This window comes from Burkholderia sp. Ac-20384, assembly GCF_017104605.1.
Classification (GTDB): domain Bacteria; phylum Pseudomonadota; class Gammaproteobacteria; order Burkholderiales; family Burkholderiaceae; genus Burkholderia; species Burkholderia lata.
The window spans coordinates 1-41,270 of record NZ_JAAGPE010000068.1; the positions used below are offsets into that span (position 1 = coordinate 1).

The window sequence follows — 41,270 nt, forward strand, 5'->3', positions numbered from 1 at the left end:
TGTACCGGAACCTGAAACGCACGACGATCGTCGCGCCCGTCGACGGCACGATCGGGCAGCGTTCGGTGCAGGTCGGCCAGCAGGTCGGGCCCGGCGTGCCGCTGATGTCGATCGTGCAGCTCAACCAGCTGTGGATCGAGGCGAATTTCAAGGAAGGGCAGATTCGCCACATGCGCGTCGGGCAGCCGGTCGAGGTCGTGTCGGATCTGTACGGCTCGCGCGTGAGCTATCGCGGCCGCGTGCAGGGTTTCTCCGCGGGCACGGGCAGCGCGTTCTCGATGCTGCCGTCGCAGAACGCGGCCGGCAACTGGATCAAGGTCGTGCAGCGCGTGCCGGTCGTGATCGCGCTCGATGCGCGCGATCTCGCTGCGCATCCGCTGCGCGTCGGGCTGTCGATGCGCGCGACGGTCGACACGCACGACCGCAACGGCCACGCGCTCGACAGCGAGCCGCCGACGCCGGCCGTCAGCACGCGCGTGCACGACGGCGTCGCGAGCGAAGCGGAAAGCGCCGCTGCCGCGATCATCCGCGACAATCAGGGCGGGTAACGCCAGCCCGAGAGAGGGCGGCCGGTCGTCACGACCGGCCCGCCGTGCGGCGCATCACGGCGCGCGCCAGCGCCCCCGGGCGCGTTACGCCGCGCGCCGAACCCTCCCGTCGTTTCCCGCCCGACTTTCGCATTTCCGCCATCGATGTCGGCGCTGTTCAAACGCGTGTCGCGTTTGAGACGTCGGCGCCCCTGCCTCCGGGACTACTCTCGAACAGCACGTTGCGCGTGTGCCGCATGAGCCGGCGCGCCGCGGCGCCATCCAACGAGACATGGAGACAATACGATGAGCAGCAATCGAGGTGTCGTCTATCTTGGACCGGGTCAGGTCGAAGTCCAGAAAATCGATTATCCGAAGATGGTCGATCCGAGCGGCCGTGCGATCGGCCACGGCGTGATCCTCAAAGTGGTCAGCACGAACATCTGCGGTTCCGACCAGCACATGGTGCGCGGTCGCACGACCGCGCCGGTCGGCCTCGTGCTCGGTCACGAGATCACGGGCGAGGTGGTCGAGATCGGCCGCGACGTCGAGACGCTGAAGCTCGGCGATCTCGTGTCGGTGCCGTTCAACGTGGCGTGCGGCCGCTGTGCGATGTGCAAGGACACGCATACGGGCGTGTGCCTGAACGTGAACCCGTCGCGTGCGGGTGGCGCGTACGGTTACGTCGACATGGGCGGCTGGATCGGTGGCCAGGCCGAGTACGTGCTGGTGCCGTACGCGGATTTCAACCTGCTGAAATTCCCCGATCGTGATCAGGCGATGTCGAAGATCCGCGATCTGACCTGCCTGTCCGACATTCTGCCGACCGGTTATCACGGTGCGGTGAGCGCGGGCGTGAAGCCGGGCTCGACGGTCTATATCGCGGGCGCGGGCCCGGTCGGGATGGCGGCGGCCGCATCGGCGCGCCTGCTCGGCGCGGCCGTGACGATCGTCGGCGACATGAACGCGGAACGCCTTGCGCACGCACGCGCGATGGGCTTCGAGACGGTCGACCTGTCCAAGGACGCCTCGCTCGGCGAGCAGATCGAGCAGATCCTCGGCGTGCCCGAGATCGACTGCGCGGTCGACTGCGTCGGCTTCGAGGCGCACGGCCACGGTTCGTCGGGCCATGCGGAGGAGGCGCCCGCGACGGTGCTGAACTCGCTGATGGAAATCACGCGGCCGGCCGGCGCGATCGGCATCCCGGGCCTGTACGTGACGGACGATCCGGGCGCGAAGGACAAGGCCGCGCAGCACGGCAGCCTGAGCATCCGCTTCGGCCTCGGCTGGGCGAAGTCGCACTCGTTCTTCACGGGCCAGACGCCGGTGCTGAAGTACAACCGCAACCTGATGCAGGCGATCCTGTTCGACCGGCTGCCGATCGCGAAGATCGTCAACGTCGAAGTGATCTCGCTCGACCAGGCGCCGGAAGGCTACAAGAAGTTCGACGGCGGCGCGCCGCGTAAATTCGTCATCGATCCGCACGGGTTGCTGGCCGCGTAACGCGACCGACCATCGCGCGGCAATCAAAGGGGCCGGGGCGTTCAAGCGCCTCGGCCCCTTGTGCGTTCGGGAGGTGCGCACTCAGTGCGCGCGATAGCGCCGGGCGAGAAGCTCGCGCGTGGACGATCGACCGGGCGACATTCGCCCGGCTCCGTTCACGGGGTGCGCTCCATCGCGGCGTCGTACTCGCCGCGGCAGGCCGCACCGTTCAGGCGTGCGCGCAGCAGCAGCGCATCCTGCGCGGCGCGTACGTTGGCCGCCTGTCCCTGCCACGCGGCCAGCGGCGGTTCCTGCAGCGCGCGTCCATATGAAAAGCTCAGCAGCCACGGCCGCCCGGCAACGCGATTCATCGCGTCGAGATGCGCCGTCGCTTCCTCCGGCGTCTGCCCGCCGGACAGGAAGAAGATGCCAGGCACTTCGGCCGGCACGGCGCTGCGCAACAGGCGCACCGTCGCCTCGGCGACTTCGGCAGGGGCCGGCTGGGCGGTGTGCGTGCTGCCCGCGACGACCATGCTCGGTTTGAGCAACATGTGCGCCAGCACGACCCGGTGCCGGTGCAGCGCGTCGAACACGGCGTGCAGCACGGCGTCGGTCACCTGCGCGCAGCGGCCGATCGAGTGATCGCCGTCCATCAGCACTTCCGGCTCGACGATCGGCACGACGCCGGCCTCCTGGCAGATCGCCGCATAGCGCGCCAGCGCTTCGGCGTTTGCTTCGATCGCCGCATGGCCCGGCAGCGTGGCGGACACGTTGTACACCGCGCGCCATTTCGCGAACCGCGCGCCTTGCCGCTGGTAGCCGTCGAGGCGCGCCGCCAGCCCGTCGAGCCCTTGCGTGATTTCGTCGCCGGGCGCGAGCGCAAGCGGAATCTTGCCCGCGTCGACCTTGATGCCGGGCACGATCTGCTGGCGAGCGGCGAGTTCGGGCAACGGCGTGCCATCGTCCGCACATTGCCCGAGCGTCTCTTCATACAGGATCACGCCGCTGACGAATTCACCGAGGCCCGGCGTCGACAGCAACAGCGTGCGCCATGCGCGGCGGTTCTCTTCGGTCGATTCGACCGCGATTGTCTTGAAGCGCTTCGCGATGGTCGGCCCGCTTTCGTCGGCTGCCAGCAAGCCTTTGCCGTCCTGAACGAGTGCCTGGATCGTCGCCTGGAGTGCGCTCTCGGTGCTCATGGAATTCCTCCGCTGAAACCGCCACGCGGCCGTGTCGACCGCCCGCTGTTCACTTCGTCACATCGTTACGTCGCCTTCCGATTTCATTCTTTGTCGCGCACCGGCCAGAACGCAAGGCGCGTGCCGTGCCTGATCGGCACGCGCTCGGGTGGCATCGTCCGTGCCGGGGCTGGCGTTAGACGCGCGCAGCGCGATCAGCGGGACGACGCCGAAGTCCGGCGCGCCCATGCGCATGACCAGGAACGACGCGCCCCGGATGGCAGCAAGGGTCACGAGCTGTAGTGCATTCATCGACGACTCCGTTCGGTGGATCGGGCGGCCGGCCGGAACGCGATACGCGATATGCGCCGGCACGGGCGAATGACCCATTGAATGTCACGCGTGAGTCGCGACGCAAACGAGGTTTTGTGACGGGCGGTTCAGGAAAATGAATCGACGGACGCGAGTGGCCGGATTGTTCCTGCGTGCTCAGTGGCCGCGATAGAGCTGCGCGATTTGCGTACTGCCGGCGGCGGCGCGTTGCGCATGCGCGGTGTGCATGCTCACGCGGCGAATGGCGTGCGAGCGATGCGCGGCACTGCGACTGCCTTTCCAGTCCGCCACGCGAACCGTGGCGGCGGTGTGCGACCGGTCGGGGGCGCGCATGGCCGGCGCTGCTTGCGCGACTTCAGTCCGGCCGGCGGATTCGGCGACATCGGGGCGACTGTGTCGAGTGGAGGCCACCTGAGTTCCGTCAGTCAAATGAAACGGATAGACGGGTGCCGGCAAGACGGGCGGCACGGGATCGTTCGACGCGTACAGGGCGGCATGACTCGCCGTAATGCCCGAACTATTCGAACCATTCGAACCGTTCGAACCGCGACAGACCGGATCGGCCTTGCATGTCCGGTCGACCACCACATAGCCGCCGACCAGCAGCACGAGTGTCAGGATGCTCAGGATCGGCGCGCTCGATGCGCGCGGCCGATGGAATGCCGCGTTGCGAAGCGCACGTGCGATGCGCGACGACCACGTATGAAAGGAGTGCGGAGCATGCGTGTCGTTCGATTTCAGGCTGATCGGATCGAACGGCCAGTTCCACCGGCCGCAGACGGGGCAGTGCTCGAGCGCACGGAAGGCCACGAAGCCGCATTCCTTGCACTGGAAGCTGGCAGTGCGCCGGGCTTCGGCGCGCGCGTTCAGGATCGCGCGCCAGTCATCGCGCGCGCGCAGGGTGCGGTTGGGCAGGACTCGCATCGCAGGAAGCGGACGGGTGCCGTCAACGCGGCGAATGCTTGCCGGTCGTCATGATCCTTGCCGGCAAGGCAGCCGACCGACTCGTGCCGGAATCCGGCGGAGCGTGCATCGTCGACGGTCGTTCGCATGCGGTGCTCATGAAGTTCTCCATGACGTCGGGTGCGCGGAACACGTTCGTCCGTGGTGGCCTACCGCTTCATTTTTGGTCGCCGACGCGTGAAACGCAAGGCGCAAGCGGGCGGCCGCGATTCGTCAGATCCGCACTATCCGCACTATCCGTTCTGTCGCTGCCGCGCTGCGAGCGTCCCGATGGTCTGCATCGCATGCTCGACCGCCGGCGTCCACGGCCGGCCGTAATTGAGTCGAAGATAGCGGCGGAATCCGCCGGTCGCGGAAAAGAGCGGCCCCGGCGCGATGCTGACGCCGCTTTCCATCGCATCGCCGAACAGGTGCATCGTATCCACGCGCGGCGGCAGTTCGATCCACAGGAAATACCCGCCGAGCGGCGTGAACACTTCGGTGCCGGCGGGGAAATACGCGCGCACGGCCGCCAGCATCTGCGCCTGGTGCGCAGCGAGATTGCGCCGCAGCTTGCGCAGGAAGCGGTCGTACGCGCCGTCGCGCAGGTAGCTCGAAATCGCCATCTGCGCGGGCACGTCGGCCGCGGGCGCGCTCGCGCCCTTTGCCTGACGAATTTGCCGCACGTAGCGTCCGGCCGCGACCCAGCCGATCCGGAACCCGGGCGCGAGGCATTTCGAGAACGAGCCGCAATGCAGGACGAGCCCGCTGTCGTCATACAGCTTGGCGGGGCGCGTGGGGACCGTCCCGAAATGCAGCTCGCCATACACGTCGTCTTCGATCAACGGCACGTTGCGTGCCGCGAGCAGGTCGATCAGCGCGCGCTTGCGCGCGTCGGTCAGTGTCGCGCCGGTCGGGTTGTGGAACGACGTCATGAACCAGCAGGCGCGCACCGGATGCGTGTCGAGTGCTTTCTCGAGCGCGTCGAGATCGAGGCCGGTGCGCGGGTCGACCGGAATCTCGACGGCCTTCAGGTGCAGGCGCTGCACAGCCTCCAGGACCGCATGAAACGCGGGGCGCTCGATCGCGACGATGTCGCCGGGGCGCGTCAGTGCCTGCAGGCTGAGCGTCAGCGCTTCGAGCGCGCCGGTCGTGATGACGATCTCGTCCATCGGCAACGCCGCGCCCGCATTCAGGTAGCGCAGCGCGATCTGCCGACGCAGCCCGTCATGGCCGGGCGGCGCGCCGGCCAGCAGGGCCGTGCGATCCATGTTGCGAGCGGCCGACGCCATCGCGCGCCACAGGCTGCTCATCGGGAACAGCGAATAGCTGGCGAAGGCCGAGCCGAGCGGAACGATGGTGTCGTATTTGAGCGAGTCGAGCAGCCGGAACAACGTATCGCCGTTGCCCGCTGGCGGGGCAGCCGGTTTGCGCGGCGGTTCATGGCCGAACCGCACGTGCTTGTCTTCGAGGTTCGCAACGAAATATCCGGACCGTGCGCGCGCGACGATCAGGCCCTCGCTTTCGAGCGCGTAGTACGCGCGAAACACGGTGGACGGGCTCACGCCATATGCGCGGCACGCGGCACGCACGGTCGGGATGCGCGCACCGGGGGCCAGATCTCCACGCCGGATCGACTCGGAAATCGTCCGGGCGAGCATCGCATAACGCTTCATGCGTGCCTCAAGTCGAGCAGCTTTGTGCCGAAAAAAGAGTAGCACGGCGCGCGCTGCGCGACAGCCTCGTTATCCCGTGATCCGCTTGTTTTTCACGGGCTCTGATCCTGTTTTTCGGCGCGACTCGCTGGCATGCTTTCGTCCCTCGAGCAATCTTCGTTCCCGACATTGACCGATACGGAATTCACGCTGTCCGCCGGCTGATCCGTGGCCCGTACGCCTGGGCGTGCGAGGTCTAGTCAGCGGTGTCATGACCCTAACCGGAAACCTTCAGCGTGAAATCGAATACTCTCGTCGCGGGCCTCGTGGCCGGCGTTGCCCTCAACCTGTTCGGCGGCGCCGCGCAGGCCGCCTGCATCAGCAATCCACCGACGCAATCCAACACGACGTTCCCCGCCGCATTGACCGGCAAGCTCGTCTATCACAGCTACGTCAAGTACGGCGACGGCACGAGCCAGTTGTTCCTGTACGACTTCTCGGCCCATACGCTGACGCAACTGAGCAAGAGCACGTGGGGCATCACCGATCCGATGAACGGCGTGTTCAGTCCCGATGGCAAGTGGCTCGCATTCATGGGCATCAGCAACGGCGCATGGAACGTGTTCATGCTGCAGCTCGGCACCGGCAATGCGCCGATCAACATGACGAACAGCACGGGCGCCACGCGCAACGAGGACCCGAAATTCAGCGCGGACGGCAAGACGCTCGTGTTCAAGCAGAACGGCGACGTCAAGCAGGCCACGCTGTCGTACACGAGCGCAGGCCCGGTGTTCACGTCGGTCGTGAGCCTGACCAATGCACCAGCGGGCGCCGAGTACTCGATGCCGTTCCTTGCGCCGGACGCGAGTGCCGTCTACTACGCGAGCGGCACCGGCGCGAACATGGGCCTGATGAAGCGCACGCTCGCGACCGGCGCTACGGCCGTGTTCGATAATTCGGCGGGCCTGCAGACCTACTATCCGATCGTGCGTGCGGACGGCACGGTGTTCTACGCGCGCTGGAAGGACACGAGCCAGCTCGACCAGATCTACTCGAAGACCGCGGACCCGGCATCGACGCCGAATCAGTTGGCGCTCAACGACTGCATCAGCAACAACTCCGATCCCGCGCCGGTGAGCGGCACGAACTACCTGTTCTTCTCGTCGACGACGGCGGGCGGCTACCAGCTCTACGTCGGCGACGTGACGACCGGCCAGCGCTGGAGCCTGTCGCAGTTCGGCATGAATGCCGACACGACGAAGGCCAAGCTCGGGTCGAGCTACTACGGCGGCCCGGCTGCCGCACAGCCGACGCTGCTGTCGCAGGGGCACCCGGCGGCCGCGTCGGCGAGCTACAACGCATCGCTCACGCCCGACAAGGCGTTCGACGGCAACACCACGAGCACGCGCTGGGATTCGCCGGAAGGCGCGGGCGTCGATCCGCAATGGATCTCCGTGGATCTCGGTGCGACGAAGACCATCAACAGCATCGATCTCTACTGGGATGCGGGCGCGCTCGTGTACCAGATCCAGACGTCGAACGACAACGTGAACTGGACGACGATCTACTCGACGAACAACGGCGTGTCGTACGGCCACGTGACGCTGCCGAACCTGAACGGGCATGGCCGCTACGTGCGAATGTACGGCACGAAGCGCGCAACGCAGTGGGGTTATTCGCTCGACGAAATGCAGGTGTGGGGATCGTAAGCGCCAAGAAAAAAGCGACCGTCGAGGTCGCTTTTTTTTCATGCGTCAATCGACGCGCAGCTCACGCATGCAGCACATGCGCCGGGAAGGCGGGGCCGGCACTCGCCGCACCCTGCGCAAGCGGCGCGACCTGCTTGCGGCGCTCGCGGGTCGGCGCGACGCCGAACGCGTCGCGATAGCTCTTGCTGAAATGGCATGCCGACTGGAAGCCGCACGCCATCGTGATGTGCATGATCGACATGTCGGTCTGCAGCAGCAGTTCGCGCGCGCGGCGCAGCCGCAGCGTCAGGTAGTAGTGCGTCGGCGTCATGCCGAGGTGTTCGCGGAACAGGCGCTGCAGTTGTCGCTGCGACATGTTCGCGAGCCGCGCGAGCTCCTCGCGCGACAGCGGCTCCTCGATGTTGTTCTCCATCAGCGAGATCACTTCGAACAGCGACTTGTTCGCGGAGCCGAGGCGCGCGACGAGCGGCATGCGTTGCTGCGCGCTCGTATCGCGCACGTGTTCGACGATGAACTGCTCGGCGATCTGCGTGACGCGCGCGGTGCCCACGCGCGCGGCGATCAGGTTCAGCATCATGTCGAGCGGCGCGACGCCACCCGTGCACGTGATGCGGTCGCGGTCGATCACGAACAGTTCCTTCAGGAAGCGCGTGTCCGGAAACTCTTCCTTCAGCGCCGACATGTTCTCCCAGTGGATTGCACACGCGTAGCCCGCGAGCAGCCCCGACTTCGCGAGCGCATAGGTGCCCGTGCACAGGCTGCCGAGCGGGATGCCTGCGCGCGCGAAGCGGCGCAGCGTCGACAGATGGGCGGGCGTGGTCGCACGCTGCACGTCGACGCCGCCGCACACGAATACGATGTCGGGCTGCCCGACGCATTCGGCCGGGCCGGTGTCGACCGTCAGGCCGTTGCTCGCGGTAACCGGGCCGCCGTCCGGGCTGATGACCGACCAGCGGTAGAGCGGCTGGCCGCTCAGGTAGTTCGCCATCCGAAGCACCTCGATCGCATTGGTGAACGCGATCATCGTGAAATTCGGTAACGGCATGAACGCGAAGTGGGACAGCGACGCTGTGCGGTCGGGCGACATGGGGAGCGTTCCTAGAATCTCTAATAGCTTTTCGCCCGAGGCACGGATCGGGCAGCGGTATTGTGTGAGCCAGCGCAACAAGCGTGCCATACGGCTAAACCCTAGCTCCATACGTTGTATGGCTGAAAGCCGCATGCTGCACTGCACCGAATTCGTGATGTGCTGCACCCCGACCGGGCGGCAATCGCACCGCCGGCGTGCCTGTTCATAGGTGAAATGCCGGAGGCCATTTGCTTGGTCATCCGAAAAAGCACGACCGGTCACTTGTATAAAACGGACGCGGATGGCGGAAAAGGCAAAGAACGCGTCTAAATTCATCAATCCGCCGAAAATCCGAACGACAAGAATAGAGCCGTCGGCAGCCTTGTACGGGACGAGCGGGAAACCCAGGCAGGGCGGGCCTTGAGCTTCGGTTTCAGCCCCTTATTCTTCGTCACGGACGCACTATGTCGAACACCCAGCCTTTCTTCTCGCAGCCCCTTGCCGAGCGCGACGCGCCGGTGCGCAGCGCCATCCTGAAGGAACTCGAGCGCCAGCAGTCGCAGGTCGAGCTGATCGCGTCGGAAAACATCGTGTCGCGCGCCGTGCTCGAGGCGCAGGGCTCGGTGCTGACCAACAAGTACGCGGAAGGCTATCCCGGCAAGCGCTACTACGGCGGCTGCGAGTTCGCGGATGAAGTCGAGGCGCTGGCAATCGATCGCGTCAAGCAGATCTTCAATGCCGGCTATGCGAACGTGCAGCCGCACTCGGGTGCGCAGGCGAACGGCTCGGTGATGCTCGCGCTGGCCAAGCCGGGCGACACGGTGCTCGGCATGTCGCTCGACGCCGGCGGCCACCTGACGCACGGCGCGAAGCCGGCGCTGTCGGGCAAGTGGTTCAACGCGGTCCAGTACGGCGTGAACCGCGACACGATGCTGATCGACTACGACCAGGTCGAGGCGCTCGCGCACGAGCACAAGCCGAACCTGATCATTGCCGGCTTCTCGGCCTACCCGCGTGCGCTCGACTTCGCGCGCTTCCGTGCGATCGCCGACAGCGTCGGCGCGAAGCTGATGGTCGACATGGCGCACATCGCCGGCGTGATCGCCGCGGGCCGCCACGCAAATCCGGTCGAGCATGCGCACGTCGTCACGTCGACGACCCACAAGACGCTGCGCGGCCCGCGCGGCGGCTTCGTGCTGACCAACGACGAGGACATCGCGAAGAAGATCAACTCGGCCGTGTTCCCCGGCCTGCAGGGCGGCCCGCTGATGCACGTGATCGCCGGCAAGGCCGTCGCGTTCGGCGAAGTGCTGCAGGCGGACTTCAAGACCTACATCGACAACGTCCTCGCGAACGCGCAGGCACTGGGTGAAGTACTGAAGGCGGGCGGCGTCGATCTCGTCACGGGCGGCACCGACAACCACCTGCTGCTGGTCGACCTGCGGCCGAAGGGCCTGAAGGGCGCGCCGGTCGAACAGGCGCTGGAGCGTGCGGGCATCACCTGCAACAAGAACGGCATTCCGTTCGACACCGAGAAGCCGACCGTCACGTCGGGCATCCGCCTCGGCACGCCGGCCGGCACGACGCGCGGCTTCGGCGTCGCGGAATTCCGCGAGGTGGGCCGCCTGATCCTCGAGGTGTTCGACGCGCTGCGCGCGAACCCGGAAGGCGACCACGCGACCGAACAGCGCGTGCGCCGCGAGATCTTCGCATTGTGCGAACGTTTCCCGATCTATTGATCCCCCCGACCCGACAATACTGGAGCAACACATGAGCACGCTGCATCAAGACAGCATCATCATCGACGGGCTGAACATCTCGAAGTTCGAGAAGCCGGTGTTCGAAGACATGCGCAAGGGCGGCATCACCGCCGCGAACTGCACGGTGTCGGTGTGGGAGAACTTCACCAAGACCGTCGACAACATCGGCGTGATGAAGAAGAAGATCCGCGACAACAGCGAGCTGCTGACGCTGGTGCGCACGACGGAAGACATCTTCCGCGCGAAGAAGGAAGACAAGACCGGCGTGATCCTCGGTTTCCAGAACGCGCATGCGTTCGAGGACAACATCGGCTACATCGAAGCGTTCGCCGACATGGGCGTGCGCGTCGTGCAGCTTTGCTACAACACGCAGAACCTGGTCGGCACCGGCTGCTACGAGCGCGACGGCGGGCTGTCGGACTTCGGCCGCGAAGTGATCACCGAGATGAACCGCGTCGGCATCATGGTCGACCTGTCGCACGTGGGCGGCAACACGTCGTCGGAAGCGATCGCGTTCTCGAAGAAGCCGGTGTGCTACTCGCACTGCCTGCCGTCGGGGCTGAAGGAGCATCCGCGCAACAAGAGCGACGAGCAACTGAAAGAGATCGCCGATGCGGGCGGCTTCGTCGGCGTGACGATGTTCGCGCCGTTCCTCAAGCGCGGTATCGAAGCGAACATCGACGACTACATCGAGGCGATCGACTACGTCGTGAACCTGATCGGTGAAGACGCGGTCGGCATCGGTACGGACTTCACGCAGGATTTCGCGAAGGAATTCTTCGACATGCTGACGCATGACAAGGGCCGCTATCGCCAGCTGACGAACTTCGGCAAGGTGATCAACCCGGACGGCATCCGCACGATCGGCGAATTCCCGAACCTGACGGCCGCGATGGAGCGCCACGGCTGGAAGGAGTCGCGTATCCGCAAGATCATGGGCGAGAACTGGGTGCGCGTGTTCAAGGACGTGTGGGGCGCATAAGCGCCGCGAACGCCGAACCCCCTCAGCGATTCAACATTAAAAGAAATCGGGACGTGCCCGTGCGAGCCGCACGGGCGCGCGGACGATGTCGCGCCTGCGCACTGAGCCGCGCGGCCACTTTCCTCACGGAGTCACACGATGCAACCGCAACTGCCGATCAACGTCGATCCCGATACCGGCGTCTGGACCACCGACGCGCTGCCGATGCTGTACGTGCCGCGCCACTTCTTCACGAACAACCACGTCGCCGTCGAGGAAGCGCTCGGCGTCGAAGCGTATGCCGAGATCCTGTACAAGGCCGGCTACAAGTCCGCTTACCACTGGTGCGACAAGGAAGCGAAGCTGCACGGCCTGACCGGCATGGCCGTGTTCGAACACTACCTGAAGCGCCTGTCGCAGCGCGGCTGGGGCCTGTTCTCGATCATCGAGGCCGATCCGGCCAGCGCGCGCGCGAAGATCGAGCTGCGCCACTCGTCGTTCGTGCTCCAGCAGCCGGGCAAGGAAGGCAAGCTCTGCTACATGTTCGCGGGCTGGTTCGCCGGCGCGATGGACTGGGTCAACGATACGACGCCGGAAGGCAAGGGCGCGCCGCGTGCGCAGTCGAAAGAGGTGCAGTGCGCGGCAGAGCATCACGACCACTGCGTCTTCGAAGTGTCGCCGATCGCGCACTGATGCCCTGACGCACTGATTCACCGAAACACAACAACACCCGCAACACGAGACATTCGAACGCCAGAGGTCGCCAGCGATGCGTTATCCCCACCTGTTCAAACCCATGCAGCTGAACCAGCTGACGCTGCGCAACCGGATCGTCAGCACCGCGCATGCGGAGGTGTATGCCGAGCCGGGCGGCCTGCCGGGCGACCGCTATATCCGCTATTACGAAGAAAAGGCGAAGGGCGGCGTGGGCCTCGCGATCTGCGGCGGGTCGAGCCCGGTGTCGATCGACAGCCCGCAAGGCTGGTGGAAATCGGTGAACCTGTCGACCGACAAGATCATCGATCCGCTCACGCGCCTCGCCGACACGATGCACAAGCACGGCGCGAAGATCATGATCCAGGCGACGCACATGGGCCGCCGCTCGTCGTTCCACGGCGAGCACTGGCCGCACCTGATGTCGCCGTCGGGCGTGCGCGAACCCGTGCACCGCGGCAACGCGAAGATCATCGAGATCGAGGAAATCCGCCGCATCATCGGCGATTTCGCGGCCGCGGCGAAGCGTGTGAAGGCGGCCGGCATGGACGGCATCGAAATTTCCGCCGCCCACCAGCACCTGATCGACCAGTTCTGGAGCAAGCGGTCGAACCACCGCACCGACGAATGGGGCGGCAGCCTGGAGAACCGGCTGCGCTTCGGTATCGAGGTGCTGACGGCCGTGCGCGAGGCGGTGGGCAAGGATTTCTGCGTCGGCCTGCGCATGTGCGGCGACGAATTCCACGAGGACGGCCTCGATCACGAAGCGCTGAAGGAAATCGCGCAAGCGATGTCGGAGACGGGCCTGATCGACTACCTGAGCGTGGTCGGCTCGGGCGGCGACACGCACAACACGATCGCCAACTGCATGCCGCCGATGGCGCTGCCGCCGGAGCCGTTCGTGCACCTCGCGGCCGGCATCAAGTCGGTCGTGAAGATCCCGGTGATGCACGCACAGAGCATCCGCGATGCGGGCCAGGCCGAGCGCCTGCTCGCGACCGGCATGATCGACCTCGTCGGCATGACGCGCGCGCAGATCGCCGATCCGCACATGGTGATCAAGATCCGCGACGGCCGCGAAGATGAAATCAAGCAGTGCGTCGGCGCGAACTACTGCATCGACCGCCAGTACAACGGCCTCGACGTGCTGTGCATCCAGAACGCGGCGACGTCGCGCGAATCGACGATGCCGCACATCATCGAGAAGTCGCGCGGCCCGAAGCGCAAGGTCGTGGTGGTCGGCGCGGGCCCGGCGGGCCTCGAAGCGGCGCGCGTCGCGAAGCTGCGCGGCCACGATGTGGTGCTGTTCGAGAAGAACGCCGAAGTGGGCGGCCAGGTGATGATCGCCGCGAAGGCGCCGCAACGCGAACAGATGTCGGGGATCATCCGCTGGTTCGACATGGAAACGAAGCGCCTGGGCGTCGACCGCCGGCTTGGCGTGGCCGCCGACGAGAAGATGATCATGGCCGAGAAGCCGGACATCGTCGTGCTCGCGACGGGCGGGTCGAGCTTCACGTGGCAGGTGCCGGGCTGGGGCGTGGCCGAGGGTCTGGCCGTCAGCTCGTGGGACATCCTGACCGGCAAGGTCGAGCCGAAGCAGAACGTGCTGCTGTTCGACGGCGTGAGCACGCATGCCGGCGCGGGCGTGGCCGACTTCATGGCGAGCCGCGGCTCGAAGGTCGAGGTCGTCACGCCGGACGTGAAGGTGGCCGACGATTGCGGCGGCACGACGTTCCCGATCTTCTATCGCCGCCTGTACGCATTCGGCGTGATCCCGACGCCGAACACGATGCTCGATCGCGTCTATGAAGAGGACGGCAAGCTGATCGCCGTGCTGCGCAACGAGTACACGGAAGAGCTGGAAGAGCGCGCGGTCGATCAGGTGGTGATCGAGAACGGTTCGTCGCCGAACGACGAGCTGTACTGGAAGCTCAAGCCGGAATCGGTGAACCGCGGCCAGATCGATCCGCACACGCTGTTCGCGGCCGAGCCGCAACCGTGCCTGTCGGAAGAACTCGGCAACGGCCGTTTCCTGCTGTTCCGTGTCGGCGACTGCATCTCGATGCACAACGTCCACGGTGCGATCTACGACTCGCTGCGTCTCGTGAAGGATTTCTAAACAATGAATCCGTCCTTCCTCATTACCGCCCTGTTGTGGCTGTCGGTGGCGGGGCTCGCGTTCGCGGTCGCGAAGCGCTCGTCCTACTGGCGTTTGGGCCGGGCCACCGCGCCGGGCTCGTTCGGCGTCGCGAACCTGTTCGCGATCCCGAAGCGCTACTTCGTCGACCTGCACCATGTAGTCGCCCGTGATCCGTACATCGCGAAGACGCACGTCGCGACGGCCGGCGGCGCGATCGGCGCGCTCGCACTGGTGTTCATCAACTACGGCCTCGCGATCTACTCGCCGTGGCTCGACAAGCTGATCTTCCTGTCGGCACTCGCGATGCTGGTCGGCGCGGTGTTCGTGTGGCGCCGGCGTGCGGCGAAGGACGTGCCGGCACGCCTGTCGCGCGGCCCGTGGAATACGCTGCCCTGGCTGCTCGGCTCGTTCGCGCTCGGCCTCGTGCTGTTCATGCTGGTGCCGACCGGTGCGATGTCGGGTGCGTTCGCGGTGCTCTGCGCCGTGCTGATCGGCGTCGGTGCCTTCACGATGACGGTCGGCGCTGCGAAGGGCGGCCCGATGAAGCATGCGATCGCAGGTCTCCTGCACCTGGCCTTCCACCCGCGCCAGGAGCGCTTCGCGGCCACCCGCGAATCGTTCACCGGCAACGGCACGGCCACGCCGCCGACCGCACTGAAGCTGCCGGACATCGAGCATCAGGAGTACGGCGTCGAGAAGCCGGTCGAATTCCGCTGGAACCAGCTGCTGAGCTTCGACGCATGCGTGCAGTGCGGCAAGTGCGAAGCCGCGTGCCCCGCGTTCGCGTCGGGCCAGCCGCTGAACCCGAAGAAGCTGATCCAGGATCTGGTCGTCGGGATGGCGGGCGGCACCGATGCGGCCTACGCGGGCAGCCCGTCGCCGGGTCTCGCGGTCGGCCAGCATCGCGGCGAGCCGAACGGCCCGATCGTGTCGGGCCTGATCGAAGAGCAGACGCTGTGGTCGTGCACGACCTGCCGCGCATGTGTGCAGGAATGCCCGATGCTGATCGAGCACGTCGACGCGATCGTCGACATGCGCCGCAACCGCACGCTCGTGCACGGCACGGTGCCGGGCAAGGGCCAGGAAGTGCTCGCGAACCTGCGCGAGACGGGCACGATGGGCGGCTACGACACGGCCGCGCGCTACGACTGGTCGGTCGACCTGAGCGCGCCGGTTGCGCAACCCGGCAAACCGGTCGACGTGCTGTTCGTCGCGGGTGAAGGCGCGTTCGACATGCGCTACCAGCGCACGCTGCGCGCGTTCGTCACGGTGCTGAACAAGGCGGGTGTGGACTACGCGGTGCTCGGCTCGACCGAAACCGATACGGGCGACGTTGCACGCCGGCTCGGCGACGAAGCGACGTTCCAGCAAATGGCGAAGCGCCTGATCGGCACGCTCGGCACGCTGTCGTACAAGCAGATCGTGACGGCCGACCCGCACGTGATGCACAGCCTGCGCAACGAATACCGTGCGCTCGGGCTGCGCGTGACGGTCAAGCACCACACGACCTACCTCGCGGAGCTGGCCGACAGCGGCAAGATCGCGCCGAAGGCCGTCGAAGCGCTTCAGGACAAGCGCACCACGTATCACGATCCGTGCTACCTCGGCCGCTACAACGGCGAGACGGAAGCGCCGCGCAAGCTGCTGAAGACGATCGGCATCCAGGTCGTCGAGATGGAACGCAACGGCATGCGCGGCCGCTGCTGCGGCGGTGGCGGCGGTGCGCCGCTGACCGACATCCCCGGCAAGCAGCGCATTCCCGACATCCGCATCGCCGACGCACGCACGATCGGCGCGGACGTGGTCGCGGTTGCCTGCCCGAACTGCACGGCGATGCTCGAAGGCGTCGTGGGCCCGCGCCCCGACGTGCTCGATGTGGCCGAACTCGTTGCCGCCTCGCTGGAGTGAATCGATGAATACGATCAAACGAATCGATCCGCGCCGGCCGTTCATCATCACGGCCGCCGGCCTGAAGCGCATCACGCTTGGCGAGGAAGGCAGTGCCGATGCGAACGCCGTGCACGGGTCCGCGCACGGTCATGGCGCAGCGGCTGCGAAGCCGCGCCGCGCGGTGCAGGATCCGAAGCACGTGATGCTGGTGGTCGCGCACAGCGAACGTGGCGCGCTCGACGATCATTCGCGGCAGGCAATCGCTGCCGCCGCGCTGCTTGCCGATGCGCAGACCGAAGTCGCACTGCTCGCGTTCGGCGAACTGAAGGACGACGCGGCCGAACTGGGCGTCGACAAGCTGCTGGAACTCGCCGGTTTCGATCGCCGTGCGTTCGACCCTGAAAGCGAATTGCAAGCGCTGCAGGCCTGCGTGGCGGCACTCGCGCCGAAACACGTGTTCGTGCCCGACAACGCGACGGGCGACGGCGATCTTGGCCGGCGTTATGCCGCGGCCGCCGGTGCGAGCGTCGCGACGCACGTCGTCGAGATCGACGCGAAGCATGTCGGCGCGTATGCGCAGGCCGGGCGCGCGTTTGCCACCCGAGCACTGCCCGACGTGATCCTGCTCGCGCAGAACGCGGTCGACGCGAAGCTGCCGTTCGTCGGCGCAGGTGAGCGTCTGGCCGCCGACTTCATCCGGCCGGCCCACGACGCAGCGCAGCCGTACCGCGATCTCGGCCTCGACGAAATCGACGCGGCGCAGGTCGCGCTTGAGGAAGCCGATTTCATCGTGTCGGCCGGCAACGGTGTGTCCGACATCGGCGCGTTCGAGCGGCTGGCCGGTGCGTTCGGCGCGGCGATCGGCGCGAGCCGCGTCGCGGTCGACAACGGCCACTTCACGCGCGACAAGCAAGTCGGCGCAACCGGCAAGACGGTCGAAGCGAGCGTGTACATCGCGTTCGGCATCTCGGGCGCGGTGCAGCACCTGCAGGGGATCAAGGACTGCCGCCACGTGATCGCGGTGAACCTCGACGGCAGCGCACCGATCGCGAAGCGCGCGAACCTGACGGTGGTGGGCGACGCGCAAGGCACGATTGTCGCGCTGATCGAACAGGTGCAGGCCGCGCGCGCCGCGCGTGGCGAATCGCCGGCCGCGGTCGGCACCCGTGAACCGGAAGGAGTTGCCGCATGAACGCCCCCCGTCCCTTGCAACGCATTGCGGTGCTCGTGTCCGTCGGCCGCCATCCGGTCAGCGGCGTCGCGCGCTACAGCCGCAACGACGCGGCCGCGCTCGAAACCGGCCGCCAGCTTGCGGAGCGGCATCGCGCGAAGCTCGATGTGATCCATGCCGGCGACCCCGCGAATGCGGCGCTGGCCGAATATCTCGCGCTCGGCGCACGGGAGGTCGAGGTGCTGGCCTGTCGCGACGGCGACGATGCCGTGCATGCGCTCGCCGCGCGCGTCGAGGACTACGACCTCGTGCTGACCGGCACGCGCGCCGAGGGCGCGTACGACACCGGCATGCTGCCGTATCGCATCGCCGCGACGCTCGGCTATCCGCTGGTCGGCTCGGCCGTCGACGTGACGGTCGAAGGCGGTCGCGTGGCCGTCCGGCAATTTTTGCCGAAAGGGCTGCGGCGGCGCGTCGATGCGGCGCTGCCGGCCGTCGTCGCCGTCCATCCGCTCGCCAATGCCGAGCCGCGCTATGCGTATGCGCGGCTGCGTGCCGGCGCGATCCGGCCCGCGCTCGCGGCGCCCGGCGCGGATGCCGATGCGGCCGCGTGGACGGTCGGTCCGATCGAGCGTAAACCCGTAAAACTGGTCGCCGCCGAGAAGCGCTCCGGGCATGCCCGGATGCTGTCCGCGACGACGACCGAAAGCCGTGGCGGCAACGTCGTAAATGAAGGGAGTTCGGTCGAAAAAGCACAAGTGATCCTCGCGTATTTGCGCGAGCATCAGCTCATCGACTACTGATTTTGATGCCTGTCGGCAAGAACCCAGGGATGCAAGGAATCCGGAGCAAACGATGAAAGTATCGGCAGACATTCGTGCATTGATCGAGCGGCGCAAGGAAGGGCACAGCCTCGACGCACCGTTCTACACGAGCGAGGACATCTTCGCGCTCGACATGGAGGCGATTTTCCGCCAGCACTGGATCCAGGTGGCGATCGAACCGGACATTCCGGAGCCGGGCGACTACGTGACCGTGGAACTGGGGAACGATTCGATCCTGATCGTGCGCGACGACGACATGGCGATCCGCGCGTTCCACAACGTGTGCCGTCACCGCGGTGCGCGCCTGTGCAACGAAGACAAGGGCTCGGTCGGCAACATCGTGTGCCCGTACCACAGCTGGACCTACAACCTGACGGGCCAGCTGATGTTCGCCGAGCACATGGGCGAGAAGTTCGATCGCTGCAAGCACAGCCTGAAGTCGGTGCACGTCGAGAACCTCGCGGGCCTGATCTTCATCTGCCTCGCCGACGAGCCGCCCGCCGACTTCGCGCAGCTGCGCGCCGAGATGGAGCCGTACCTGCTGCCGCACGATCTGCCGAACACGAAGATCGCCGCGCAGATCGACATCATCGAGGAAGGCAACTGGAAGCTCACGATGGAGAACAACCGCGAGTGCTATCACTGCGTCGCGAACCATCCCGAGCTCACCATCTCGCTGTACGAATACGGTTTCGGCTACCAGCGCTCCGACGCCAACGCCGAAGGCATGGATGCGTTCGCGGAAACATGCGTGCGACGCGGGAAGGAGTGGGCCGAAATGGGCCTGCCGTCCGAAGAGATCGAAAAGCTGCTCGACGTGACGGGTTTCCGCACGCAGCGCCTGCCGCTCGATCGCCACGGCGAATCGCAGACGCTCGATGCGAAGGTCGCGTCGAAGAAGTTGCTCGGCGGCTTCGACAAGGCCGACCTCGGCGGCCTGTCGTTCTGGACGCAGCCGAACTCGTGGCATCACTTCATGAGCGATCACATCGTGACGTTCTCGGTGATCCCGCTGTCGGCCGGCAAGACGCTCGTGCGCACGAAGTGGCTCGTGCACAAGGACGCGAAGGAAGGCATCGATTACGACGTGAAGAACCTCACGGCCGTGTGGAACGCGACCAACGACCAGGATCGCGCGCTCGTCGAATTCTCGCAGCGCGGCGCGACCAGCAGCGCGTACGAGCCGGGCCCGTATTCGCCGTTCACGGAAGGTCTCGTCGAAAAATTCTCGGCCTGGTACATCGGCCGACTCGCCGAAAAAACCGGCGAATAGCACCCAGCAGCGTAAAGCGGAGTCACTGATGAAACAACCCCCACGCTCACTTTGCTCGCTGCCCCCCGAGGGGGCGGCCAACCTCCTTGGGGCGGCCCGGCGGAGGTTGTCATGATGCGAGATGCGGCCAACTTCGAGCCGACGGACAGCCGGGTGACGCGCCCGGCGTTCTGGAATGGCCTTCCCGAGCGCTGGACGAGCGACGTCGAGGAAACGCTGGTGTGCTGCCACGTGCGGCAGGAAACGCACGACGTGAAGAGTTTCTTCTTCCGTTCGCCGCAGGGCCGCTCGTTCTCGTTCGAGCCCGGGCAGTTCCTCACGCTCGAGCTCGACATCGACGGCGAAACGATCAACCGCTGCTACACGATCTCGTCGTCGCCGGCGCGGCCGCACACGGTGTCGATTACCGTGAAGCGCGTGCCGGGCGGCAAGGTGTCGAACTGGCTGCACGACAACCTGCAGCCGGGTGCACCGGTGCGCGTGCTCGGACCGGCCGGCGAATTCACGTGTGCACGGCATCCGGCGCGCAAGTACCTGTTCCTGTCGGCCGGCTCGGGTGTCACGCCGCTGATGTCGATGAGCCGTGCGCACCATGATCTCGCGGAAGATCGCGACATCCTGTTCGTGCACAGCGCGCGCACGCCGGACGACATCATCTTCGCGCGCGAGCTCGACCTGATCGCGTCGAACCACACGAACTTCCGCACGTCGTTCGTCGTCGAGCGCGTCGGTGCGCGCACCAACTGGCCGGGCGTCACGGGCTTCCTGACGCTGCCGCTGCTGAAGCTGATCGCACCGGATTTCATGGAGCGCGAAATCTTTACGTGCGGCCCCGCGCCGTACATGAAGGCCGTGCGCGACCTGCTCGACGAAGCCGGCTTCGAGCGCAAGCAGTATCACGAGGAGAGCTTCTCGTTCGAAACGCTCGCGCAAACCGCAAGCGACGAGCTGCTCGCCGATCTCGCCCCGCCGGCCGAAGGCGCCGACACCGACACGAAGCAGTACACGGTCAGCTTTGCCAAGAGCAATCGCGAGATTTCGTGCGGCTCGGAGCAGCACGTGCTGGATGCGGCGCGCCAGTCGGGTGTGCGGCTGCCGGCCTCGTGCACACAGGGCATGTGTGGCACCTGCAAGGTGAAGCTCGTGTCGGGGCAGGTGGAAATGAAGCACAACGGCGGTATCCGCCAGCGCGAGATCGATCAGGGGATGGTGCTGCTGTGCTGCAGCAAGCCGCTGTCGGATCTCGTGATCGACAAGTAGTCGCAACACGCCATCGGCGGTCCGGACGCGTCGCGCCCGGACAAGCATCCGTCGGAAAACAACGATACCGCGGATTTGTGGTTGAAGAACCTAGAGAGACAACGCGCGCAGGCGCATATCAAGGAGATCGACCATGAAGCTGTTCGGAAAACTGTTGTGGACCGGCGCACTGTCGGCAATGGTGGCGCTGAGCGCGTCGGCACTCGCCGATACGAAGCCCACGCTGAAGATCGGCTACGTCGAAGGCTGGGACGACAGCGTGGCGACGTCGAACGTCGCAGCGCGCGTGATCGAGAAGAAGCTCGGTTACCAGGTTCAGCTCGTGCCGGTGGCCGCCGGGATCATGTGGCAGGGTGTTGCGCGCGGGGATCTCGACGCCACGCTGTCGGCATGGCTGCCGGTCACGCACGGCTCGTACTGGGGTGAATACAAGACGAAGGTCGTCGATCTCGGCGCGAACTTTCCCGACGCGAAGATCGGCCTGATCGTCCCCGATTACGTGAAGGCGAAGAGCATCGACGATCTGAACGCGGAAAAGAGTGACTTCAGCGGCCGCATCGTCGGCATCGACGCGGGCGCGGGGGTGATGCGCAAGACCGACGATGCGATCAAGAGCTACGGCCTGAACTACACGCTGATGCCGAGTTCGGGCGGTGCGATGACGGCCGAGCTGGCGCGCTCCGTCGGTTCGAACAAGCCGGTCATCGTGACGGGCTGGGCGCCGCACTGGATGTTCGCGAAGTGGAAGCTGCGCTTCCTCGAGGATCCGAAGAAGGTGTTCGGTGGCGCGGAGCACGTCGACAGCGTCGTGAATCCGGGGCTCGAAACGAAGGCGAAGCCGGTGGTCGCCTTCCTGAAGAAATTCCAGTGGAAGCCGGGTGAAATCGACAGCGTGATGCTGGCGATCCAGAACGGCTCGAAGCCGGAAGCGGCCGCCGATGCGTGGATCGCCGCGCACGCGGATCGCGTGAATGCGTGGACGGAAGGCGTGCAGTAAGCCGGCGATGAATCGCCTCGATAAATAGATAAAGAGACAGTCCGGGAAGAGTCGGTAGTAATGCGAAATAATCGTACTGCGACACGGCTCTATCCCGGAATTATTTTTTTGATTCTGCAAAAAAGTGCGTAAGTTGTTACACTAGCGCCCTTGTGCGGAGTCATCACAGGAGGAATTGGATGAGTCAGGCAGGACTGCGTGCGAACCGCACCAGTGATGTTGAGGCAACCATCTCACATGATTCGACGGGCCACACGCTGCATCGTGGCCTGACTTGGAAAGACGCTTTTTGGGTGACGAGCGGCGTGCCGGCTGGCGTGCTGTTCACGATCGGCGGCGTATGCGCGACGATCGGCCAGCCCGCGTGGGCGATCTGGATCGCCGCGATCACGATGGGGCTGGTTCAAAGCGCGACTTATGCGGAAATATCGGGGCTATTTCCCCATAAATCGGGCGGCGCGTCCGTGTACGGCGCGATCGGCTGGGTCCGTTACAGCAAGCTGATCGCCCCGGTTTCCGTGTGGTGCAACTGGCTCGCGTGGTCGCCGATGCTCGCGCTCGGCTGCGGCCTCGCGGCGAGCTATGCGCTCACGAGTCTCTTTCCCGCCGACGCGGCGGTGCTGCACTGGCAGCTCAAGGTTGCGGATCTCGGGTTCATCAAGCCGGGTCTGTCCCTGCGGATCAATGCGACGTTCATCATCGCGACGATCCTGCTTCTCATTACGTTCAAGCTTCAGCATAGCGGTGCATCGAAGGCTGCGCGCACGCAGCGCATTCTCGGCATCGCGTCGCTTACGCCGCTGTTGATCGTCGGCATCGTGCCGTTCATCACGGGCGACGTACCGATGTCGAACCTGCTCCCGCTGCTGCCGCTCGGTCACGACGCGCATGGCAATCTCACGGCCGCGACGTTCGGCTCGTGGAACGGGCAGGGCGTCACGATGGCGCTCGGCGCGATGTTCATGGCCGGCTGGGCGTCGTACGGCTTCGAGACGGCTGTCTGCTACACGCGTGAATTCCGCGATCCGCGTCGCGATACCGCCAAGGCGATCTTCTGGTCGGGCGCACTGTGTCTCGTCGTGATGACGCTCGTGCCGTTGGCGTTCCAGGGCGCGCTCGGCACGCAGGCGATGCTCGATCCGTCGATCGGCGACGGCACCGGCGTCGCGGCTGCGATGGCGAAGATCGTCGGCGGCGGCGCATGGGTCGCGAATGCGGTCGTCGTGATGCTGATGCTGTCGATCCTGCTGATCGTGATGACGTCGATGATGGGCTCGTCGCGCACGCTGTACCAGGCGTCGGTCGACGGCTGGTTGCCCAAGTACCTGTCGCACGTGAACGAGCACGGCTCGCCCACGCGCGCGATGTGGACCGATCTCGGCTTCAACCTCGTGTTGCTGATGATGTCGGACTACATGACGGTGCTGTCGATCTCGAACGTCTGCTACATGCTGTTCGTATTCCTGAATCTTCAGTCGGGCTGGATCCACCGGATGGATCGCGGCAACTGGGATCGGCCGTTCCGCTGCCCGACGTGGCTGCTCGTCGGCGGTTCCATCTGCGGCTACGCGAACCTCGTGTATGTCGGCGCGGGTGCGAACCTGCAGGGCGACGGCACGCTGCGCAACGGGCTGATCGCGATGCTGCTGATCGTGCCGGTGTTCCTGTTCCGCCACTACTGGCAGGATCGCGGCCGCTTCCCCGCGCAGATGCAGCGCGATATGGAACTGGAAGTGCCGAAGCGTGCGATGTGGCTGAACCTGATGCCTTACGTTGCGCTGATCGGTGCAGGGCTGACGATTTGGTTGTCGTATTACTTTGCTTGGGTGAAATGAGCACATAGCCCTTGCTCGTCGCGTGATGACCCCGGAAACCGCACACGGGGTCGTTGCGCGGCGCCGCACGTCGGGTAAAGGCGATGCCGCCCAGGCATGCCGTCACTGTTCTGGCGCCGTTTTCTCGGCGCCATTTTCTTTTTGTCTCGCCTGTTTCCTCCTTGCCGGCTCGGACTGACGTTCGGATTCTGAAACGTCTTGCGCTTGAGCTACACTTCCACTCCGACGTGATATCCCCTAGAGTTACGGCGCCTCGGGCCGACGGCCTGCCGGGGCGGAACCTGAGACGAAAAGGAATAAAAAATGAGTTTTGCTCCGAATGGCGGCCTGCCGGGCGGCCTCGGCGGCAGCCCTTTGGGTTCGTTGAGCGCGCTCGGCGGCCTGATCGGGCCTGCGGCATCGACTATCGCAGGAAACCTGGGGCCCCTAGCCGGCGTAGCCGGCCATATCGACACGGTCCAGCGTGCGCTGCAACTCGCGCAAACAGGCTTCTCCCTGATGGAGAAAACGCCCACCGCGGTCGCCCAGGCATTGAACGACGCCGCCGGCGGTGTCGCGCGCCTGACCCAGCTCAACCGCTACGCGACGATCGAGACGCCGCTCGGGCCCGATGTCCTGCTGGTCAGTGCGGCGATCGTTGACGAGTATGTGAATCGGTTGCCGGAGATCCATCTGGATCTGCTCTCGCACCGTCACAGTCTTACGCCGGAGCAATTGATCGGGCAGCAGGTGCGGCTCAAGTTCGATCAACAGTCGCGGATGCTGTCGCTGGAACGATTGACCGCGTCGAATGCCGGAGAAGCGTCTCGCTACTTCGACGGTTACGTGTCGTCGTTCGATCGCGTCGGCAATCCCGGCAAGGTGACGCAATACCAGATGACCGTGGTGCCATGGTTCTGGTTTCTGACGCGCTCGACCGACTGCCGGATCTTCCAGAACAAGACCGCGCAGGACATCCTGCGCGAGATTTTCCAGGAACACGGCTTCGCGGATTTCACGTTCGATCTTCACACCGAGCAAAAGCCGCTCGAGTACGTGGTGATGTACCAGGAGTCCTACTTCAATTTCTGCGCGCGCCTGATGGAGCAGGAAGGCCTGGTCTGGACACACCGTTATGAGAAGGACAAGCACGTCCTCGTGATCGGGGACGGCAATCTCGTCTTCCGGCCGATTGACGGCCTCGCGTCGATGCCGTTCTCGAGCACCGAATCGAGCGAACTCAACGGGATCGACCGGCTCGACGAGGGGCGGCGTTTCGGCGTCGGCAAGATTACCTACCAGGATTTCAATCATCATCAGCCTTCGTCGCCACTGATGCGGGTCGAGGCCGGCCCGCAGAATCTCGATCATGCGAGGCTCTCGTCCACCGAACGGTTCGAGCACCAGTCGCTCTACGATCACGGCGACGACGGCAATCGCTACGCACGTTATGCGATGGAGGCAGAAGAGGCCATTTCGCATCGCTATCTCGGTAGCGGCTACGCATGGAAGATGACCACGTCGGGCCAGGTCAAGGTCGTCGATCATCCGGTGCAGACGAACAATCAGGACTACGCGATCCTGCATGTGCGGCACGAGGCGGTGAACGATTACACGCAGAATGCTGCACAGTTGCCGTACCGAAACAGCTTCGTGCTGTTGCCGATGAAGATTCCGTTTCGCGCGCCACGCATGACGCCGAAGCCGGTGATTCACGGTACGCAGTCCGCGATAGTCGTCGGCCCGAAGGGCGAGCAGATCCATACGAACGGGAGCTGCGTCAAGCTGCATTTCCTGTGGGACCGCCGCGGCAAGCGCGATGGGTCGGATTCCATGTGGATTCGTGTATCGCAGCCCTGGGCCGGCGATGGCTGGGGCGCGGCCGCCATTCCGCGGATGGGTCAGGAAGTGATCGTCGCATTCAATCAGGGCGACCCGGACAATCCGGTGATCGTCGGCCGCATGTTCAACGGGGAGCAGGGCAATCCTTACCATGGCGCGGCGGGCCAGACCATGGGGATCAAGAGCCAGACGCACAAGGGCGAAGGCTCGAACGAGCTGCTGATGAGCGATGTGGCCGGCGCGCAGATGCTGTACATGCATGCGCAGAAGGACATGAACGTCGTCGTCGAGGATGCGCAGATCAACACGGTGCTCAAGGGCGACCGGACCGTCCAGGTCGGGAAGGGCAACCAGGCGACGACGGTGTCGGTCGGCAACCTGACGGATGTGGTGTCGCAAGGCAATACGCTCCATCAGACCCCGCAGGGCGTGCACACGATCGAGGCGAAGGAGCTGTGGATCAAGATCGGCGGCAACGGCGGCACGCGGATCCACATGACGGCAGACACGATCGACATCTACAAGGGCGATTCGGTGATCCATCTCGATACGGCGAACATCAGCATCCAGGCGTCGCGTACCGACATCAATCCGAAGAACGGCTGATACTGAACAGGACAACAACACATGTACCAGATGCATGAGGGCACGCTGGCGCTGCCGGTCGAGTGGCAAGACAAGACGATGAACGTATTTGTGTCGGCAGCGACCGGCACCGAGGGTGTCAGCCTGGTGATTACGCGCGAGCGGCTGCCTTGGGGGATGAAGTTCGACGAGTACGTGGCGAGCGAGATTCGCAAGATGGCGAAGAAGGTGCCCGAATACGCGGAAGTGTCGAGTGTGAAGGCGACCGTCTCGGGTCGCGACGCACACGTTCATGAATTCACGTGGACCAACAACAACGCGTCGATTCATCAGCAATTGACGATGGTCGAGTACGGACAGGTCGCGATGATGCTGACCTTCACCGCGCCGGGTGCGCTGAGCGACACGCAGCGTGAGCAGGTCAGTGCGGTGATCCAGAGCCTGCAGTTGCGCGCCCCGAACTGACGGACTCCTGACCATGTCGGACACGCCTGTATACGACGAGCCGAGCGGTAGCGCTGCGGAGCGCATGGAGCGCCTCGGTCATCTGGAGGATGGCGAGGCGGCCAAGGCTGCCGATCAGCCGTTCTACGAGAACGTCAACAATGTCATGCTCGGCGGCGACATCGGCTGGGCGACGGCCAGCGTCCTCGATGCGGGGATTACCGCTGGCGCATCGGGGTCGGCGATTGGCGGTGCGCTCGCGGTCGAACTCGCGCCCGTCGCGATCGCGATCGGCGGCGCGTGGGCACTGGACAAGCTCGGTGTCACGGACGCGATGTCGCGGGGATTCGTGTGGGTGGGCGACGAGCTCGGTCTCACGATCGGCCATGGCGATCCGCATCCTGCCTGTGTAGGCGATGCGGTTGCCCATTCGATGGGCGCATGGGGTCTTTTCGGCGGCATGCTGGTGGGCGTCGCGGTCGGGGCGATCGTCGCTGCGGCGGTGGTGGCAACGGTCGCGACCGGTGGGCTGGCGGGCGCCGTGATCGTCGGCGCGTGCATGGCGGGCGGCCTCAGTCTCGGCAGTGCGCTGGCGTCTGCCAGCCAGCAGATGGGCAGCGATTGCGGACAGATCATGAGCGGCTCGCACGACGTGTACTTCGAGGGCCGCCAGGTTGCGCGCGTCACCGATCTCGTCAAGTGCGACCAGCACTCGGGCGTGCCGCAACCGCTCGTCGAAGGCAGCCGAACCGTGTTCGTGAACGACCTGCCGCTTGTGCGGATCGGCCACGAAACGCACTGCAGCGCGAAGGTCAATGCAGGTCGCAAAAGTATCTGGATCGACAAGACGACTGCGCAGTATGGTCCGAAAAATCCCGAGCTGACGGCCGCCGAGGAATTCTGGGCGAGCTTGCTCGGTGCGCTGGCCGGCGGCGCAGTCGGGCGGACCATCGGCAAGGGATTCAAGCCGAAATCGACCGAATCGGCCGAGCAGAGCGGCGTCAAGGATTCGCAGAGCAAGTGCGTGAACGACCCGGTCGATGTGGTGACCGGCGAAGTGCTGGAGATGCGCGTTGACCTGGCGATTCCGGGCGTGTTGCCGCTGGAGCTCAAGCGGCGCTACCGGACCCGATCGGACGATCGCGGGATGCTTGGGCACCGCTGGTCGGACAACTGGTCGCAACGTCTGACGATCGAGGGCGACCGGTTCGTGCACTTCCACGACGGCGCGGGGTTGGTGACCGGCTTCGATGCGCCCGGCATGGCACTCGACGGCATCAACTTGCGCGAGCCGCGTTACCAACTCGTCGGCAGTCGTGGCGAGCCGCGTATCGTGGATCGGGATACGCGCCAGATCCGCACCTTCTCGCCGCTCGTCGCCGGGCACGCGTCGCGCGTCGAACGGATCGAGGATCTCGACGGCAACGCGATCGTCTTTTCATACGATGCGGCCGGCCGCTTGAGTGATCTGTCGCATTCGGACGGCTATCGGCTTGCGGTCGAGTATCACGGCCGCGAGATGCATCCCGCGCGAATCGTTCTGCATGAGACCGATGGCGCAACGCGGACGCTGGTCGACTATGACTACCGCAATGGGATGCTGGCCGACGTGGCAAGCTTCCAGTTCGGTCGGTTCCAGTACGATTACGACGAACACGGCTGGATGACGCAGTGGCGAGACACCGACCAGACCGTCGTGTGCTATCGGTACGACGCTGTCGGGCGCGTGCTCGAAACCGGCACGCGACAGGGCTACCATACCGGGCGGTTCGTCTATGAGCCTGGTCGGACCCGGATGATCGACGCGGACGGCGAGTGGGTTTTCGACTACGGCGACGACGGCCTCGTGACCGCCGAAACCGATCCGCTCGGCCACTGTACGCGCTCCCGGTGGGAGCTCGGTCGGCTGATGTCCCAGATTGACCCGGCCGGGCAGCATACCGACTACGGTTACGACGCTCGGGGCCAGTTGATTTCGATGGTCGAGCGTTCGGGGCGGACCATCGGCCTCGCATACGACGATGCGCAGTTGCTCGTGGGCGCGACTTTGCCGAGCGGCGGTCGAATCAGATTCGAATACGACTATCTGCGCCGGCCGACCGCGCGTACCGAGCCCGACGGCACCCGGACGACGTATCGCTATGGCTCGCGCGGCGAACTGCTGCGGGTGGTACAGGGCGATCGCGAGACGCGCCTCGATTACGACGACCGGCTGCGGCTGACCGACATCGAACTACCGAGCGGCGCACGCTTCAAGCGCAAGGTCGACGTACTGGGCCGCATCCTGGAGGAGCTCGCGCCTGAAGGGCACGTGACCCGCTTCGACTACGCGGCAGGCGCCGACAATCCACGCGGCATGCTGCGTGCGGTCACGCGCGCGGACGGATCGGTGACGCGGGTGCGCTACAACAGCGAGGGCTTGCCTGTCGAATGGATTGACCCGCTCGGGCGCGCCGTTCGGCGAACCTATGGGCCGTTCGATCTGTTGACCGAATCGGTCGACGCCGCCGGTCACACGACCCGTTTCGAGTACGACCACGCGACCCGCTTGACCAAGGTCGTCAATCCTCTGGGCGAGTGCCATGCCTACCGTTACGACGCGGGCGGCCGCCTCGTAGCCGAGGTCGACTGGGGCGGGCGCGAGACCCGATACGAACGCGATGCCGCTGGCCGTCTGATCGCGAAGACCTTGCCCGATGGCGGACAGTGGCGCTACGCGTACGACGTGCACGACAGGATCGTCGAAGTCGACGCCGGCGACGTGAAGCTCGGCTACCGCTACGACGCGCTCGGACGGTTGTCGTCGGCTGAAGTGCTCGGCGAGCAGCCGCACGTCACGCGCTTCGCGTACGACATGAGTGGCCGCCTGATCGGCGAGGATCAGCATGGCGAACTCTTGCGGCACGTGTATGACGCCGACGGGCGCCGCAGCCTGCGGGTCACGCCGCAGCGCGAGACGGCCTATGCGTATGATGCGCTTGGCGCGCTGACGCAGGTGGGCGGGCTGGCGATCCTGCGCGATGGCATGGGGCGCGACATCGGTCGACAGGCCGGCGATTTCGTGGCGCAGCAGCAGTACGATGTGCTCGGCCGCATCAGCCGGCAAATCGCGGGGCCGGCGGCGATGTTCGATGCGTTGGCGTCCGATCCGGTCCGTGCGCTGGAGCAACTGAGTAGGCAGACCTATCAGTACGACGTGGCGGGCCAGCTCGAACGGGTCGACACCAACACGGACGCGTTCACGTATCGACGCGACGTGCGTGGGCAAGTCGTCGCGGCGGAAAGTCTGCTGAAACCTGCGGAACATTTCCGCTACGACGCTGCGATGAACATCGCGGCGCACGGGTTGCAGGCACCCGTGGACAGTCACCACTACGCGCCCGGCGGTTTGCCGGAGCGGGTCGGTCATGCACGCTACCGGTACGACGCGCGGGGCCGGACGATCGAGAAGACCGTCGAACAACCGGGGTTCCGTCCGAAGACGTGGCTGTATACGTGGGACGGGCTGAACCGGCTCGTCAAGGTCGTGACACCCGAACGCGGTGTCTGGGTCTATCGCTACGATGCGTTCGACCGTCGCGTCGAGAAGCGGCAGGTGGGTGGTCACCAGGCGGTGAAATTTCTGTGGGATGGCCCGACGCTGGCCGAGCGCTGGGTAGAGCGGCGCGACGGAACGACCGGCCAGGCGGTGACATGGCACATCGAACCCGGCAGCTTTTCGCCGCTTGCGCAGGAGACCGATCTCGGGCTGTATCCGGTACTGACTGATCAGGTCGGTTTGCCGACAGCCGTGTTTGACGAGCAGGGCAAGCCCGTATGGCAGGCCGCGTATTCGCTGTGGGGGAAGCTGCTGCCCGCGAAACAAGCCGCGAACGATGCGTGCGGTGCGGAAATCGATACGACGCTGCGTTTTCCGGGGCAGTGGGCCGACGACGAGAGCGGGCTGAGCTACAACCTGAATCGATATTACGATCCGGATTCCGGTCAGTATCTCAGCATCGATCCGATCGGGCTTGCCGGAGGCATTCGTACCCACAGCTACGTACCCGATACGCAGAGCCAGTTCGATCCATTGGGTCTCGCGGTCTGCCCGCTGCGGTACGAGCGGTACAAGGCGTTCCGTGACGCCGGGTTTTCTGCGGAGGATGCCGCGAAGCTGTCGAAGGGGATGCACGAGGGATATTTCGCATCGCTCATGGGCAAGAACGGGCCAAGATATTTCGACAAACCAGGCGCGACGCTTGGCGCACCGGGCGGCCTGACGTGGCTTGCGCCAGCGGAGGACTATGCGGGTGTCGCGACACGCGCGGATGCCGTGACCGGGACAGGACATGCACCAGGCGTTCTGGAATCCTACATGAAAGGGGACCCGATCTACGGGATCGCCGTGCCGAAGGACGCGGTGGACGTCAGGCCGCCACTGTCGACCGACAGCGGTGCAAACCGCCATTGGCGTCCGGGTGGGTTCACAGGCGTCGAGAACTCGAAGACCGGCGAGTGGACCAGCAGCGGTGTCCGTGAAGTGGTGACGCAGGGCGGCAAGCCAGTGCCGCCTGGATCGGTATTCTTTGAGATGAACGCGGACGGGAGCTGGACTCCCATCAGGAGATATTAATGTCGTGCCCCAAATGTCTGAAGTTTCCCGTACCTACGTCGAATTACGAGGAGATCGCGGTGAACGAAACCATGCAATCCGAACTTTATCGATGCCTCACCTGTGGCCAGTTGATCAAGACGATTGCGCTCGATCACGGGGTTTACTACCTGTCGCCGGAAGAAGCGCGCGAGCAGTTTCCCGGATTTGATCCGTCGAAATACTGACACGGGGTCGCGTTCGACGGGGGGGCGTTGCGACACGTGGAGATTGATGCTCGGCCCACAGTCTGCCCCCTTTGCCAGTACGCCGAACGCGCGCGGCATGCGCCGCGCGAGTCCCGCTTCATCAGGTGTTACGAAAACACCACCGTCCGATCGCCGTTCAGAAACACCCGCCGCTCGATGAATGCCTTCACGGCGCGCGCGAGCGTGAGCGATTCGACATCACGCCCCACCGCGAGCAGCTGCTCGGGGCGCAGTGCATGATCGACGCGCTCGACGACCTGCTCGATGATCGGGCCTTCGTCGAGATCGTCGGTGACGAAGTGCGCGGTCGCACCGATCAGCTTCACGCCGCGCGCATGCGCCTGGTGATACGGCTTCGCACCCTTGAACCCCGGCAGGAACGAATGATGGATGTTGATCGCGCGGTTCGCGAGCTTCGCGCTCGTCTCCTGCGACAGCACCTGCATGTAGCGTGCGAGGATCACGAGCTCGGCACCGCTCGATTCGAAGAAGTCGAGCCACTGCGCTTCCTGCTGCGCCTTCGTATCGGCCGTGATCGGGAAGTGGCGGAACGGCAGCCCGTGCTGTGCGGCCAGCGGCTCGAAGTCGGGATGGTTCGACACGATGCCGACGATGTCCATCTTCAGCTCGCCCATCCGCCAGCGGAACAGCAGGTCCGCGAGGCAGTGCTCGAGCTTCGACACCATGATCAGCACCTTCGGCCGTGCGTTCACGTCGTGGATGGCCCACTGCATGTCGCCCTGCTCGCCGCCGAGGCTGGACGCGATCGGCGCGAATTCGTGGCGCAGTGCATCGATCTGCAGCGTTTCATCCGTCGGATGAAAGACGCAGCGCACGAAGAAGCGGTTGCTGAGATCGTCGTCGAACACGTTCAGCGCATCGACATAGCAGCGATGGCGATCGAGAAAGCCGACGACGGCGGCGACCTGGCCGGCCGCGCTCGGGCACGACAGTGTCAGGACGAATTGATCGGGGCGGTGCTCGGCGGTCATGAGACTCCTCGGATGGCATGGGCGCACGGCCGTGCGGCGGCGCACGAAGGCGCCGCGCCGCGCGGGTAGCGGGAGGCTCAAGTAAATCAGGACGATTTTGGGGCGGATAGAACCAACGCGCCGTGTGGCTGGTATCGGTGCGCCAGCGCGCGGGGCGGGCAGCGCCCGTCACGCGCTCGCGCAGGCGTCGAGCAGCCAGCGCCGGAACACGTGGGTCGCGTCCGGTTCGGGCCGCTGCGGCGGCCGCACCAGAAAGTAGCCGCGCGACGTGACGACCGGCGCGTCGACGAGCTTCACGAGTTGTCCGGACGCGACGAGTTCGTCGACGAGCGGCGACCAGCCGAGTGCGACGCCTTCGCCGAGCAGCGCCGCATGGATCACAAGCGCGTAGCTGTTGAAGGTCACGCCGCGCGCGGCGGCCGCCGTATCGAGGCCGTGTGCGTCGAACCAGCCGGACCACGACAGCCAGCGCTCGGGGCGGGTCGGCTGCACGTGCAGCAGTGGCACGGCGAGCAGGTGCTCGGCCCGTGCGACGTGCGGATGAGCGTCGCGGAACGCGGGCGAGCAGACGGGCGTGACCGATTCCGGAAAGAGCCGTGCGGCGGTGCACGATGGCCAGTGGCCGTCGCCGAACAGGATCGCGATGTCGCCATGGTCGCGCTGTGCGTCGTAATCCTGTGACGTGACGACGCGCACGTCGACGTCCGGCATCACGCGCTTCAGCCCGGCCAGGCGCGGCATCAGCCAGTAGGTCGCGAAGCCGAAGTCGGTGACGATCGTGAGCGCGCCGTGCTCGCGGCGCGCACGCAGCGTCGCGGTTGCGCCGCGCAGCGTGTCGAGGCTCAGCCGCACCGCTTCGTACAGGCACTCGCCGTCGGCCGTCAGCGTGACGCCGCGCGGGCTGCGCTCGAACAGCGGCACGCCCAGTTCGGCCTCGAGCTGGAACACCTGCTGGCTCACGGCCGGCTGGGTGGAGCCGAGCTCGCGCGCGGCGGCCGTGAAGCTCGCGAGCCGGGCGGCCGATTCGAACGCGCGCAGCGCCTGCATCGACGGTAACGGTTCGGATTTCGACATAAGTCTCTCTAATGGCCCCATAAGGGCCGGACGCCTACCCGCGCGAATTCGGGCGGGCGATAGTGCTTCGGACGGTGCAATACCTGCGCTTCTCGGCCCGCTTCAACGCCTTCGTCACGGCCGCTGCGCAACGTATTCCGCGATTCTAGCCAGCGCGGCCCGCCCGCGCGGCACTTTCGTCGAGCCGCTTCCGTCATGCCGGACGTCTCGCTGCGCGAGCGGCGCGCCGTTCCATTCGAACACCGTTTTCCCCACGACAGCCGATGACGAACCCGACACCCAACATCCTGATCCTGATGGCCGACCAGCTCACGCCGTTCGCGCTGCCGGCCTACGGCAATCGCGTCGCGCGCACGCCGACGCTGGACCGTCTCGCCGCGCAAGGCGTCGTATTCGACGCCGCATACTGCGCGAGCCCGCTGTGCGCGCCGTCGCGTTTCTCGCTGCTGACCGGCAAGCTGCCGTCGGGGATCGGCGCCTACGATAACGCCGCCGAATTGTCGGCGCAAACATTGACGTTCGCGCACTACCTGCGCGCGGGCGGCTACCGGACGATGCTGTCCGGCAAGATGCATTTCTGCGGGCCCGACCAGCTGCACGGCTTCGAGGAGCGGCTGACGACCGACATCTATCCGGCCGATTTCGGCTGGGTGCCCGACTGGGACAGCCCGACCGAGCGGCCGAGCTGGTATCACAACATGAGCTCGGTGCTGGAGGCCGGCCCGTGCGTGCGCACGAACCAGCTCGACTTCGACGACGAAGTCACGTTTGCCGCGAAGCAGAAGCTGTACGACGTCGCGCGCGAGCGTGCGGCCGGGCACGATGCGCGGCCGTTCTGCATGGTCGTGTCGCTGACCCATCCGCACGACCCGTATGCGATCACGCGCGAATACTGGGATCAATACAGCGACGACGAGATCGACATGCCGGCCGTGCGGCTCGAGGCAGCCGACAGCGACCCGCATTCGCAGCGGCTTCGCTTCGTCTGCGAGAACGACCGCACGCCGCCCACCGACGCGCAGATCCGCGCCGCGCGCCGTGCCTACTACGGCGCGACGTCCTACGTCGACGCACAGTTCGGCAGCGTGCTGGGCGCGCTCGAACAGTGCGGATTCGCCGACGATACGATCGTGATCGTCACGTCCGACCACGGCGACATGCTTGGGGAGCGCGGGCTCTGGTACAAGATGACGTTCTTCGAAGGCGGCTGCCGCGTGCCGCTGATCGTGCATGCGCCGGGCCGCTTCGATGCCGCGCGTGTGCGCGGGCCTGTATCGCACGTCGACCTGCTGCCGACGCTCGTCGACCTCGCCGGCGCCGCACCGGCCGGCGGCTGGCCTGACCCGGTCGATGGCGCGAGCCTCGTGCCGCACCTGCACGGCACGCCGGCGCACGACGTCGCGCTCGGCGAATACCTTGCGGAAGGCGCAGTTGCACCGGTCGTGATGATCCGCCGCGGCGACTGGAAGTACGTCCATTGCCCGGCCGATCCCGACCAGCTCTACAACCTCTCCGACGACCCGCGCGAGCTCACGAACCTCGCCGACACGCCGGAAGCGGCCGACGTGCTCGCCGCGTTCCGCGCGCAAGCCGCGCAGCGCTGGAACCTGCCCGAACTGGACCGGCAGGTGCGCGCGAGCCAACGGCGCAGGCGTTTCCATTACGCGGCGACGACGCAGGGCCGCATCCAGGCGTGGGACTGGCAGCCGTTCACCGACGCGAGCCAGCGCTACATGCGCAACCACATCGAGCTCGACACGCTCGAGGCGATGGCGCGGTTTCCGCGCGTCGGGCGCTGAGCGTCCCGCATCGCGATCACTGACGAACGACGGAGGAAGCGGACGATGGAACGGCAAGGCAATGCAGCAATCCGGATCGGCGCGGCGCTTGCCGCGGCCGCGTGCCTGATGACGACGCAGGCCGCGCACGCGGCCGACCCGCAGACGTGCGGCGACGTGAAGATGGCGGCGCCCGGCTGGACCGACATCGATGCGACGAACGCGATGGCGGGCGTCGTGCTGAAGGCGCTCGGCTACCGGCAGGACGTGGCAAACCTGTCGGTGCCGATCACGTACCAAGGGCTCAAGAAAGGGCAGGTCGACGTGTTCCTCGGCAACTGGATGCCCGCGCAGGCGCCGCTCGTGAAGCCGTTCGTCGACGAGAAATCGATCGACGTGCTGCACGCGAACCTGAGCGGTGCGAAGTTCACGCTCGCGGTGCCCGATTACGTGGCGGCTGCCGGCGTGCATACGTTCGCCGATCTCGCGCGCTATGCGGACCGCTTCGGCGGCAAGATCTACGGGATCGAGCCCGGCGCGCCCGCGAACCAGAACATCAAGCGGCTGCTGTCCGACCATGCGCTCGGTCCGGCGAACTGGTCGCTGGTCGAATCGAGCGAGACGGGCATGCTCACGCAGGTCGAGCGCGCGGTACGCGACAAGCGCTGGATCGTCTTTCTGGCGTGGGAGCCGCATCTGATGAACACGAAGTTCCATCTGACCTACCTGTCGGGCGGCGATGCGTATTTCGGCCCGAACTACGGCGGCGCGACGGTCAACACGGTCACGCGTGCCGGGTTCGCCGGCCAGTGTGCGAACCTCGCGCGGCTGTTCCGGCAGATGACGTTCTCCGTCGACGTCGAGAACCGGATGATTGCCGACATGCTCGACCACAAGACGTCACCCGCGCTCGCGGCGCAGCATGCGCTGAAGGCCGACCCGGCGCTGGTCGCCGGCTGGCTGGACGGCGTGACGACGGCAGCCGGCGCACCGGGCCTGCCGGCCGTGCGCGCGGCCCTCGACAGTCACTGATTCCCTCCCTCGCGGCGGCCGGTTTTGACCGTGCCGCCGTCTACGTGTTTTCCCGACCGGTCGCATCGTGACCATTTGGTGTCGCCTTCAGACGGGTGACCCGAAATATGGGTTTGTATTTTTCGCCAATGGCTGCGTTATTGCGGAAAACGAAATGCCGAAGCCAGCGGGCGTACTGAATTCGAATCCACCGGCGCATCGCGGCACGCGCCGGGACGAGGTTCTTTCCATCGAACGGTTCAGGGAGGGTGGTCGATAATGAAGCATACGAAAGTTGCCGTAGCCGCCGCGCTTGCATGCGCGGCCTGTGTACCTGCCATCGGGCATGCGCAGAGCAGTGTGACGCTGTACGGGATTCTCGACGCGGGCATCACGTACGTGAACAACACGGGCGGCTCGCACGTGGTCAAGTTCGACGACGGCGTCGCGTACGGGAACCGTTTCGGCCTCAAGGGCACGGAAGATCTCGGTGGCGGCCTGAAGGCCGTGTTCACCCTCGAGAGCGGCTTCCGCCTCGGCACCGGGCAGCTCGGCTTCGGCGGCTCGGAGTTCGGCCGCCAGGCGTATGTCGGCCTGCAGAACGACTGGGGCACGCTGTCATTCGGCAACCAGCTCGACATCACGAACGAACTCGTGTCGATCTACAACATCTCCGCGTGGGGCAGCGGCTATGCGATCCACCAGGGCGACTTCGACCGCTTCAACGGCGACCGCCTGCCGAACTCGGTGAAGTTCCTGTCGAACGATCTCAGCGGCTTCAAGTTCGGCGCGATGTACTCGTTCGGCAACGTCGCGGGCAACTTCCATCGCAACAGCGCATGGAGTGCGGGCGCGAGCTTCACGAAGGGCGACTTCTCGATCGGCGCCGCGTACACGCGCCTGAACAACCCGAACGGCATCTATGCGTTCGACCCGTACGCGATGATCGGCACGCACACGTTCCTCGGCCAGCAGACCGTCACCGTCGATCCGGCGACCGGCGCACGCACCGACCTGTTTGCGAACACGCCGATGGACGTCGACAGCCAGGGCACGTTCGGCATCGGCACGAGCTACACGATCGGCAAGCTGACGCTCGACGGCAACTTCTCGTACACGACGATCAAGGGCTTCGGTCAGTCGTCGCACATGCAGGTCTACGAAGGCGGCGGCTCGTACCAGTTCACGCCGGCGTTGAGCCTGATCGCCGGCTACCAGCACACGCGCTTCGAAGGCCATCACTGGAACCAGGGCACGGCGGGCCTGCATTACATGCTGTCGAAGCGCACGGACGTGTACCTCTCCGGCGATTACCTGCGCGCGTCGCAAGGTGTCGATGCGGTGATCGGCTACAGCTTCACGCCGTCGACGACGCAGACGCAGGCCGACGTGCGGATCGGGATGCGGCATTCGTTCTAAGCAGAGTTGTGTGGGGTAGTGACGTCTTCAGCGAGCGGTCTCTCTTTGGCGCGAACCCAGGTTCGCGCTTTTTTTTGACGGGTGTCAGCGGGCATGCGGCTCGTCCGGTTCAGTGCCGGTCGCCCGGCCATCACCCCGGGATCGGCACCGGGAATGGTCGCTCGACGGTATTGACCATTGCCGTCTATAGGCGCTAGCATCGTCCGCATGCTGAATCGCGCCCTGTCCCCCTCCTCGCTGGTCCGCGCATGTTGTCAGAACATGCCTGGGGGAAGTTGCGTCTAGCGAATTCGCTAAACATTCAAGCAATCGCCTTCCGGCCGCCTGTGATGCAAAACAGGCGGCCTTTTTGTTTTTGGGCCGACACTTTCGGGACGGAGAAACTCGATGCCGCTTGCGCTGTATGACACCTGGTCGCGTACCGTACGCCCCTTCACGCCAATCCGGGCCGGGCAGGCCGGCATGTATGGCTGCGGCCCCACGGTCTACGACGACGCCCACATCGGCAACCTGAGGACCTACGTGTTCGAGGATCTCCTGCGCCGCGTGCTGGAGCGCAACGGCTACGAGGTCCGGCACGTCGTCAATATCACCGATGTCGGCCACCTGACGTCGGATGCGGACGAAGGCGAAGACAAGATGGAGAAGGGCAGCCGTCGGACCGGCGAATCGGCATGGGCCATCGCCCGGCGCTACACGGAGGCGTTCGTCCGGGACTGGCACGCGCTCAACCTGCTCGAGCCGACGATCTGGTGCCGTGCCACCGATCACATCGCCGAACAGATCGCGTTCATCGAAACGCTCGACCGGGCCGGCTACGTTTATCGGACGGACGACGGCCTCTACTTCGACACCAGTCGGCAGGACGACTACGGTTACCTCGCGCGGCTGGACCGCGCGGGGTTGCAGGCGGGCAAGCGGGTGGCGCTGGGCGGGAAGCGGAGCATCACGGATTTTGCGTTGTGGAAGTTCAGCCCGGCCGACGTCCAGCGGCAAATGGAATGGGACAGCCCGTGGGGTCGCGGTTTTCCGGGCTGGCATATCGAGTGCTCGGCGATGTCGGCGAAGTATCTCGGGACGCTGTTCGATATCCATTGCGGCGGCGAGGATCATATCGCCGTGCATCACAGCAACGAGATCGCGCAGACGCGGGCGGCCCACGGCACGCAGCTCGCGAATTACTGGATGCACGGGCACTTCCTGACGCTCGACGTCCATACGAAGATGTCGAAGTCGAGCGGCGACTTCGTCCGTCTGCAGACCTTGCAGCGCCGCGGTGTCGATCCGCTCGCGTACCGCTACCTGTGCCTGACGGCCCATTACCGCAGCAAGCTGCATTTCACGTGGGAGTCGCTCGATGCGGCGCAAACCGCGCTGAATCGGCTTCGGCACCTCTATATCGGCTGGCCGGACGGCGGGCGCGTCGATGCGGATTTCGCTGCGCGATTCGATGCCGAAGTGAACGAGGACCTGAATCTGCCGAGGGCGCTCGCGGTGCTGTGGGATCTGGTCAGGAGCAACCTGCCGCCCGCCACCCTGAAAGCGACCGTGGACAGCTTCGACACCGTGCTGGGACTCGGTTTGCGCGAATGGAGGCCGGTTGCGGTCGATGTTCCGGAACACGTCCGTGTGTTGCTCGGTGAGCGAGCGCGCGCGAGGGCGGAGAAGGACTGGGCGCAAGCCGACCGGATCCGGGACGCGTTGAGCGACGAGGGCTGGAGAGTCGAGGATACGCCGGAAGGGCAACGTCTGTTCGGCACGGCAATGGGCTCAAGCGAGACTGACGTCCCGCCGCATTGAGGCTCGCGGCCGCGTGCATCCGAGGATAGGGGGGCGAGCGACCAACCGGCGGCCGCGGTCAACGCGGCCGCCGGAATCGTCAGCACCGACGTCCACGGCCCGTTTTCCGAGGTTGGCATATCATCGCGCTTTGGCCGCGCCTGCACCGTTGTCGCGCGCACGCACCGGCGTGCGCAGTCGTTTCCCGAACGGTACCGGCGCCCAGCGCCGCCCGCCTAGACTTCGATGACCGACTCCGTGCCCGACCCCAGTCCCTTATCCCCGTTACCTGCCAACCTGTTTCGCCACGTCCCGTTCCAGCGTTTCTGGGGCACGCGCGTGATGTCTTCCCTGGCTTTCCAGATCCTGTCGGTCGCCATCGGCTGGTACGTGTACTCGCTCACGCACAGCGCGTTCGCACTCGGTCTCGTCGGCCTCGCGCAGTTCGTGCCGATGTTCGCACTGACGCTCGTCGTCGGGCAGGTGGCCGACCGCTACGACCGCCGGCGCATCGCGACGATCTGCCAGGGCGTCGAGGCGCTGGCCGCCGGCGTGTTCCTGCTCGGTGCCGCGCAAGGGTGGCTGGCCGCGCCGGCCGTGTATGCGCTCGCGGCGATCGTCGGCACGGCCCGTGCGTTCGAGTCGCCGTCGGTGTCGTCGCTGCTGCCGGCCGTCGTGCCGCGCACCGACCTGCCGCGTGCGACCGCACTGTCGACGTCGGCGAACCAGGCCGCGCAGATTCTCGGGCCCGCATTCGGCGGGCTGCTGTACGGCGTGGGCGCGCCCGCCGCATTTGGCACGAGCGTCGTCGCCTTCGCGATCGCGGCGGTGCTGAGCGGCACGATTCCGTTGCGCAGCGCACCGCCCGCCCGCGAGCCGGTCACGCTGCGCTCGGTGTTTTCGGGCATTGCGTTCATCCGGCGCGAGCCGGCGATTCTCGGCGCGCTGTCGCTCGACCTGTTCGCGGTGCTGTTCGGCGGCGCGACCGCGCTGCTGCCGATCTATGCGCGCGACATCCTGCAGGTCGGCCCGTGGGGGCTCGGTGCGCTGCGTGCGGCGCCCGCGGTCGGTGCGCTCGCGGGCACGCTGTGGCTCACGCGATTTCCGCTGAAGGGGCGACCGGGCCGCGCGATGTTCGGCGGCGTGATCGCGTTCGGCATCGCGACGATCGTGTTCGGGTTGTCGCGGCACTTCGCGCTGTCGCTTGTCGCACTGGCAGCACTCGGCGCATCGGACGTGGTCAGCGTCGTCGTGCGGCTGTCGCTCGTGCAACTGCGCACGCCCGACGACATGCTCGGGCGCGTGAGCGCGGTCAATTCGCTGTTCATCGGTACGTCGAACCAGCTTGGTGAATTCGAATCGGGCGTGACGGCCGCATGGTGGGGGGCGCCGGCCGCGATCGTCGTCGGCGGTACGGCGACGATTCTGGTCGCGCTCACGTGGATGCGGTTGTTTCCTCAACTCACGAACATGAAGTCGCTCGAGCGCGACGCGTGACGTGTGACGCGTCGTGCGCCACACGTCACACGTACGGTCGCGCCGAAGCAATCAGAAGATCCGGTGCCCGAGCCACCACCCACCGGCTGCGAACAACGCAGCCGCGGGCAGTGTCAGCACCCACGCCCACACGATGTTGCCGGCCACGCCCCAGCGCACGGCCGACAGCTTCTGCGTCGCACCGACACCGACGATCGCGCCGGTGATCGTGTGCGTGGTCGACACCGGAATGCCGAGGAACGACGCGAGGAACAGCGTCATCGCACCGCCGGTTTCCGCACAGAAGCCACCGACCGGCTTGAGCTTCG

The 41,270-nt window shown here is 65.7% G+C and carries 30 protein-coding genes and 1 pseudogene; 23 read left to right on the plus strand and 8 right to left on the minus strand.

Annotation, left to right across the window (positions count from 1 at the left end; translation table 11 throughout):
• Nucleotides 1–548: HlyD family efflux transporter periplasmic adaptor subunit (locus tag G3O00_RS15585; protein WP_206143501.1), on the plus strand; the 548-nt coding region annotated here is incomplete at its 5' end.
• Between the two features lie 285 nt (nucleotides 549–833).
• A complete protein-coding gene (gene fdhA / locus G3O00_RS15590) occupies nucleotides 834–2,030 on the plus strand; it encodes a formaldehyde dehydrogenase, glutathione-independent (protein ID WP_206143502.1) in 1,197 nt (398 codons plus the stop codon).
• 155 nt (nucleotides 2,031–2,185) lie between these two features.
• Here the strand turns inward: fdhA and G3O00_RS15595 are convergent, their stop codons facing one another.
• The 4 genes and pseudogenes from G3O00_RS15595 to G3O00_RS15610 form a co-directional block, all read right to left on the minus strand.
• The gene (locus G3O00_RS15595; protein ID WP_206143503.1) at nucleotides 2,186–3,208 is read right to left on the minus strand and encodes a class I fructose-bisphosphate aldolase; all 1,023 of its coding nucleotides are present in this window, start codon (nucleotides 3,206–3,208) and stop codon (nucleotides 2,186–2,188) included.
• 171 nt (nucleotides 3,209–3,379) lie between these two features.
• Nucleotides 3,380–3,499 (minus strand): annotated as a pseudogene (locus G3O00_RS15600) (EamA/RhaT family transporter); the annotation flags it as partial.
• Nucleotides 3,500–3,676: 177 nt separating this feature from the next.
• On the minus strand, nucleotides 3,677–4,444 hold the full coding sequence (locus tag G3O00_RS15605) for a hypothetical protein (RefSeq protein WP_206143504.1): 768 nt from the start codon (nucleotides 4,442–4,444) through the stop codon (nucleotides 3,677–3,679).
• A gap of 272 nt (nucleotides 4,445–4,716) precedes the next feature.
• Nucleotides 4,717–6,138: a PLP-dependent aminotransferase family protein gene (locus G3O00_RS15610; RefSeq protein ID WP_206143505.1), complete on the minus strand. Its 1,422-nt coding sequence runs from the start codon at nucleotides 6,136–6,138 to the stop codon at nucleotides 4,717–4,719.
• Between the two features lie 275 nt (nucleotides 6,139–6,413).
• Here G3O00_RS15610 and G3O00_RS15615 point away from each other — a divergent pair, with 275 nt between their 5' ends.
• Entirely contained in the window at nucleotides 6,414–7,826 is a 1,413-nt protein-coding gene (locus tag G3O00_RS15615) for a discoidin domain-containing protein (protein WP_206143506.1), read from the plus strand.
• A 61-nt stretch (nucleotides 7,827–7,887) separates the two neighbouring features.
• On the opposite strand, the gene G3O00_RS15620 is transcribed toward G3O00_RS15615, so the two are convergent.
• Nucleotides 7,888–9,003 (minus strand): GlxA family transcriptional regulator, encoded by a 1,116-nt coding sequence (locus G3O00_RS15620; protein WP_011354179.1) that lies wholly within the window; start codon nucleotides 9,001–9,003, stop codon nucleotides 7,888–7,890.
• A gap of 356 nt (nucleotides 9,004–9,359) precedes the next feature.
• On the opposite strand from G3O00_RS15620, the gene G3O00_RS15625 reads away from it, so the two are divergent.
• The 15 genes from G3O00_RS15625 (at nucleotide 9,360) to G3O00_RS15695 (ending at nucleotide 31,391) form a co-directional block, all read left to right on the plus strand.
• Entirely contained in the window at nucleotides 9,360–10,634 is a 1,275-nt protein-coding gene (locus G3O00_RS15625) for a serine hydroxymethyltransferase (protein WP_011354180.1), read from the plus strand.
• A gap of 31 nt (nucleotides 10,635–10,665) precedes the next feature.
• A complete protein-coding gene (locus G3O00_RS15630) occupies nucleotides 10,666–11,637 on the plus strand; it encodes a dipeptidase (protein ID WP_174931264.1) in 972 nt (323 codons plus the stop codon).
• Between the two features lie 138 nt (nucleotides 11,638–11,775).
• The gene (locus tag G3O00_RS15635; protein WP_006488993.1) at nucleotides 11,776–12,309 is read left to right on the plus strand and encodes a DUF5943 domain-containing protein; all 534 of its coding nucleotides are present in this window, start codon (nucleotides 11,776–11,778) and stop codon (nucleotides 12,307–12,309) included.
• A 76-nt stretch (nucleotides 12,310–12,385) separates the two neighbouring features.
• Nucleotides 12,386–14,449: an NADH:flavin oxidoreductase gene (locus G3O00_RS15640; RefSeq protein WP_011354182.1), complete on the plus strand. Its 2,064-nt coding sequence runs from the start codon at nucleotides 12,386–12,388 to the stop codon at nucleotides 14,447–14,449.
• Between the two features lie 3 nt (nucleotides 14,450–14,452).
• Entirely contained in the window at nucleotides 14,453–16,378 is a 1,926-nt protein-coding gene (locus G3O00_RS15645; RefSeq protein ID WP_206143507.1) for a (Fe-S)-binding protein, read from the plus strand.
• 4 nt (nucleotides 16,379–16,382) lie between these two features.
• A complete protein-coding gene (locus tag G3O00_RS15650; protein WP_206143508.1) occupies nucleotides 16,383–17,552 on the plus strand; it encodes an electron transfer flavoprotein subunit alpha/FixB family protein in 1,170 nt (389 codons plus the stop codon).
• The gene (locus G3O00_RS15655) at nucleotides 17,549–18,334 is read left to right on the plus strand and encodes an electron transfer flavoprotein subunit beta/FixA family protein (RefSeq protein WP_011354185.1); all 786 of its coding nucleotides are present in this window, start codon (nucleotides 17,549–17,551) and stop codon (nucleotides 18,332–18,334) included. The genes G3O00_RS15650 and G3O00_RS15655 overlap by 4 nt, the downstream gene beginning before the upstream one ends.
• A 52-nt stretch (nucleotides 18,335–18,386) precedes the next feature.
• Complete coding sequence (locus G3O00_RS15660; RefSeq protein WP_011354186.1) at nucleotides 18,387–19,628, plus strand: aromatic ring-hydroxylating dioxygenase subunit alpha; 1,242 nt, start codon at nucleotides 18,387–18,389, stop codon at nucleotides 19,626–19,628.
• A gap of 111 nt (nucleotides 19,629–19,739) precedes the next feature.
• Nucleotides 19,740–20,888 carry a hybrid-cluster NAD(P)-dependent oxidoreductase gene (locus G3O00_RS15665; protein ID WP_011354187.1) on the plus strand — a complete coding sequence of 383 codons (1,149 nt, stop codon included), beginning with the start codon at nucleotides 19,740–19,742 and terminating at the stop codon, nucleotides 20,886–20,888.
• 133 nt (nucleotides 20,889–21,021) lie between these two features.
• Nucleotides 21,022–21,885 carry a glycine betaine ABC transporter substrate-binding protein gene (locus G3O00_RS15670; RefSeq protein WP_206143509.1) on the plus strand — a complete coding sequence of 288 codons (864 nt, stop codon included), beginning with the start codon at nucleotides 21,022–21,024 and terminating at the stop codon, nucleotides 21,883–21,885.
• Nucleotides 21,886–22,064: 179 nt separating this feature from the next.
• Nucleotides 22,065–23,720: an APC family permease gene (locus G3O00_RS15675; protein WP_174931269.1), complete on the plus strand. Its 1,656-nt coding sequence runs from the start codon at nucleotides 22,065–22,067 to the stop codon at nucleotides 23,718–23,720.
• A gap of 303 nt (nucleotides 23,721–24,023) precedes the next feature.
• On the plus strand, nucleotides 24,024–26,147 hold the full coding sequence (gene tssI / locus G3O00_RS15680) for a type VI secretion system tip protein TssI/VgrG (RefSeq protein WP_174931270.1): 2,124 nt from the start codon (nucleotides 24,024–24,026) through the stop codon (nucleotides 26,145–26,147).
• Between the two features lie 21 nt (nucleotides 26,148–26,168).
• Nucleotides 26,169–26,591 (plus strand): DcrB-related protein, encoded by a 423-nt coding sequence (locus G3O00_RS15685; protein ID WP_206143510.1) that lies wholly within the window; start codon nucleotides 26,169–26,171, stop codon nucleotides 26,589–26,591.
• A 13-nt stretch (nucleotides 26,592–26,604) separates the two neighbouring features.
• Entirely contained in the window at nucleotides 26,605–31,185 is a 4,581-nt protein-coding gene (locus tag G3O00_RS15690) for a DUF6531 domain-containing protein (protein ID WP_241025162.1), read from the plus strand.
• A 59-nt stretch (nucleotides 31,186–31,244) separates the two neighbouring features.
• Nucleotides 31,245–31,391 carry a hypothetical protein gene (locus tag G3O00_RS15695; RefSeq protein ID WP_174931272.1) on the plus strand — a complete coding sequence of 49 codons (147 nt, stop codon included), beginning with the start codon at nucleotides 31,245–31,247 and terminating at the stop codon, nucleotides 31,389–31,391.
• A gap of 128 nt (nucleotides 31,392–31,519) precedes the next feature.
• Here the strand turns inward: G3O00_RS15695 and purU are convergent, their stop codons facing one another.
• Nucleotides 31,520–32,404 carry a formyltetrahydrofolate deformylase gene (gene purU, locus G3O00_RS15700; protein ID WP_206143511.1) on the minus strand — a complete coding sequence of 295 codons (885 nt, stop codon included), beginning with the start codon at nucleotides 32,402–32,404 and terminating at the stop codon, nucleotides 31,520–31,522.
• A gap of 168 nt (nucleotides 32,405–32,572) precedes the next feature.
• Complete coding sequence (locus G3O00_RS15705) at nucleotides 32,573–33,478, minus strand: LysR family transcriptional regulator (protein ID WP_206143512.1); 906 nt, start codon at nucleotides 33,476–33,478, stop codon at nucleotides 32,573–32,575.
• A 263-nt stretch (nucleotides 33,479–33,741) separates the two neighbouring features.
• Here G3O00_RS15705 and betC point away from each other — a divergent pair, with 263 nt between their 5' ends.
• From betC to G3O00_RS15730, 5 genes are all read left to right on the plus strand, one after another.
• Nucleotides 33,742–35,277 (plus strand): choline-sulfatase, encoded by a 1,536-nt coding sequence (gene betC / locus G3O00_RS15710; protein ID WP_206143513.1) that lies wholly within the window; start codon nucleotides 33,742–33,744, stop codon nucleotides 35,275–35,277.
• A gap of 45 nt (nucleotides 35,278–35,322) precedes the next feature.
• Nucleotides 35,323–36,288: a choline ABC transporter substrate-binding protein gene (gene choX / locus G3O00_RS15715; RefSeq protein WP_206143514.1), complete on the plus strand. Its 966-nt coding sequence runs from the start codon at nucleotides 35,323–35,325 to the stop codon at nucleotides 36,286–36,288.
• Nucleotides 36,289–36,546: 258 nt separating this feature from the next.
• Nucleotides 36,547–37,686, plus strand: a complete 1,140-nt coding sequence (locus G3O00_RS15720) for a porin (protein ID WP_011354197.1) — start codon at nucleotides 36,547–36,549, stop codon at nucleotides 37,684–37,686.
• 387 nt (nucleotides 37,687–38,073) lie between these two features.
• Nucleotides 38,074–39,486: a cysteine--tRNA ligase gene (gene cysS, locus G3O00_RS15725; protein ID WP_206143515.1), complete on the plus strand. Its 1,413-nt coding sequence runs from the start codon at nucleotides 38,074–38,076 to the stop codon at nucleotides 39,484–39,486.
• Nucleotides 39,487–39,711: 225 nt separating this feature from the next.
• Nucleotides 39,712–40,962 carry an MFS transporter gene (locus G3O00_RS15730; RefSeq protein ID WP_206143516.1) on the plus strand — a complete coding sequence of 417 codons (1,251 nt, stop codon included), beginning with the start codon at nucleotides 39,712–39,714 and terminating at the stop codon, nucleotides 40,960–40,962.
• 51 nt (nucleotides 40,963–41,013) lie between these two features.
• Here G3O00_RS15730 and G3O00_RS15735 read toward each other — a convergent pair.
• The coding region (locus G3O00_RS15735; protein ID WP_206143517.1) for an inorganic phosphate transporter at nucleotides 41,014–41,270 on the minus strand (257 nt) is incomplete at its 5' end.

Coding starts and splice junctions, on each gene's coding strand:
- G3O00_RS15690 (WP_241025162.1), top strand. CDS start 26,605: ATGTCGGACACGCCTGTATACGACGAGCCGAGCGGTAGCGCTGCGGAG.
- cysS (WP_206143515.1), top strand. CDS start 38,074: ATGCCGCTTGCGCTGTATGACACCTGGTCGCGTACCGTACGCCCCTTC.
- purU (WP_206143511.1), bottom strand. CDS start 32,404: ATGACCGCCGAGCACCGCCCCGATCAATTCGTCCTGACACTGTCGTGC.
- betC (WP_206143513.1), top strand. CDS start 33,742: ATGACGAACCCGACACCCAACATCCTGATCCTGATGGCCGACCAGCTC.
- G3O00_RS15730 (WP_206143516.1), top strand. CDS start 39,712: ATGACCGACTCCGTGCCCGACCCCAGTCCCTTATCCCCGTTACCTGCC.
- tssI (WP_174931270.1), top strand. CDS start 24,024: ATGAGTTTTGCTCCGAATGGCGGCCTGCCGGGCGGCCTCGGCGGCAGC.
- G3O00_RS15720 (WP_011354197.1), top strand. CDS start 36,547: ATGAAGCATACGAAAGTTGCCGTAGCCGCCGCGCTTGCATGCGCGGCC.
- G3O00_RS15655 (WP_011354185.1), top strand. CDS start 17,549: ATGAACGCCCCCCGTCCCTTGCAACGCATTGCGGTGCTCGTGTCCGTC.
- G3O00_RS15625 (WP_011354180.1), top strand. CDS start 9,360: ATGTCGAACACCCAGCCTTTCTTCTCGCAGCCCCTTGCCGAGCGCGAC.
- G3O00_RS15645 (WP_206143507.1), top strand. CDS start 14,453: ATGAATCCGTCCTTCCTCATTACCGCCCTGTTGTGGCTGTCGGTGGCG.
- G3O00_RS15685 (WP_206143510.1), top strand. CDS start 26,169: ATGTACCAGATGCATGAGGGCACGCTGGCGCTGCCGGTCGAGTGGCAA.
- G3O00_RS15640 (WP_011354182.1), top strand. CDS start 12,386: ATGCGTTATCCCCACCTGTTCAAACCCATGCAGCTGAACCAGCTGACG.
- G3O00_RS15610 (WP_206143505.1), bottom strand. CDS start 6,138: ATGAAGCGTTATGCGATGCTCGCCCGGACGATTTCCGAGTCGATCCGG.
- G3O00_RS15675 (WP_174931269.1), top strand. CDS start 22,065: ATGAGTCAGGCAGGACTGCGTGCGAACCGCACCAGTGATGTTGAGGCA.
- G3O00_RS15630 (WP_174931264.1), top strand. CDS start 10,666: ATGAGCACGCTGCATCAAGACAGCATCATCATCGACGGGCTGAACATC.
- fdhA (WP_206143502.1), top strand. CDS start 834: ATGAGCAGCAATCGAGGTGTCGTCTATCTTGGACCGGGTCAGGTCGAA.
- G3O00_RS15650 (WP_206143508.1), top strand. CDS start 16,383: ATGAATACGATCAAACGAATCGATCCGCGCCGGCCGTTCATCATCACG.
- G3O00_RS15660 (WP_011354186.1), top strand. CDS start 18,387: ATGAAAGTATCGGCAGACATTCGTGCATTGATCGAGCGGCGCAAGGAA.
- G3O00_RS15635 (WP_006488993.1), top strand. CDS start 11,776: ATGCAACCGCAACTGCCGATCAACGTCGATCCCGATACCGGCGTCTGG.
- G3O00_RS15705 (WP_206143512.1), bottom strand. CDS start 33,478: ATGTCGAAATCCGAACCGTTACCGTCGATGCAGGCGCTGCGCGCGTTC.
- G3O00_RS15620 (WP_011354179.1), bottom strand. CDS start 9,003: ATGGCACGCTTGTTGCGCTGGCTCACACAATACCGCTGCCCGATCCGT.
- G3O00_RS15665 (WP_011354187.1), top strand. CDS start 19,740: ATGATGCGAGATGCGGCCAACTTCGAGCCGACGGACAGCCGGGTGACG.
- G3O00_RS15605 (WP_206143504.1), bottom strand. CDS start 4,444: ATGCGAGTCCTGCCCAACCGCACCCTGCGCGCGCGCGATGACTGGCGC.
- G3O00_RS15670 (WP_206143509.1), top strand. CDS start 21,022: ATGAAGCTGTTCGGAAAACTGTTGTGGACCGGCGCACTGTCGGCAATG.
- G3O00_RS15595 (WP_206143503.1), bottom strand. CDS start 3,208: ATGAGCACCGAGAGCGCACTCCAGGCGACGATCCAGGCACTCGTTCAG.
- choX (WP_206143514.1), top strand. CDS start 35,323: ATGGAACGGCAAGGCAATGCAGCAATCCGGATCGGCGCGGCGCTTGCC.